The sequence below is a fragment of the Sulfuricaulis sp. genome, assembly GCF_024653915.1.
GTDB lineage: Bacteria > Pseudomonadota > Gammaproteobacteria > Acidiferrobacterales > Sulfurifustaceae > Sulfuricaulis.
The window spans coordinates 1-57,671 of sequence record NZ_JANLGY010000028.1 but is presented as its reverse complement, the minus strand read 5'-3'; the positions used below and the strand labels follow the sequence as shown (position 1 = coordinate 57,671).

General features: G+C 57.7%; 54 protein-coding genes (1 of these 54 running past the window's edge). 32 read left to right on the top strand and 22 right to left on the bottom strand.

All coding sequences use genetic code 11. From position 1 onward, the window contains the following. A protein-coding gene (locus NUV55_RS13410) for a selenium metabolism-associated LysR family transcriptional regulator (protein WP_296673784.1) crosses the window boundary here: on the top strand, nt 1–319 show its end. It extends 587 nt beyond the left edge of the window; 319 of the gene's 906 nt are visible here — the last part of the coding sequence; its start codon lies off the left edge, out of view; its stop codon occupies nt 317–319. Between the two features lie 15 nt (nt 320–334). Beyond that, on the top strand, nt 335–715 hold the full coding sequence (locus tag NUV55_RS13405; protein ID WP_296673783.1) for a hypothetical protein: 381 nt from the start codon (nt 335–337) through the stop codon (nt 713–715). A gap of 19 nt (nt 716–734) precedes the next feature. Here the strand turns inward: NUV55_RS13405 and NUV55_RS13400 are convergent, their stop codons facing one another. The 4 genes from NUV55_RS13400 to amrS form a co-directional block, all read right to left on the bottom strand. Beyond that, nucleotides 735–2,135 (bottom strand): PhoH family protein, encoded by a 1,401-nt coding sequence (locus NUV55_RS13400; protein WP_296673781.1) that lies wholly within the window; start codon nt 2,133–2,135, stop codon nt 735–737. Continuing rightward, a complete protein-coding gene (locus NUV55_RS13395; protein WP_296673780.1) occupies nt 2,132–2,623 on the bottom strand; it encodes a peroxiredoxin in 492 nt (163 codons plus the stop codon). The genes NUV55_RS13400 and NUV55_RS13395 overlap by 4 nt, the downstream gene beginning before the upstream one ends. Nucleotides 2,624–2,723: 100 nt before the next feature. Further along, a complete protein-coding gene (locus NUV55_RS13390) occupies nt 2,724–4,154 on the bottom strand; it encodes an RtcB family protein (RefSeq protein ID WP_296673778.1) in 1,431 nt (476 codons plus the stop codon). Between the two features lie 166 nt (nt 4,155–4,320). Beyond that, a complete protein-coding gene (gene amrS, locus NUV55_RS13385; RefSeq protein WP_296673776.1) occupies nt 4,321–5,424 on the bottom strand; it encodes an AmmeMemoRadiSam system radical SAM enzyme in 1,104 nt (367 codons plus the stop codon). A gap of 260 nt (nt 5,425–5,684) precedes the next feature. Here amrS and amrB point away from each other — a divergent pair, with 260 nt between their 5' ends. The 3 genes from amrB to NUV55_RS13370 all read left to right on the top strand — a co-directional run bounded on the left by amrB (nt 5,685) and on the right by NUV55_RS13370 (nt 7,887). Further along, complete coding sequence (amrB, locus tag NUV55_RS13380) at nt 5,685–6,470, top strand: AmmeMemoRadiSam system protein B (RefSeq protein ID WP_296673774.1); 786 nt, start codon at nt 5,685–5,687, stop codon at nt 6,468–6,470. Further along, nucleotides 6,448–7,032: an AmmeMemoRadiSam system protein A gene (gene amrA, locus NUV55_RS13375; RefSeq protein WP_296673772.1), complete on the top strand. Its 585-nt coding sequence runs from the start codon at nt 6,448–6,450 to the stop codon at nt 7,030–7,032. The genes amrB and amrA overlap by 23 nt, the downstream gene beginning before the upstream one ends. A 246-nt stretch (nt 7,033–7,278) precedes the next feature. Then, nucleotides 7,279–7,887, top strand: a complete 609-nt coding sequence (locus tag NUV55_RS13370; RefSeq protein WP_296673770.1) for a DUF2934 domain-containing protein — start codon at nt 7,279–7,281, stop codon at nt 7,885–7,887. A gap of 140 nt (nt 7,888–8,027) precedes the next feature. Here the strand turns inward: NUV55_RS13370 and NUV55_RS13365 are convergent, their stop codons facing one another. Then, complete coding sequence (locus tag NUV55_RS13365) at nt 8,028–8,534, bottom strand: BCAM0308 family protein (RefSeq protein WP_296673769.1); 507 nt, start codon at nt 8,532–8,534, stop codon at nt 8,028–8,030. A 90-nt stretch (nt 8,535–8,624) separates the two neighbouring features. Here NUV55_RS13365 and NUV55_RS13360 point away from each other — a divergent pair, with 90 nt between their 5' ends. Continuing rightward, nucleotides 8,625–8,846 (top strand): hypothetical protein, encoded by a 222-nt coding sequence (locus NUV55_RS13360; protein WP_296673767.1) that lies wholly within the window; start codon nt 8,625–8,627, stop codon nt 8,844–8,846. 100 nt (nt 8,847–8,946) lie between these two features. On the opposite strand, the gene NUV55_RS13355 is transcribed toward NUV55_RS13360, so the two are convergent. Then, nucleotides 8,947–10,032, bottom strand: a complete 1,086-nt coding sequence (locus NUV55_RS13355; RefSeq protein ID WP_296673766.1) for a DUF4931 domain-containing protein — start codon at nt 10,030–10,032, stop codon at nt 8,947–8,949. Between the two features lie 156 nt (nt 10,033–10,188). Here NUV55_RS13355 and dapA point away from each other — a divergent pair, with 156 nt between their 5' ends. The 18 genes from dapA (at nt 10,189) to NUV55_RS13265 (ending at nt 26,152) form a co-directional block, all read left to right on the top strand. Next, nucleotides 10,189–11,067: a 4-hydroxy-tetrahydrodipicolinate synthase gene (gene dapA, locus NUV55_RS13350; RefSeq protein ID WP_296673764.1), complete on the top strand. Its 879-nt coding sequence runs from the start codon at nt 10,189–10,191 to the stop codon at nt 11,065–11,067. A gap of 31 nt (nt 11,068–11,098) precedes the next feature. After that, nucleotides 11,099–12,214 carry an outer membrane protein assembly factor BamC gene (gene bamC / locus NUV55_RS13345; RefSeq protein WP_296673763.1) on the top strand — a complete coding sequence of 372 codons (1,116 nt, stop codon included), beginning with the start codon at nt 11,099–11,101 and terminating at the stop codon, nt 12,212–12,214. A gap of 53 nt (nt 12,215–12,267) precedes the next feature. Then, nucleotides 12,268–13,047 (top strand): MBL fold metallo-hydrolase, encoded by a 780-nt coding sequence (locus NUV55_RS13340; protein ID WP_296673761.1) that lies wholly within the window; start codon nt 12,268–12,270, stop codon nt 13,045–13,047. A 137-nt stretch (nt 13,048–13,184) separates the two neighbouring features. Further along, the gene (gene purL / locus NUV55_RS13335) at nt 13,185–17,153 is read left to right on the top strand and encodes a phosphoribosylformylglycinamidine synthase (protein WP_296673760.1); all 3,969 of its coding nucleotides are present in this window, start codon (nt 13,185–13,187) and stop codon (nt 17,151–17,153) included. Between the two features lie 133 nt (nt 17,154–17,286). Then, nucleotides 17,287–17,460, top strand: a complete 174-nt coding sequence (locus NUV55_RS13330) for a DUF4160 domain-containing protein (RefSeq protein WP_296673758.1) — start codon at nt 17,287–17,289, stop codon at nt 17,458–17,460. Next, nucleotides 17,420–17,689, top strand: a complete 270-nt coding sequence (locus tag NUV55_RS13325) for a DUF2442 domain-containing protein (protein WP_296673756.1) — start codon at nt 17,420–17,422, stop codon at nt 17,687–17,689. Before NUV55_RS13330 ends, NUV55_RS13325 begins: the two co-directional genes overlap by 41 nt. Before the next feature lie 13 nt (nt 17,690–17,702). After that, on the top strand, nt 17,703–17,945 hold the full coding sequence (locus NUV55_RS13320; protein ID WP_296673754.1) for a type II toxin-antitoxin system HicB family antitoxin: 243 nt from the start codon (nt 17,703–17,705) through the stop codon (nt 17,943–17,945). 505 nt (nt 17,946–18,450) lie between these two features. Next, nucleotides 18,451–18,660, top strand: coding sequence for a hypothetical protein (locus NUV55_RS13315; protein WP_296673753.1), 210 nt, complete (start codon nt 18,451–18,453; stop codon nt 18,658–18,660). A gap of 143 nt (nt 18,661–18,803) precedes the next feature. After that, nucleotides 18,804–19,829 carry a hypothetical protein gene (locus NUV55_RS13310; RefSeq protein ID WP_296673751.1) on the top strand — a complete coding sequence of 342 codons (1,026 nt, stop codon included), beginning with the start codon at nt 18,804–18,806 and terminating at the stop codon, nt 19,827–19,829. 154 nt (nt 19,830–19,983) lie between these two features. Continuing rightward, a complete protein-coding gene (locus NUV55_RS13305) occupies nt 19,984–20,460 on the top strand; it encodes a DUF2569 domain-containing protein (RefSeq protein ID WP_296673749.1) in 477 nt (158 codons plus the stop codon). A gap of 103 nt (nt 20,461–20,563) precedes the next feature. Continuing rightward, nucleotides 20,564–20,815, top strand: coding sequence for a GlsB/YeaQ/YmgE family stress response membrane protein (locus NUV55_RS13300; protein WP_296673748.1), 252 nt, complete (start codon nt 20,564–20,566; stop codon nt 20,813–20,815). Between the two features lie 12 nt (nt 20,816–20,827). Further along, complete coding sequence (locus NUV55_RS13295; RefSeq protein ID WP_296673746.1) at nt 20,828–21,226, top strand: VOC family protein; 399 nt, start codon at nt 20,828–20,830, stop codon at nt 21,224–21,226. A 76-nt stretch (nt 21,227–21,302) separates the two neighbouring features. Then, nucleotides 21,303–22,226, top strand: coding sequence for a phosphogluconate dehydrogenase (NAD(+)-dependent, decarboxylating) (gene gnd / locus NUV55_RS13290; RefSeq protein WP_296673745.1), 924 nt, complete (start codon nt 21,303–21,305; stop codon nt 22,224–22,226). Nucleotides 22,227–22,336: 110 nt separating this feature from the next. Continuing rightward, the gene (gene zwf / locus NUV55_RS13285; protein WP_296673743.1) at nt 22,337–23,812 is read left to right on the top strand and encodes a glucose-6-phosphate dehydrogenase; all 1,476 of its coding nucleotides are present in this window, start codon (nt 22,337–22,339) and stop codon (nt 23,810–23,812) included. 4 nt (nt 23,813–23,816) lie between these two features. Next, nucleotides 23,817–24,521 carry a 6-phosphogluconolactonase gene (gene pgl / locus NUV55_RS13280; RefSeq protein ID WP_296673742.1) on the top strand — a complete coding sequence of 235 codons (705 nt, stop codon included), beginning with the start codon at nt 23,817–23,819 and terminating at the stop codon, nt 24,519–24,521. Nucleotides 24,522–24,537: 16 nt separating this feature from the next. After that, a complete protein-coding gene (locus tag NUV55_RS13275) occupies nt 24,538–24,900 on the top strand; it encodes a cupin domain-containing protein (protein ID WP_296673741.1) in 363 nt (120 codons plus the stop codon). A 251-nt stretch (nt 24,901–25,151) separates the two neighbouring features. Next, nucleotides 25,152–25,769, top strand: a complete 618-nt coding sequence (locus NUV55_RS13270) for a lytic transglycosylase domain-containing protein (RefSeq protein WP_296673739.1) — start codon at nt 25,152–25,154, stop codon at nt 25,767–25,769. 74 nt (nt 25,770–25,843) lie between these two features. Continuing rightward, nucleotides 25,844–26,152, top strand: a complete 309-nt coding sequence (locus NUV55_RS13265; protein WP_296673737.1) for a hypothetical protein — start codon at nt 25,844–25,846, stop codon at nt 26,150–26,152. A gap of 122 nt (nt 26,153–26,274) precedes the next feature. Here the strand turns inward: NUV55_RS13265 and NUV55_RS13260 are convergent, their stop codons facing one another. Continuing rightward, on the bottom strand, nt 26,275–27,438 hold the full coding sequence (locus NUV55_RS13260) for a hypothetical protein (RefSeq protein WP_296673736.1): 1,164 nt from the start codon (nt 27,436–27,438) through the stop codon (nt 26,275–26,277). Between the two features lie 110 nt (nt 27,439–27,548). Here NUV55_RS13260 and NUV55_RS13255 point away from each other — a divergent pair, with 110 nt between their 5' ends. Continuing rightward, nucleotides 27,549–27,674, top strand: coding sequence for a hypothetical protein (locus tag NUV55_RS13255; protein ID WP_296673734.1), 126 nt, complete (start codon nt 27,549–27,551; stop codon nt 27,672–27,674). 48 nt (nt 27,675–27,722) lie between these two features. On the opposite strand, the gene NUV55_RS13250 is transcribed toward NUV55_RS13255, so the two are convergent. The 3 genes from NUV55_RS13250 to NUV55_RS13240 form a co-directional block, all read right to left on the bottom strand. Further along, the gene (locus NUV55_RS13250; RefSeq protein WP_296673732.1) at nt 27,723–28,961 is read right to left on the bottom strand and encodes a VWA-like domain-containing protein; all 1,239 of its coding nucleotides are present in this window, start codon (nt 28,959–28,961) and stop codon (nt 27,723–27,725) included. Between the two features lie 153 nt (nt 28,962–29,114). Continuing rightward, nucleotides 29,115–30,191, bottom strand: a complete 1,077-nt coding sequence (locus NUV55_RS13245) for an AAA family ATPase (RefSeq protein WP_296673731.1) — start codon at nt 30,189–30,191, stop codon at nt 29,115–29,117. A gap of 153 nt (nt 30,192–30,344) precedes the next feature. Next, entirely contained in the window at nt 30,345–32,231 is a 1,887-nt protein-coding gene (locus tag NUV55_RS13240) for a potassium transporter Kup (protein ID WP_296673729.1), read from the bottom strand. Between the two features lie 242 nt (nt 32,232–32,473). On the opposite strand from NUV55_RS13240, the gene NUV55_RS13235 reads away from it, so the two are divergent. After that, a complete protein-coding gene (locus NUV55_RS13235) occupies nt 32,474–32,839 on the top strand; it encodes a TusE/DsrC/DsvC family sulfur relay protein (RefSeq protein WP_296673728.1) in 366 nt (121 codons plus the stop codon). A 5-nt stretch (nt 32,840–32,844) separates the two neighbouring features. Here NUV55_RS13235 and NUV55_RS13230 read toward each other — a convergent pair whose 3' ends face one another. Further along, nucleotides 32,845–34,656: an ABC transporter ATP-binding protein/permease gene (locus NUV55_RS13230; RefSeq protein WP_367280430.1), complete on the bottom strand. Its 1,812-nt coding sequence runs from the start codon at nt 34,654–34,656 to the stop codon at nt 32,845–32,847. A gap of 130 nt (nt 34,657–34,786) precedes the next feature. Between NUV55_RS13230 and NUV55_RS13225 the strand changes: the two genes are divergently transcribed. After that, nucleotides 34,787–35,824 carry a thioredoxin fold domain-containing protein gene (locus tag NUV55_RS13225; protein ID WP_296673725.1) on the top strand — a complete coding sequence of 346 codons (1,038 nt, stop codon included), beginning with the start codon at nt 34,787–34,789 and terminating at the stop codon, nt 35,822–35,824. A gap of 13 nt (nt 35,825–35,837) precedes the next feature. Here the strand turns inward: NUV55_RS13225 and NUV55_RS13220 are convergent, their stop codons facing one another. The 6 genes from NUV55_RS13220 to NUV55_RS13195 form a co-directional block, all read right to left on the bottom strand. Then, on the bottom strand, nt 35,838–36,329 hold the full coding sequence (locus tag NUV55_RS13220; RefSeq protein ID WP_296673723.1) for a disulfide bond formation protein B: 492 nt from the start codon (nt 36,327–36,329) through the stop codon (nt 35,838–35,840). A gap of 150 nt (nt 36,330–36,479) precedes the next feature. Further along, nucleotides 36,480–37,355, bottom strand: coding sequence for a DUF2063 domain-containing protein (locus NUV55_RS13215; RefSeq protein ID WP_296673721.1), 876 nt, complete (start codon nt 37,353–37,355; stop codon nt 36,480–36,482). Next, nucleotides 37,352–38,227, bottom strand: coding sequence for a DUF692 domain-containing protein (locus NUV55_RS13210; protein WP_296673720.1), 876 nt, complete (start codon nt 38,225–38,227; stop codon nt 37,352–37,354). Before NUV55_RS13210 ends, NUV55_RS13215 begins: the two co-directional genes overlap by 4 nt. 62 nt (nt 38,228–38,289) lie before the next feature. Further along, the gene (locus NUV55_RS13205) at nt 38,290–38,559 is read right to left on the bottom strand and encodes a hypothetical protein (RefSeq protein WP_367280433.1); all 270 of its coding nucleotides are present in this window, start codon (nt 38,557–38,559) and stop codon (nt 38,290–38,292) included. Between the two features lie 310 nt (nt 38,560–38,869). Then, nucleotides 38,870–40,546 (bottom strand): energy-dependent translational throttle protein EttA, encoded by a 1,677-nt coding sequence (ettA, locus tag NUV55_RS13200; RefSeq protein ID WP_296673717.1) that lies wholly within the window; start codon nt 40,544–40,546, stop codon nt 38,870–38,872. A 220-nt stretch (nt 40,547–40,766) separates the two neighbouring features. Further along, on the bottom strand, nt 40,767–43,001 hold the full coding sequence (locus NUV55_RS13195; protein ID WP_296673715.1) for an EAL domain-containing protein: 2,235 nt from the start codon (nt 42,999–43,001) through the stop codon (nt 40,767–40,769). Nucleotides 43,002–43,380: 379 nt separating this feature from the next. Here NUV55_RS13195 and NUV55_RS13190 point away from each other — a divergent pair, with 379 nt between their 5' ends. Next, on the top strand, nt 43,381–45,243 hold the full coding sequence (locus NUV55_RS13190; protein WP_296673713.1) for a bifunctional sulfate adenylyltransferase/adenylylsulfate kinase: 1,863 nt from the start codon (nt 43,381–43,383) through the stop codon (nt 45,241–45,243). An 18-nt stretch (nt 45,244–45,261) separates the two neighbouring features. On the opposite strand, the gene NUV55_RS13185 is transcribed toward NUV55_RS13190, so the two are convergent. From NUV55_RS13185 to NUV55_RS13170, 4 genes are all read right to left on the bottom strand, one after another. Continuing rightward, nucleotides 45,262–46,335, bottom strand: coding sequence for an ABC transporter ATP-binding protein (locus NUV55_RS13185; protein ID WP_367280432.1), 1,074 nt, complete (start codon nt 46,333–46,335; stop codon nt 45,262–45,264). Between the two features lie 85 nt (nt 46,336–46,420). Further along, complete coding sequence (argF, locus tag NUV55_RS13180; protein ID WP_296673709.1) at nt 46,421–47,338, bottom strand: ornithine carbamoyltransferase; 918 nt, start codon at nt 47,336–47,338, stop codon at nt 46,421–46,423. Nucleotides 47,339–47,474: 136 nt separating this feature from the next. Then, nucleotides 47,475–48,662: an aspartate aminotransferase family protein gene (locus tag NUV55_RS13175; RefSeq protein WP_296673707.1), complete on the bottom strand. Its 1,188-nt coding sequence runs from the start codon at nt 48,660–48,662 to the stop codon at nt 47,475–47,477. A gap of 140 nt (nt 48,663–48,802) precedes the next feature. Then, nucleotides 48,803–49,303, bottom strand: a complete 501-nt coding sequence (locus tag NUV55_RS13170; protein ID WP_296673706.1) for a urate hydroxylase PuuD — start codon at nt 49,301–49,303, stop codon at nt 48,803–48,805. A gap of 281 nt (nt 49,304–49,584) precedes the next feature. Here NUV55_RS13170 and NUV55_RS13165 point away from each other — a divergent pair, with 281 nt between their 5' ends. Together NUV55_RS13165 and NUV55_RS13160 are read left to right on the top strand one after the other, a co-directional pair. Beyond that, a complete protein-coding gene (locus NUV55_RS13165) occupies nt 49,585–51,405 on the top strand; it encodes a CHASE2 domain-containing protein (protein WP_296673704.1) in 1,821 nt (606 codons plus the stop codon). A gap of 223 nt (nt 51,406–51,628) precedes the next feature. Continuing rightward, nucleotides 51,629–52,372, top strand: coding sequence for a VPLPA-CTERM sorting domain-containing protein (locus NUV55_RS13160; protein ID WP_296673702.1), 744 nt, complete (start codon nt 51,629–51,631; stop codon nt 52,370–52,372). A 238-nt stretch (nt 52,373–52,610) separates the two neighbouring features. Here the strand turns inward: NUV55_RS13160 and NUV55_RS13155 are convergent, their stop codons facing one another. After that, the gene (locus tag NUV55_RS13155; RefSeq protein ID WP_296673701.1) at nt 52,611–54,098 is read right to left on the bottom strand and encodes a leucyl aminopeptidase family protein; all 1,488 of its coding nucleotides are present in this window, start codon (nt 54,096–54,098) and stop codon (nt 52,611–52,613) included. Between the two features lie 554 nt (nt 54,099–54,652). On the opposite strand from NUV55_RS13155, the gene aceE reads away from it, so the two are divergent. Both aceE and NUV55_RS13895 read left to right on the top strand, forming a co-directional pair. Then, on the top strand, nt 54,653–57,331 hold the full coding sequence (gene aceE / locus NUV55_RS13150) for a pyruvate dehydrogenase (acetyl-transferring), homodimeric type (protein WP_367280429.1): 2,679 nt from the start codon (nt 54,653–54,655) through the stop codon (nt 57,329–57,331). A 228-nt stretch (nt 57,332–57,559) separates the two neighbouring features. After that, the coding region (locus NUV55_RS13895) for a biotin/lipoyl-containing protein (RefSeq protein WP_367280431.1) at nt 57,560–57,671 on the top strand (112 nt) is incomplete at its 3' end.

Sequence of the window (57,671 nt, the reverse complement as noted above, 5' to 3'; positions counted from 1 at the left end):
GGGATCGGGTACGCGCGACTTCATCAACGAATACCTCGCGAAGAACAACATGGAGATGAACGACCTTAACATCAATCTTGAGGTCGGCAACCCCGAGGCGGTCAAGAGCGCGGTCGAAGCGGGCCTGGGTGTTTCCATCGTTTCGCAGGCGACGGTGGTGAAGGAACTGAAGTTGGGCACGCTGGCGGTGCGCCCACTCGAGCCGCAGCTCGAGCGGCCTTTTTCCCTCGTCTTTCAGCGGCAGAAATTCCGTTTGCGCGCGATGGACGAATTCATGGACTTTGCGCATGAACATTGCGAAAAGCGCTCCGCGCAATAACCTCCGTCGATTCGCATGACAGACGGAACTGAAAAGCGCCTGACGGAGATACTGAAAAGTCTTCCCGCCGCGCAGGCCGGAGCACTGCTGGAATTCGCCGAATTTCTGCTTATACGTCATGGCGTCGACGGGCTCGAGCCGGTTAAAAATATCGCTGCCGTGGAAATCCCGAAACCACTCGATATTCCCCGTCCCGCCGGGGAAACCGTGGTCAAGGCCGTCAAACGCCTGCGCGTAACTTACCCGATGCTGGACGCCCGGAAACTGCTCAACCAGACTTCAGAGCTGATGACGCAGCATCTTGTGCAGGGGAGGGAGGCGGTCCAAGTGATCGAGGAGATGGAAATTCTGTTTCGATTGAGCTACGAAAAGCTGACCGTGAAGAATGAAGATTGATTTTCTCTTGCCGCCTTAATCAGAGAATTTCCGATGCGTAATCCGCCAGGCGCGAGCGCTCGCCGCGCTGCAGTGTGATGTGCCCGCTGTGTTCCCACTGCTTGAAGCGATCCACCACGTAAGTCAGACCCGAGGTGGTTTCGGTGAGATAAGGCGTGTCGATCTGGGCGATGTTGCCAAGGCAGACGATTTTGCTGCCGGGGCCGGCGCGGGTAACAAGGGTTTTGATCTGATGCGGGCTCAGGTTTTGCGCCTCGTCGATGATCAGAAATTTCTTCAGGAACGTACGTCCGCGCATGAAGTTGAGCGACTTGATGCGAATGCGGTGGCGCAGCAGGTCGTGCGTGGCGGCACGCGCCCAAGCGCCGTGTTCCTGTGTGGCGGTTTCCTGCAGTACGTCCAGGTTGTCCTCGAGCGCTCCCATCCACGGCCCCATCTTTTCCTCTTCGGTGCCGGGCAGGAAACCGATGTCCTCGCCGACCGGCACCGTCATGCGCGTCATGATGATTTCCGTGTAGCGCTTGGATTCCAGCGTTTGCATTAAGGCGGCGGCTAACGTGAGCAGTGTCTTGCCGGTGCCGGCCTGACCGAGCAGACTGACGAAATCGACCTCCGGGTCCATGAGCAGGTTGAAGGCAAAATTCTGCTCGCGGTTGCGGGCACTGATGCCCCAGACTTTATTGCGATCCGCGGCAAAATCCTTGACGACTTCGATGATGGCGGAATCGTTTTCAATACGCCGCACCACGGCTTCGAAGCTTTTATCGGTGTTTGTACCGTTAATGTACAAAAACTGGTTGGGGAGCCAGGTGCGAGCCTTGGGTCCGCGCAGGCGGTAGAACGTGCGGCCTTCCTCTTTCCAGGACTCCATGTTCTTGCTGTGTTTTTCCCAGAAATCAGCAGCCAGTTTTTCCGCTCCGGAAAACAGCAGATTCGTATCATCCAGCACCTGATCGTTGGTGTAGTCCTCGGCGAGCATGCCGAGCGCGCGCGCCTTGAGACGCAGGTTAATATCCTTCGAGACCAGAATAGTTTGTCGGTCCGGATGGCTTTTGCCCAGGTCGAGCGTGATGGCGAGCAGGGCATTGTCCGCGCTGCGGCCGGAAAGACCGAACGGCAGGGGGCTGCGCGGCTCTTCCATGTGAAAGAAGAGATGCCCGGTCTCGAAGTCCTTGGAAACCGAAGGCAGCTTGATGCCGTGGCTGATATCGCCATTGGCTTTTTCCACCAGCTCGTCCAGCAGGCGACTGACCTGGCGCACGTTGCGGGCGACTTCGGACATGCCAACCTTGATATTGTCGAGCTCTTCCAGCACCACGATGGGAATGACCACATCGTGTTCCTTGAAACGCAGAATTGAGGCCGGATCGTGGACAAGGACGTTGGTGTCGACGACGAAGATTTTTCTTTTGGTGGTCATTGACGCTTTGATAACGGGGGTTGCAGTTTCCTGATTTCCTCAATGACTTCGTCGACGTGCCCTTTTACCTTGACGCTGCGGAATTCCTTTTGCAGTACGCCGTCCTTGTCGAGGATGAAAGTGCTGCGATCCACGCCCATGTATTTTTTCCCGTAAAGACTTTTTTCGCGGATGACGTCGAACAAGCGGCAGAGTTTCTCGCCCTCATCGGAAATGAGTTCGAAGGGGAATTTGAACTTGGCCTTGAATTTTTCGTGCGAGGCGAGACTGTCGCGCGACACGCCGTAAATCTCGGCCTTGAGTTTCTTGAACTGGCTGTGCCGGTCGCGGAAATCCTGGCCTTCCAGGGTGCAGCCGGGGGTGTCGTCCTTGGGGTAGAAATACAGCACCGCGTATTTGCCCTTGAGATCGTGCAGGCGGAGGGCTTTGCCGCCGGTGGTCTGCAATTCCGCGTCGGGAACGGGCTTCCCTGCCACTGCTTTTTTCATGGTGTTTTCCAGGTCCTATCGATGAATTGTATAGGCGGCCGAGTCGGGATGACAGAGAAACAACAGTGCCGGTGCCCATGAGAATTAAATGTTTTTTCGGCTAACCCTTTATGCAGACGAGCGGTTCCAGCCACGCAACCCTGCGCGCCAGACCCGCGGCATCGGCAGCGTCCACGACGGCGGACACATCCTTGTAAGCACCCGGCGCCTCCTCGGCCACGCCACGCCCGGAAGGGCTGCGTATCAGGATGCCGCGCGCGGCGAGATCATCGATGACCTGCCGGCCCTTCCAGGTTTTGTGCGCCTGGTGCCGGCTCATGGCGCGACCCGCACCGTGGCAGGCGGAGCTGAATGACAACGCCTCACTTTTCGCGGTACCGGTGAGAATATAGGAGCCGGTGCCCATCGATCCGCCAATCAGCACTGGCTGGCCGACGGCGCGAAGCCGTCCGGGAATGTCGGTATGACCGGGACCGAAGGCGCGCGTGGCGCCCTTGCGGTGCACATGGAGTTTGCGCCGCTTGCCATCCACGACATGTTCTTCCACCTTGCAGGTGTTGTGCGAGACATCGTAAAGCAGTGACAGACGCGCTTTCGGGATAACCTGCGCGAAGGCGTCGCGTACCAGATGGGTCAGTATCTGGCGGTTGGCGAGCGCGCAATTGATGGCGGCGCGCATGGCCCCAAGGTAATTTTCACCCAGCGGGGAATGGATCGGCGCGCAGGCGAGTTCGCGGTCGGGTAGTTTAATGCCGTAGTGCGAAGCCGCTGTCACCATCTCCTTCAGGAATTCGGTACCGATTTGGTGTCCGAGGCCGCGCGATCCGCAGTGTATGCTGACGACGACGTCGTTTTCATGAATGCCAAAAACATTTGCCGCGTTCGTGTCGAAGACCTTTGCGACTTTCTGCACTTCAAGATAGTGATTGCCGCTGCCGAGCGTCCCCATTTCGTCGCGCTGGCGCTTCTTGGCCTGTTCCGACACGCAGTCCGTACGCGCGCCGCGCATCTGGCCATGTTCCTCGATATGTTCCAGATCATTCGCGTCACCATAGCCCTGTTCCACCGCCCAGGCCGCGCCGCCTGACAGCATCGCATCCATTTCAGATGGATTGAGCCGGATGGCGCCGGTGCTGCCCAGGCCCGCCGGAATATCCCTATATAAGGTATCGGCCAGTGTTTTCTGGACCGCCATGACATCTTCGGTGTTGAGTCCGGTATGCAGGCAGCGCACGCCACAGGAAATATCGAATCCGACGCCGCCTGCGGATACCACGCCGCCATCATCGGGATCGAAGGCAGCCACGCCACCGATGGGAAAGCCATAGCCCCAATGCGCGTCGGGCATGGCGTAGGCGGCCTTGACGATGCCGGGCAGGGTGGCGATGTTGCACAGCTGCTCATAGACCTTGTGGTCCATGGTGCGGATCAGAGCTTCGTCGGCGTAAATCACCGCCGGCACACGCATGGTGCCGTGCGGGGCGATCTCCCATTCGTAATCGGTGTGACGGCTGAAAAGCGTGATATCCATGTCAGTATTTGCTGCTAAAAATGGAAGGTTTCGTGAGGAAAATGTACCCGGCGCTTGTTGCCCACGATGACACCACGAGTTAGATCGGAAGACTTATTTTATAGAAATTCGACGACAGGCACTCCGATTAATGGCGGGGAATGACACAGGGAGCGCTGACGACCGGTTACGCAGCGAAGTTGGCGAGACGTACCGGCAGGCGCCGCGCCCCCCAGTTGCCGGGTTGAGCCTCGAATACGCCGGCGCAGGGCGTACCGCAGGACTGGCATTTGCCTTCGGCGTCGAGATGCCACGCCGTCATGTTGTACCAGTCGCGCCCGATGATCTTGTCACCGCAGTGATGGCAATAAGTCGAATCGCCTTCTTCATTGTGCACGTTGCCGGTGTAGGCATAGCGCACGCCGTTCTTCATGGCGATCTGGCGCGCCTTGATGAGCGTCGCCACCGGTGTTGCCGGGATGTCGCGCATTTTCCAGTCCGGATGAAACGCGGTGAAATGCATCGGCACATCCGGACCAAGATTTTCTACCACCCATCGTGTCATTTCCTCAATTTCTTTTTCGGAATCGTTCATGCCCGGAATCAGCAGCGTCGTAAGCTCGAACCAGACTTTGGTTTCGTGCTTCAGGAACTTGAGCGTGTCGAGGACGGGTTGCAGATGCGAGCCCGTCACCTTCCAGTAGAAATCCTCGGTAAAGGCTTTCAAATCCACGTTGGCGGCGTCCATATATTGATAAAACTCGCGTCGTGGCTCGTCGCACATGTAACCTGCCGTCACCGCCACCGACTTGATGCCGACCGCGCGACAGGCCTTGGCGACGTCAATGGCGTATTCCAGGAATATCACCGGGTCGTTGTAGGTGTAGGCCACGCTGCGGCATTCAAGCTTCTCTGCCGCCTGCGCGATGGCTTCGGGCGAGGCCTGATCCATCAGGGTGTCGAGCTCGCGCGACTTGCTGATGTCCCAGTTCTGGCAGAATTTGCAGGCAAGATTGCAGCCAGCGGTGCCGAATGACAGGATCGGCGTTCCGGGAAGAAAATGGTTAAGCGGCTTTTTTTCAATGGGATCGACGCAATAACCGCTGGAGCGGCCATAGGTCGTCAGGACTATCTGATTATTATGGTTACCGCGCACGAAACACAGCCCGCGCTGACCCTCATGCAGCTTGCAATAACGCGGACAAACATCGCACTGGACGCGCCCGTCGTCGAGCTTGTGCCAGTAACGGGTCGGGACCACCGACGCTGAATCGAGAATTTCCGTTTCCATAAATAGTAAATGCGGCTTGGGGAGGGCCAAATCAACATTCATACTACGCCTGCGCGGTTTTACTTGAAAATACCGCCGGGTGGGCACATTGTAGTAACAGGATTATTGCGGCGGGCGCCGCAATAATCGGAAATTCATAATAATTTTTGCTATTGACCCGGCATAACCATGTCCATATCGTGAGGATGGTCGGTAAGCCCTGTCATGGCCTGCCTTCGTTTGGAAATGATCGTGCCGGGTCAATAGCTGCAGGAAGTGTCATGGTGAACGTGCGAAACCCGGCGGTGGCCGGCCTGTTTTATCCCGCTGACCCGCGCGAATTACACGCGCTGGTGACGGGTTATCTCGCGGCGGGGTCTGCGAGCGGCGCTGTGCCGAAGGCCATTATCGCGCCCCATGCAGGCTATATTTACTCCGGCCCTATCGCGGCCTCGGCCTATGCGCGTCTCCAGCCGGCGCGCGGGCGCATCACGCGCGTCGTATTGCTCGGGCCCGCGCATCGGGTCGGCTTCCAGGGGTTGGCGCTTTCCGCCGCGGATTGCTTCCAGACTCCGCTGGGGCGCGTTACCGTGGACCAGGAGGCGGTCAAAAAAATCTCCCGTCTCCCACAGGTACATATAATAGACGCCGCTCACGCGCAGGAACACAGCCTGGAAGTGCATCTGCCGTTTCTTCAGGAAGTGCTGGGGGAATTCAGTCTGGTGCCACTGGTGGTCGGCGATGCCGGGCCTGTCGAAGTGGCCGAAGTGCTCGATCTCCTGTGGGGCGGGCCGGAGACGCTGATCGTCATCAGTTCGGATCTCAGCCACTACCACGACTATAACACCGCGCAGCAGCTGGATCGCGCGACCTCGCAGGCGATAGAGCAATTACGCCCGGAGGATATCCAGTACGATCATGCCTGCGGGCGAAACCCGGTAAACGGATTGTTGCACGTGGCGCGCCGGCGCGGCCTCAAGGCGACAACAATTGATCTGCGCAATTCCGGCGATACCGCCGGTTCGAAAGATCAAGTGGTGGGTTATGGTGCTTACGTCTTCGAATAACCCGGCCGCGGCACTGACGCCGCCGCTCACGCAGCAGCTGCTGGAATCAGCGCGCGAATCCATTAGAAAAGGCCTATGTGGCGAATCCCTGGCGGTCAAAGCCACTGATTACCCGGAAGCGCTGCGCCAGAAGCGTGCCACGTTCGTTACCCTGCACGTGGAGGGCAAGTTGCACGGCTGCGTAGGCACGCTCGAGGCGCGCAAGCCGCTGGTGGAAGATGTGGTCAGCAATGCCTGGAGTGCGGCGTTTCATGATTCGCGTTTTCCCGCCCTCACCTGGCCCGAGTTTGAGCAGCTGGAAATTCACATTTCGATATTGAGCCCGCCGGAACCGATGACGTTTTCTTCGGAAGCCGATCTGCTCGCGCAACTGCGTCCGCATGTGGATGGTTTGATAATCGAGGACGGCCATCACCGCGGTACCTTCCTGCCCTCGGTGTGGGAGCAGCTGCCTTCGCCGCGCGATTTCCTGCGACAGCTCAAGCTCAAGGCCGGTCTGAATCAGGATTACTGGTCGAAGAATATCCATGTTCATCGTTATACCGCTGAATCGGTTCCCTGAATCGGCCACTTATTCGCCAAATCGATCAGGCATTAATGAAATTGATGGTTCATTCCGGTTTTCGCGCATGGAAGGGAATATGATGGAATCCATCAGAGGATATGGCAGATACGGATTTGGATTAACTGATCCTTGATAAGGAGGTGTGCCATGGCCAACTCAGGACTTTCCAGAAAGAACCCCGGCAAAACGGCCGGCGTAGTTCCTCTTAGAAGTCATCAGATTTCCTCCGAAGAGCGCCAGCAAATGATCGCGGAATCCGCGTACTTCCGCGCCATGCAACGCGGATTCAACGGCGGCAATTCGCTCGATGATTGGCTGGTAGCTGAAAGGGAAGTCAGTCGCCTGCTACCCTCGCCACAGCAGCAGAAGCAAGAGCGCGCGGCTTACGACAAGCTGCGCGAGGGGGTGACGAAAGTTCTCGCCGAAGCGCGTGACACGGTGAACGCCGAGACGCTGAAGCAGGCCTTCGAACGCGCAACCACGGAGCTCAAAAAGACCGGAGAATATACCGCGGAGACGGTCAGCAAAATCACCGCCACGCTGCGCAAGGACATGACCAGCGCGGCGATGAAGATGGGTCCGAAGTGGGAAGCCTTTTCAGAAAAATCATCCGATCTTTTCGAAGTGTGGCGTGACCGCGGCAGCGTATTTCTCGGGCGTGCTGCCGATGCCGTGGCTGACTGGTTGCGCCAGGCGGGAACCAAGCTGGAACAGCAGGTTTATCAGGCAGGCGAAATGGTCCACAGCGGGACATTTGAATGCATCGGTTGTGGCGAGCGTGTCGTGTTGCGTACACCGGCGCACCTTCCTCCCTGCGCAAAATGTCACAAGGTGGAATTCCGGCGCATGTAGCCTGACTTGATGTCGCGGACTGGGTGTGACTAGTAGGTGGTCAGCCCCAGTTGCTCCAGCAGATCGCCTGCCGTTTCCTTCGCTTCGACCAGGTTTTTGGCAGTCAGGTTCATCGCGGTTCCTCGTTAGCGCGTAGCGTGTCAGCGTTCCCACGCGACGTGCAGGATGTTGGCTTCGTCCGTGTACTGGTAGCAGAGCTCGCCCTTGTAGGCGTCGTGCACGGCATCGCCGATGACGCGCGCCATGCCCATCGTGGTCGTCGTGATCAGGATGTCGTCACCCTGCTTATCGATGGACATAATGCGCCGCAGCGGATGTTCCTTCTTCTCCCGCGCCTCGTTATTTTTCGCGAGACGCAGGATTTCGTCCCGGTGCTGTTTCTGGAACGGGCCGCTCAGCGTGAGGTAACCGCCGGGGTATTTGTCATGGGTTCGATGGCATGCTGGACACAGGGTTTCGTGCGCGCCTTTCGGTTTCTTCAGCCACTGCCAGCGTCCCTTGTGGTACACCGCGCCGCATTCGCTGCAAACGGTGGGCTCGCGCAGTTTGCCCCTGGTCTTGTAGGTGTCGTGTTCGAATCCCTTGATGAACCTGTCGCGACGCAGGCGGCGGGGACTGATGCTGACTTTTCGGGCTGCGGTTCCCATGGCGGCATCCCTCATGTCATTGTTGATGTGTTACCGTAACCATGCTCCAGGTCATAGGCGACTGCTTTGATACAGGTCAAAGCTGACGTCATGATGAAACAGAAAACAGGAGACAACGGCATGAAGCAGCGGGAATCACAACGACGTCTGGCCGAGGCGGTGCGCAAGGCCTGCGGCAAAGTGGCGCAGGAGGCCTACGAAAGCGCCGGCATCAGCGGCCTGTGCGAGGAAGGGCGCTGGGAATGCGCCGTGTCGGCGATCCAGTCGCTCGACCTGGAGGCCGTGATCAACGCCGTGCAAGATAATAAATAGACAGGATTTACAGGATTAAAACAGGATTAACAGGATTCAATCTTTAAATTCAATAATTCTTAATCCTGTAAATCCTGAAAAATCCTGTGAAATTTTTTTGTTAATCCAATACCACCGCCCGCAGTTTTTCCGCCGCCGTTTCTGGCGCCACCGTGTTGACGAACAATCCCGAGCCCAGCTCGAAACCGCTGGGGATGCTGGTACGCGGTGTGATTTCCAGATGCCAGTGATAACTCGCGGCGCAATCATCGCTGTTTTTGTCATGGGGCAGTGAGTGCAGGAAGTAGTTGTACTGCGCGCCGCCGAGCACGGCATCAAGACGCGCCATGGTGCGACGCATCACGCGCGCGAGATCGTTGAGATCGTCTTTTGATATGCGCATGAAATCGCTCTGGTGTGCCAGCGGCAGGATATGCACTTCCCACTCGTAGCGGCTGGCGAAGGGTTTGATGGCGATGAATTTCCCCACGCGCTCGATGACATACTGGCCAACGTTGATCTTGCGCCGTATCTCGCCGGATTCGCGGTCGTAGATGGTGGCCTCGAAAGTGAGTGCCTCGTCGATCAGGGAACAAAAAATACAATGGTGATTTTTTTGATAGAATGCGCGGCTGTTCGAAACCTCCGCCTGCACGTTGTCAGGGATGACCGGCGTGGCGATCACCTGGCTGTGGGTATGCGCGATCGAGGCGCCAGCGGCGGGGCCGAAATTCTTGAACACCAGCACATAGCGCAGCCGTGAATTGGATCGGTAAAGCTGCTCCATGCGCTCGCGGTAGACGCCGAACAGCAGTGCCAGATGCGGTTCGCTCATCTCGTGAATGGCGATGCCGTGCTGGTGGTGGTCGATCATAACCTCGTGCCGGCCGTAGCCGTCGATGGTTTGTTGCAATCCGAACGTGAGGTTGGGGTTGCTGCGGTCATCGCCCAGCACCGGATAGAGATTCTCGACGATGCGTATCTCCCAGTTCTTTTCTGCCGGGTAGGCGGCAATCACCGGTGGCGTCATGTGTTCGTTGCCGGTGCAGAACGGGCAGGTTTCGACATGACCACGGGTGTCGCGTGGCGCGGGAGCCTCGGCTTTTTTCGGGCGCATGCCACGCGCGGTCGCCACCAGCACTGATTCGCTTGGCACGATCGGGTTGATGCGGATTTCGCGGACGGGTTTCGGAGCGGAATCTGTCATGGGCCGGCAGCATAAAACAGGCGCGATGAAGGCGCCACGACAATGCGCTGATTGGGCCATAAAACCAGACGCAAACGGAGTTGGTAACGGCTTGTCATCGTCGGAGGGCGCAAGTACCATGCGCCTTTCCCCGATATATTTTCAGGTCTGCGCTTTATGTTTCACGGCAGCATGGTGGCCCTGGTGACGCCCATGAACGAGGACGGGTCGCTGGACCTGCCCGCGTTGCGCCGCCTTGTCGATTTCCACATCGAGAACGGTACCGACGCTATCGTCGCGGTCGGCACCACCGGCGAGTCGCCGACGCTCGACATGGACGAGCACTGCGAAGTGATCCGCGTGACGGTGGAGCACGCCAAAGGGAGGGTGCCGGTGATCGCCGGTACCGGCGCGAATTCCACCACCGAGGCGATCGAACTCACCCGCTGCGCCGAAAAGCACGGCGCGGATGCCTGCCTGCTGGTCACGCCTTATTACAACAAGCCGACCCAGGAAGGTTTGTATCTCCACCACAAGGCCATCGCCGAAGCCGTGCCGGTGCCGCAGATACTATATAATGTGCCCGGTCGAACGGCCGTCGACATGTTGCCGGAAACCGTGGAACGCCTGGCCGCCATACCTAATATAGTGGGCATCAAGGAAGCCACCGGCAATCTCGATCGCGCGCGTGACATCCTGCGCCGCTGCGGCGACAAGATTGACCTTTATTCCGGGGATGACGCCACTGCGTTTGACTGCATCCTGCTCGGCGCCAAGGGCGATATTTCGGTCACGGCCAATGTCGCGCCCAAGCTCATGCACGAGATGTGCAAGCTCGGGCTCGAACGCCAGGAAAAGGACGCGCGCGCCATCAACGAACGCCTTATGGGCCTGCACAAGAACCTTTTCATTGAGGCCAATCCAATACCGGTGAAATGGGCGATGAAGGAAATGGGGCTGATCAAGGGCGGCATCCGCCTGCCATTGACGCCGCTGGCGCAAAAACATCACGAGACCGTGCGCCAGGCCATGCGTGCCGCGGGTGTTATTCACTGACCCAATGATTTTATTTACCTGCCGAGGATCCATGACGAAACAATTCGCCAGACTTCTGCTTTGCCTGCTGGCGGCCGTGTCCGTCGGCGCATGCCAGACCATCGCTGACAAACGCAAGATCGACTATAAATCCACGCGCACCCTGCCACCGCTCGATATTCCCCCCGATTTGGCGACGCCCGAGGGCGTCAAGGGGCCGGAACAAGGCGGTACCGGCCCGGCAACCTTATCGGGATTCGTCAGTGGCGAGGCGCAGAAGAAAGCGCCCGGCAGCAGTGACGTGCTTCCGGCCTACGATGGCATCCGGATTGAGCGCGCCGGTCAGATTCGCTGGCTGGTGGTCAAGTTGCCGGCAGAACAGCTCTGGCCGAGAGTGCGAGAATTCGCTCTCGATCGGGGCCTTATTATTGACAAGGAAAATCCGCAAACCGGCGTCCTTGAAACCGACTGGGCCGAAAACCGCGCGAATGTTGGCTCGGGTCTGCAGAAGTTACTGTCGAAATCACTCGGCACGCTGTACTCCACCGGATTGCGCGACAAATACCGCATCCGCCTTGAACGCGGCACCGTGTCCGGCACCACGGAAATCTACCTGAGCCATCGCGGCATGGAGGAAGTTATTGTTGGCAGCAGCCCGGATGGCGTGGGCGAGACGAGATGGCAGTCGCGGCCCTCGGACCCGGACTTGGAAGCAGAAATGCTGCGGCTGATGATGGCGAGTCTGGGCGTGAAAGAGGAAGTGGCCAAGAGCATGATCGCCGCCACCGCAGAAACACCCGCGCCCGAACGCGCCAAGCTTAATCGCGAAAAAGACGGTATCTCTCTCACCCTGCAGGAGGATTTTGAGCGCGCGTGGCGGCGCGTGGGGTTGGTGCTCGACCGGACCAGCTTCACGGTGGAAGATCGCGATCGTTCCAAGGGTGTTTATTATGTGCGCTATATCGACCCGGACACGGCCCAGAAGAAAAAGGGCTGGTTTCGGAGCCTGTTCAGCAAGAAGGAAGCCGACCCGACGAACGATTACCAAATCGTTCTCAAGGGAAATAATGCTTCCACCCGGGTGGACGTGCTGACCAAGGAAGGTGCGCCGGAGCAGCCCAAGTCCAGTGAGCGCATCCTGACGCTGCTTTTTGACCAACTGAAATAGGCGGGTTACGACTGCAGAAAACAGGCAAACGGGCACGGGCTGACGAAGCCGGATTGCGCTTTGCGATTCTCGGCAGCGGCAGCCGCGGCAACGCCGCGCTGATCGAGTGCGGCCGCACTGCGCTCCTGCTCGACTGTGGATTTTCCGCGCGCGAAACCAGTGCGCGCCTGGCGCGGCATAACCGGCATCAGAGCCGGCTCTCCGCGATTCTGATTACTCATGAACATGGCGATCATTGTCGCGGCGCCGCCAGTTGCGCGCGCCAGTTTGGCGTGCCGATGTGGATGACGGCCGGGACCTGGTCCGCCCTCAAGGACAAGTTCGATGAGGACGCGGATATCCATCTGATTAATCCGCACGAGCGTTTTGCCATCGGCGATATCGAAGTACAGCCGTTTCCGGTGCCGCACGATGCGCGCGAACCCTGCCAGTTCACTTTCTCCAACGGCGACACGCGCATGGGATTTCTCACCGACATCGGTTCCATCACCACCCATGTCGTGGACATGCTGAGCGACTGCGATGCGCTCGTGCTGGAATGCAATCATGACGTGCGCATGCTGCGCGACGGGCCCTATCCACCGTCGCTCAAGGCGCGCGTGGGCGGCGATCATGGCCACCTCGATAATGCCACGGCGGCGAAGCTGTTGTCGCAGGTCATGTCGCCGCGCCTGCGCTACGTGGCGGCGGCACATCTCTCCGAGACCAACAACACGCCCGTGCTGGCGCAGGTGGCGCTGGCGCGCGCCATGGACTGTGAACCGGAATGGATCGACGTCGCCGAACAGGATGAAGGGCTGGCGTTTCACCATATCGCCGAAGCCTGGGTCTAATGATCTTCTAATAAAATGAAATTCCACCGCAAAGGCGCGAAGGACGCAAAGAAGAACTCAGTGGGGCAACAACAATTATCTGTTCCTTTGCGCTCTTTGCGTCTTTGCGGTGAACTGATCTGTTTTAGAGTAACGGTATGACGAACGGAAAACCTGAAGCCTCGAAGGGGCCTTCCCCGAAAGCCCCGACGCTGTTGTCTTTGCCGGGCGCATCGGCCTTGTCGCCGTTCCGGCGCGACCGGTTGCTGAAAGAAATGCAGGCGCGCGTGCCGGGACTTGCCGATGTGACGGCGCACTACTGGCATTTCGCCGCACTCGAGAGTGAGCTGGATGCGCGTGGACGCGGGCTGCTGGAGCGCCTGTTGACCTACGGCCCCGCGGCCAATGCCGATCATGCGAACCCCTTTGCAGCACCTCTATTGGTTATCCCGCGCCTCGGCACGATTTCGCCGTGGTCCACCAAGGCCACCGATATCGCGCATTGCTGCGGATTGAAACAGATCCGGCGCGTTGAGCGCGGCGTGGCGTGGCAATTCATCAAGAGTGACGGCAGTGTGCTGGAAGCCGCTGAACGCGAAACGCTCATGCCGTTGATTCACGACCGCATGGTGGAAAACGTTTTGCCGGGGCTGACGCAGGCCGCGGAACTTTTCCGCCAGGACGCGCCGGTACAGCTGCGCGTAGTGGACCTGGTCGCGGGCGGGCGCGAGGCGTTGGTAACGGCGAATCGCGACTGGGGCCTGGCGCTGTCGGAGGACGAGATAGATTACCTGGTCAAGAATTTCAAACGTATCGGACGCAATCCCACCGACGTCGAGCTCATGATGTTCGCGCAGGCCAACTCCGAGCATTGCCGGCACAAAATCTTCAACGCCGACTGGATCATCGACGGCCAGCCCCAAACCGATTCGCTGTTCGGCATGATCCGCAAGACCCACGCCGCCAATCCCAAGGGCACGCTCAGCGCCTACGAGGACAACGCCGCGGTCATCGAAGGCGGGCGCATCGGGCGTTTCTTTCCCGAGCCGGGCACCGGCGTTTACACCTATCACGAGGATGACACCCACATCCTCATGAAGGTCGAGACCCACAACCATCCGACCGCGATCTCGCCGTTTCCGGGCGCGGCTACTGGTTCCGGCGGCGAGATACGCGATGAAGGCGCGACCGGCAGCGGCGCCAAGCCCAAGGCCGGGATTACCGGATTCTCCGTGTCGAACCTGCGCATTCCGGGTGCTACGCAGCCGTGGGAGCAGGATTACGGCAAGCCCGGCCGCATTGTGAGCGCGCTTTCGATCATGCTCGAAGGGCCGGTCGGCGGCGCTTCCTTTAATAATGAATTCGGCCGCCCCAACATCGGCGGTTATTTCCGCAGCTTCGAGATGGAAGTGGACGGCGAGGTGCGCGGTTACCACAAGCCCATCATGCTTGCCGGCGGCCTCGGCAACATCCGCGCGCAACATGTGCACAAGCGCGGGATTCCGGCCGGTGCCAAGATCATCGTCATCGGCGGGCCGGCCATGCTTATCGGTCTCGGCGGCGGCGCGGCTTCGAGCATGGCCACCGGCACCAGCCACGAAGAACTCGATTTCGCCTCGGTGCAGCGCTCCAACGCCGAGATGCAACGCCGTTGCCAGGAAGTCATCGACCAGTGCTGGGCGCTGGGCGAGGATAACCCGATCCTTTCCATTCACGACGTCGGTGCCGGCGGCCTGTCGAATGCGCTGCCAGAACTGGTGAACGGCGCCGGGCGTGGCGGAAGATTCGATCTGCGCGCGGTGCCGAACGACCAGCCCGGCATGTCGCCCATGGAAATCTGGTGTAACGAGGCGCAGGAGCGCTACGTGCTGGCGGTGGAAGAAAAGGAATTTGAAACCTTCAGTGCCTTGTGCGAGCGCGAGCGTTGTCCCTATGCCGTGGTTGGCCAAGCAACGAAGGAACAGCATCTGGTGCTGGAAGACAGCCAGTTTGCCGCGCAGGGCGAACGACAGGGCAAGCCAATCGATATGGATCTCGCGGTGCTGTTCGGCAAGCCGCCGAAAATGCAGCGCGATGTGAAACATAAAAAGAGCAAACTCGAACGCTTCAAGACCAGGGGCATCGATATCAAGGATGCGGTTAACCGCGTGCTGCACTTGCCGACCGTGGCCAACAAGACCTTCCTCATCAGCATCGGTGACCGCACCGTGTCAGGCCTGGTGTGCCGCGACCAGATGGTGGGGCCGTGGCAGGTGCCGGTGGCGGATGTCGCCGTCACTGCCAGCGGTTACGACGGCTACACCGGCGAGGCCATGGCCATCGGTGAACGCACGCCGCTGGCGCTGATCAATGCCGCTGCCAGCGGGCGCATGGCCATCGGCGAGGCGCTGACGAATCTCGCGGCCGCGCGCATCCAGAAACTCCCGGACGTGAAACTCTCCGCCAACTGGATGGCCGCCGCCGGCCACCCGGGCGAGGACGCCGCGCTGTACGACACGGTGCGCACGGTGGCGCTGGAAATGTGTCCGGCGCTCGGCATTTCCATCCCGGTCGGCAAGGATTCGATGTCGATGAAAACCGTGTGGCAGGACGCCGAAGGCAAAGAGCGTGCGGTGACCGCGCCGCTGTCGCTGATCGTCACGGCCTTCGCGCCGGTGATGGACGTGCGCAAGACGCTGACGCCACAGCTGCGCACTGACAAGGGCGAGACCGATTTGATTCTGGTGGACCTCGGCAAGGGCGCCAACCGCCTCGGTGGTTCGGCACTGGCGCAGGTGTACGGGCAGCTCGGCGATGAAGCCCCGGACGTGGACGACCCGCGCGTGCCGCGCCTGTTCTTCCACGTGGTGCAGGCGCTGAACGAACTCGGCTTTGCCTATGCTTATCACGACCGCTCCGACGGCGGCCTGCTCGCCACCATCTGCGAGATGGCCTTCGCCGGGCGCACCGGCGTGCGCATTGATCTGTCGGACCTCGGCAGCGATCCGGTTGCCGCGCTGTTCAACGAGGAGCTGGGCGCGGTGCTGCAAGTGCCGCGTTCGCGCCGCGAGGGCATCATCGGCGCGCTCAAGAAGGCCGGCCTTGCGCGCCATACCCACATCATCGGCACCCTGACCTCCGACGAAATCATCAGCTTCAACCACGATAACAAAGAGATTTTCTACGACTCGCGCGTGAATCTGCAGCGCGCCTGGTCCGAGACCACGTACCGAATGCAGGCCCTGCGCGACAATCCGCAATGCGCGCAGGAGGAATACGACCGCATTCTGGACATGGCCGATCCGGGCCTGAGCGCCAGGCTCACTTTCGATCCGGAGGAAAAAATCGCCGCGCCTTACATCGGTCGTGGGGTCAAGCCGCGCATCGCCATCCTGCGCGAGCAGGGCGTTAACGGCCAGGTGGAAATGGCGGCGGCCTTCGACCGCGCCGGATTTGCTGCCGTCGATGTAACCATGAGTGACATTATCGAAGGCCGTCTTGCGCTTAAGGACTTCAAGGGTTTCGCCGCCTGTGGCGGGTTCTCCTTCGGCGATGTACTCGGTGCCGGCGAGGGCTGGGCGAAATCGATTCTTTTCAATTCACGCGCGCGCGACGAGTTCGCGGCGTTTTTCACGCGCAAAGATACGTTCGCGCTCGGCATCTGCAACGGCTGCCAGATGATGTCGAACCTGCACGAGATCATCCCCGGCGCCGAGCGCTGGCCGCATTTTGTGCGCAATGCCTCGGAGCAATTCGAGGCGCGCGTGGCCATGGTGCAGATCCCGCAGAATCCCTCGATCCTGCTCCAGGGCATGCAGGGCTCGATGATGCCGATCGCAGTAGCGCACGGCGAGGGCCTTGCCGAGTTCCGTGACCCCGCGCATGTCGAGCAGATCATTCTCGACAAGCAAGTGGCGCTGTGTTTCGTGGACAACCACGGCGATCTCACCCAGACCTATCCGTGCAACCCCAACGGCTCGCCGCACGGCATCTGCGGCCTGACCACGCCGGACGGGCGCTTCACCATCCTGATGCCGCACCCCGAACGCGTGTTCCGCGCCGTCGCCAACTCCTGGCGCCCGGATGAATGGGGTGAGGATGGGGCGTGGATGAGGATGTTCAGAAATGCACGAGTTTGGGTCGGATAGACCGCCATAGCCAATTTCATCTTTTCCCTGCTATCCTTTAAATTGCTTCGGGAGCGGGTAAGACCTTGTGAGCCCAACAATATTTCGAGAAAAAGGGTTCCGTTTCTTTTTCTTTTCACGCGAAGAAACGCGTATGCATGTGCACGTGTACTGTGAACGGGGCGAGGCGAAATTCTGGCTGGAACCGCGCATCGAATTGGCGCAGAATTACGGAATCCCGGCCCGCGATCTGCGCATTATTGAAGGTTTAATCGAGGATCACGCCAATGAAATCCGCAAAGCTTGGAAAAAGCACTTCGACCGCTGAGGTCACCAACGTCTCCAAGCATGGATTCTGGATTCTCCTGGGCAATGAAGAACTGTTTGTCCCATTTACCCAGTTTCCATGGTTTAAGGATGCCCCCGTAAGCCAGCTACTCAACGTCGAGTGGCCGCAACCTCACCATTTGTACTGGCCCGATCTCGATGTTGATCTGGCCGTGGAATCCATTCGACATCCCGAGAAATTTCCGCTGGTGTCGAAACAGATTAAATGATGTAAGGTGCGTCATGCTTCGCAGTTACATTCAAGCCGCCCTGCGATACGCCAAGCACAATATTCTTTCCGATACGAAAAGTTATTACGGCGAGATTCCGGCTTTTCAAGGCGTTTATTCCAATGCGAAAACCCTTGAAACCTGTCGGAAACCACTCCAAGAGGTCTTGGAGGAGTGGATTCTGTTCCGCGTCTCCAAACACCTGCCGCTGCCCATCGTGGACGGTATCGAGCTGAAAATCCGCATGATCGTCTAGTTAATGTAGGGTGCGCCATGCACACCGTTCAACAGCATAATTGCGGGTGGCTCCTGATGCCCTGTGCTGCACATGGACGTGCTAATGTCGCGAGCGCATGGATGCACAGGAGCGACCACCCTGGGTGGCTTTTGTTTCGGCAAAAGTCACCAAAACCACTCCCCCCGGAGCGCGCGAAAGCCTCCTTCGTATCCTCGCCCCACCGGGCGCTCGACCAACTCGCCGGGCGCAAAATACGCGCTCCGGGCTCAAACACGGTCTCGCTTAAAAGCTCCCGGTGGGGCTGCGGTACTCGGCGCGCGCTACGGGGTTTAAAAAAGCAAGTATTCTCCGCGCCCTGCTTGACTGATATAACGGAAAGCACAACCATGCCACTTAAAGATGGTAGGGTAAAAACTAATTCAGACAGAGCAAATCAATGATATAGGACAGCATATGCTGCTCTGAGTTTTTTGCACAAAATTACAACACTTAATTTATAGGAATTCTTTCGTAGGGAGGAGTAATGGATAAAATAACCGACGATAAAATAAAGGAACCTAAGCAGTTATCCATTGATTCTCCCCCACAAGATATCGTGTCTCAGGATTCTCCAAGCAAGGCAAGTGTGGTTGAGCCAGAACATCCTCTTGCAAAAAATATAAGTTTGTATCTACACCGATTGCGCGATATTCAAGTTAGCTTGCAAGCATTTATGCGCTTGCAGTTAAATTAACTAATAAGAATATCGAAAATATTAGAAAAGATATCGATGAGATTATTTCATTTGTTCCACCCATAGGTCCGCAAGAAACCATTCAAATTACTAAAAAAGCCTTAAAAGTTAAGAGGCAAGTCGAGCGTATAGAATCGTCAAATTTGCCAGAAGTTGTAGAAACTAGTTTATTTCTAGGAATGTTTAGTGCATATGACGCATTTACAGGTAATCTTATTGCTGAGATTTACAGACTTAAACCTGAACTATTCAACGTAATTAATCGTAACGTACCAGTATCAGAAATACTTCAGTTCGATTCATTTGAAGCGCTTAAAGAATCGGTATTGCATGACGAAATTGAAAACTTTAGAAGGAAAAGCTATGTAGAGCAGTTCGAGGACATGGAGAAGGTATTTGATCTAAACCTTAAGATCTTTGATAGGTGGCCGCAATTTGTTGAATGCGCTCAAAGACGAAATCTTCTTACACACTGTGACGGGATAGTAAGTGAACAATATCTACAAGTCTGTAAAAGAGAAGGCTATGTATTTTCATCACAGATTCAAATAGGCGACAAACTCAAACTCGGAGGAGAGTATTTTCTTCCATCGTGTGAACTGCTGATGGAAGTGGGCCTAAAGTTAGGCCAAACTCTCTGGAGAAAATTATTCCCTGATCAAATAAATAAGGCTGATAGTCATTTAATTCAGGTGACGTACGATTCCTTGCAAAGAGAAAAATGGAAGCTTGCTCAAGTGTTTGGGGAATTCGCAATTAGTCAAAAAAGATTTTCAAACGATTTAAATTATAAAATCTCAATTATTGATTACGCTATCTCACTCAAATTCGGAGGAGAACTAGAAAGCGCAGATAGCATTCTCAAGACTGTCGATTGGACAGCGGCTATAGATGAATTCAAACTTGCAGAGGCAGTTTTACTTCACAAGTATGATTTTGCTGCTGAAATTATGAATAAAATTGGTAAAAAAGGCACGCTTATTAGTGAACATGCGTATCATGATTGGCCATTGTTTAGTGAATTCAGGGCAACGCACCAATTCTTAGATGCTTATGAGAGGATTTATGAATATCCATTTGTTGATGAGCTTAAACGCGAGGCGATAAAAGCAGAAGAGGTAGCGTCACGAAAAGAATCTAATCAAGAAGTGAGTAACAAAGAGAAATAGGGGGCTGCCTCAGCTACTTTAACGGACACCAACCTAAGGCACATAATGCCAACGGAGGCGTCCGGACTAAGAAATAGGGTCAGAGAATAATTGCCGCTAATTTTAGTAAAGAATTTCTCTCTGATCCTAGTTTTACGAAAATAAAGGGGAAAACATGACAGAAGAAAATAAGCTGGAAGGACTAGGTGGTTTGTTGGTGCTTGTGGGCTTGGGAATCATTCTTTCTCCAATATTAGTAATTGCACAAACTTTCCCGATATATTCTGAAATGTTCTCTAATGGGTCTTGGGAAGTGCTGACCACTCCGGGAACCGAGGCATACAATCCACTCTGGGCACCGATTCTGATATGTGAAATAACAATTAACATTGCTCTGGTTTTTGCGTGGTTATTCATTGCTTTTTTATTTTTCTCAAAGAAAAAAATATTTCCCAGGTGGTATGTCGGTATTCTGTTATTTACTCTGGTATTCCTTCTTGTTGATGCTTTTTCTATAAAATTGGTCCTACCAAACGAACCAGTATTCGACCCCGGCACATCAACAAATATTATTCGTTCAGTTGTCGTGACGCTCATATGGGTACCATATATTTTTATGTCAAAACGGGTGAAAGCCACGTTCGTGAAGTAACGGAACTTGGTTCCAAGGACTAAAGGGGCCAGGCTCAATTTCTTGAATAATTAATCCTGACTCCTTTAATTCTCAATCATTTCATAGACACGGAGGTGAAATCATGGATATAACAGGATTGTTAATATTTCTGGCAATTGGTGCCTTAGCCGGCTGGTTGGCGGGAACATTCATGAAAGGTCGTGGTTTTGGCCTGCTCGGTAATATCGTTGTTGGCATCATAGGTGCCGTGCTTGGTGGTTTTGTATTTGGTCTGCTGGGTATCACGGCGGGTGGATTAATTGGTTCAATCGTTATGGCCACTGTCGGGGCTGCATTGCTGCTGTTCATTATCGGCATCCTCAAGAAGGCATAACGACCTGACAACATGGAACCCCGCCTCAGCTTTGTAACCCTCGGCGTCTCCGATCTCCAGCGCGCGACGAAATTTTACGAGGAAGTATTGGGCCTACCGCGCATATCCACGCCGCCCGAAGTTACCTTCTTCGAACTCGGCAAGACCTGGTTGGCGCTGTATCCGCGCGAGCTGCTGGCGGCGGATGCCGGGGTTCCGGCGGCGGGGTCAGGGTTTCCCGGTTTCACGCTGGCGCACAACGTGCGTTCGGCGGCGGAGGTGGATGCGCTGCTGAAGGAAGTCGCGGCCAAGGGAGGCCGCATCGTGAAGTCGGGCACGCGCGCGGACTGGGGCGGGCATACGGGCTACTTCGCCGACCCCGATGGTTTTCTGTGGGAAGTTGCCTGGAACCCACAATTTCCGCATACGTAAAACAGCGAGATTCACAAACTCCCGGTTCATGTTAAGGTCAACATTCCTGCAAGGATAATTCCGGGAGACATTGACCGTGGAACTGGGACTGATCGGTCTGGGACGCATGGGGGCCAACATGGCCCGGCGGTTGAGGAAGGGCGGTGTTGAAGTCGTCGCTTGGAATCGCACTACCGAGGTCACGCAGGACCTCGCCAGGGAAACCGGCCTCGAGGCCGCGGCCAATCTGGCGGATATCGTTTCCCGGCTCAGGGCTCCCCGCATCGTCTGGCTCATGCTCCCCGCCGGCGAGGTGACGCAACAGCATATCGATCAACTTTCCGCGCTGCTGTACCCGGACGACATCATCGTGGACGGAGGCAATTCCTACTATAAGGATTCGTTGCGCCGTGGGCAGGAGCTGGCGGCGAAAAAGCTGCATTACATCGATGCCGGCGTGTCGGGTGGCGTATGGGGGCTGGAGAACGGCTATGCGCTGATGCTGGGCGGCGAGAAAGCTGCCGTGGACCACCTGAAACCGATTATCAAGGTGCTCGCGCCCGCGCCGGACAGGGGCTGGCTGCACTGCGGGCCGGCGGGCGCTGGGCATTTCGTGAAAATGATCCACAACGGCATCGAGTACGGCATGATGCAGGCCTACGCCGAGGGCTTCGCGCTCATGAAGGCGCGCAAGGATTTCGACCTCGATCTCGGTGCGGTCGCCGAGATGTGGCGCCACGGCAGCGTGGTGCGCAGCTGGCTGCTCGATCTCAGCGCCGATTATCTGACGCAAGATCAGGAGCTGAAGGACATCGCGCCCTTCGTGGGCGATTCGGGTGAGGGCCGCTGGACCGCAATCGAGGGCATCGAGCAGGGCATACCCACACCAGTGATGAGTCTCGCTCTCATGATGCGTTTCGCCAGTCAGGGCAAGGACGAATACGCCGGCAAGCTGCTGGCGATGATGCGCCGGAGCTTCGGCGGGCACGCGACGAAGGAAAAAAGCAATAGACAGGATTAACAGGATTTACAGGATTAAAAAATCTTGTGAACAAAATCTTGTTAATCCTGTGAATCCTGTCCATTTATTTTTATAGGGATGTCAGGGAGGCAAACGACTGAAAGGACAACATGGCGGATCTCGGACCCTGTTATTTCGTCATCTTCGGCGCCACCGGCAACCTCGCCGCGCGCAAGCTGCTGCCGGCGCTCTACCAGTTGGAAGCAGCGGACCGGCTGCACGCCGACCTGCGCTTCCTCGCCTTCGCCCGGCGCGACTGGACCCTGAGCGAATGGCTCGGCTTCCTCAAGCAGAGCGTCCAGGAGCATTTCGACAAGTCATTCGATCCGGAGGTATTCAAGCGCTTCGAGGCGCGCTTCGATTACGTCATGGGCGATCTCAATGATCCGCAGGCCTACAGGCGCATGATGGACGAGCTCAGCAAGCCGCGCATGGGTGTGTGCGAGAACATGGTGTTTTATCTCGCCATCAAGCCGTCCGATTTTCTGGTGGTGATCGAGCAACTGAGCAAGATCGGCATCAGCCGCACCCACGGCCGCCACCGCATCGTGGTGGAAAAGCCCTTCGGCGAGGATATCGAGAGCGCGCAGAAGCTGAACGCGAAACTGCATCACTATTTCGATGAAGACCAGATTTACCGCATCGATCATTACCTCGGCAAGGAAACGGTGCAAAACCTGCTGGTGTTCCGTTTCGCCAACACCCTGATCGAGCCGATCTGGAACCGCAACTACATCGACCACGTGCAGATCACCGTGGCCGAGTCCGAGGGTGTGGGCCGGCGCGCCGGTTACTACGACACCGCCGGCGCGCTACGCGACATGCTGCAAAACCACCTGATGCAGTTGCTGACGCTGGTGGCGATGGAGCCGCCGGCGAAGCTCGACGCCGACTCCCTGAGTGACGAGAAGGTGAAGGTGCTGCGCTCGATACGTCCCATTCCGCCGCAAAGCGTGGGCGATTACGCCTACCGCGCCCAATACGCTACCGGGCGCGTGAACAACCATGACGTGCCGGGTTATCTCGACGAGGAAGGCGTGGCCAAGGCCTCGGCGACCGAGACCTTTGTCGCGGCCAAGTTCTATATCGACAATTGGCGCTGGCGCAGCGTCCCGTTTTTCCTGCGTACCGGCAAGCGCATGGCTGATAATTTTGCACTCATCGCAATCCGCTTCCGCCATCCGCCGCAACTGCTGTTCCATGAGGCCGGCGCGGCACACATCGACCCCAACTGGATATTGCTGTCCATGCAACCGACCGAGTGCATGCACATCGAACTGCACGCGAAGGAGCCCGGACTCGGCATGAATACGCGCATCGTGCGCCTTAACGCCACGTATCGCCCAAGCCAGGCGACTACGATGGAGGCGTACAAGACGCTGCTGCTGGACGTCGTCGAAGGCGACCGCAGTCTGTTTCTTCGTTTCGACGAAGTCGAATGGGCGTGGCGCGTGGTCGATCCGATCCTGCGCGACTGGTCGCAACGCCGCGATTACATTGCTACCTACCCGGGCGGCACCTGGGGCCCGCGCGAGGCCGGCCGCCTGTTCGAGCGTGAGGACCAGGTCTGGCGCAACGAGATTTGACGGCGTGAGCGCGCAGGCACCGATGACGCGCTGGCAGGTGTTTCCGGATGGAGCCGCGCTCGCGGATCAGGCGGCGGCGATGATTCTCGATGCCGCGCGCGCTGCCATAACGGCACGTGGCGTGTTTCATGTCGTGCTGGCCGGGGGCAATACGCCGAAGGATGCCTATGAACGGTTGCGCGAGTGTGGGGCGAATTGGGCCAAGTGGCAGATTTATTTCGGTGACGAACGCTGCCTGCCGCGCGGCGATCCCGAACGCAACGACACCATGGCGCGCCGCGCCTGGCTCGACCACATCAGAATTCCACCCGTGAATGTCCATCCCATCCCGGCCGAGCAGGGCGCGGAAAAGGGCGCGGAACGTTATGTCGAAATCCTTCGCCGCGTGCCGGAGTTCGATCTGGTGCTGCTGGGGCTGGGCGTGGACGGCCACACCGCCAGCCTGTTCCCTGGTCGCCAGGAAAGACTGGGGATGAGCGACGCTGATGTTATTGCGGTAAGCACGGCGCCGAAACCGCCGCCGGAGCGCGTGAGTTTGAGCGCCACGCGGCTGAGCCGTGCGCAGCGAGTTTTGTATATGGTGGGCGGCGAATCCAAGCGCGCGGCGGTGAAGTCGTGGCGTGCGGGGGCGGATATACCACCACAGCACATCACGCCCACTCTGGGAATTGACGTGTATGTCGACCGCGCGGCGTGGCCGGAGGCATAGTACACTCAAGTGAGTTATGCATAAGAGCCGCTACACCAGCGTTAAACCCTTCACCACCAAAGATGGTTCCATCATTCGCGAGCTGATGCACCCGAGCGTGCACGGTAACGCGAACCAGAGCCTCGCCGAGGCCATCGTGCCGGTCGGGCAGGGGACGCAATTGCATCAGCATCATCGCAGCGAAGAAATTTATCACGTCACCGAAGGCGAGGGACGCATGGTGCGGGGCGATGAGATATTTGCCATTATTCCGGGTGATACGATCTGCATACCACCCGGGACGCCGCACCGGGTGGATAACACCGGACCGACGGAATTGAAAATCCTTTGCAGCTGTTCCCCACCGTACTCCCACGACGATACCGAGCTCCTTAAATAGACCGTCTATCCTGGACGCGTTGCGGTCATTTCCTGTCTTTTTCCTATTTTAGGAGAGCGGACCGAGACCGTATTGTGAAAAACCCTTCCCAGGCATGAGCTTAGCTCAGGCATGATCCTAGCTTTTGCCTGAAAAATCATCGGCGGCACGGGAGTTGCAGGTTCCATTGGCAAGAACCTCAGCTATATATCTAAAGGATGCGAGGCAACAAACGGTCACTGACGGGTAAGAGCGCGACAGTCCTTGGACTGTTGGCGATATTTTCTGTCTGCAGCGTGGCACGGGCCGAGGTGTACGTGTACGAAATGCCGGACGGCTCGCGCATGATCACCGACCATCCGATCAATGCCAAACACTCGCGCGTCGTGCGCGTGGCTCCTACCGTAAAGGGCGCAGGGCAGCTCGCGGCGCAGAAGAACAGCCCGGTGTTTCGTGAAGCACCTGCCACCTATGACCGTCTCATCCGACGTTACGCCGATGAGTACGGTGTGGATTTTGCGCTGGTCAAGGCCATCATGCAGGCAGAATCGTCGTTCAATCCTTACGCCGTGTCGGACAAAGGCGCGCGTGGTTTGATGCAGATGATGCCGTCCACGGCAGGTCAATATGGCGTGCAGGACATTTACAACCCGGGCGAGAATATTCGCGCGGCGGTACAGCACCTGAAATATTTATTCGACACCTTCGACCACAGACCTGTGCTCGTTATCGCCGCTTACAACGCTGGCGAAAACGCAGTGAAAAAACATCGCGGCATACCGCCTTACGAAGAGACAGAGAATTACGTCAAAAAGGTTTTGCAATATAAACGTCAGTACACTCCCAACTATCGTATATTCAGCGTTGCCGCCAATCCCTCCGGCGGTTGATTTGCCAATGCGCGGCATTCCGCGTAACCTGCGGACGGACGTGTGGTTCCCCATCACATTGGCCGAGCAAATTCATGAGCGATGACAAAACCACCCCACTGGAGAGCAAGGAATTTCAAATTCTGAAGGCTTTGAAGCTGGTATTAACCGATGTGGTGAAGGACACGGCGACCCAACCGGGCCTGAAGCATCCCTTGTCAGACCGGACGATCGAAGGTATCCGCCAGTGCCTCAAGCTGATTTCCGCGCGTGAGCGCGAGATCGTCGAGGATGCTGGCAAGACCATGGACATGCGTCCGCACTACGTGGATGAGCCGAAGAAGAGCGTCGTGGTACCGATCACCAGTATCAGCCGCAACAAGAAAGACCCCGAGAAGAAATAAGAATCTAGAAAATAAATGGACAGGATTAACAGGATTTACAGGATTAAAAATATTGTGAAACAAAAATCTTGTTAATCCTGTGAATCCTGTCTAATTTTTTTTTGCTTTTTTAGTTTTCCCCGCTATTTTCCAGGCATACGCCGCGCGGCCCTGCTGCCGGACGGCGCGTGCGCTGTTTTGCGCAGCACCGCGTATTGTTGCAGCAGCGGCTCCAGCACCGGTTCCAGCTTGCGGCGCAGCAAGGTCCCGCTCGCGGTGGACGCAGCGATAATGGGCGTGACCAGTGCCTCGCCGGTGTGCGCGAGAGTGAGCATGGCGGCAATTTCTTCTCGCAGTTCCGGAACGGCATCCAATAGCACGGCAGCTTTGTTGCCGGCGGTTGCCATCCGTTTTTCCGCACGGGCCGTGGCCGCGCTGATCTCTCCGGCCGTTCCCTGCGCGCCCAACGCCGGCTTGAAGTAATTCCCGATGATATCCATCAGCTTGGCAACAGTGTATTTGTCTATCGGGTGTTGCAGTTGTGTCTCGGAAACAGCGAGAAAAGTCTGGCCCGGACTGTCGAGCAGCTTGGCCAGCAAGGCTGCCAGCGTATTGCCAGCGGTTGCCAGCGCTGTAAGTGTGTCGCGATAGTTTGCATGGTCATCCCGCACCGGCAAGGGATCGGGCAGCTCGTCCGGCAGCGCTTCCAGGAATCCGATGTGGTAGGCATTGCGATGCGTGCCAAGGCGGAAGATGCGATCGCGCGGTTCGGCGTCGATCAGGCCGGGCTGGAGAATGAGCCGTATCGTGGCGATGACCAGCATCGGGTCGGACTCGAACGGCAGATGTTCCGCCAGATAATCCGCGAGTTCCTTGCCCATCTTTCCCTGCACCACGGCCGGCTTATCGAGCATGCGCCGCGCGATGTCGGAGGTCGGCTGGGCCCACCACGCGCGTCGCGCCAGATCGTCGCTCAGGCCCGACGCGCCGGCCACAGCGGTGACCGCCTCGGGTTCGCCGAGCAACAGCAGTTTATCCAGCCGGGCCTCGCGCGCCTGGCCCATGCGCGTCCAGCGTTGCAGGAACACCGGATAACCGCCGGGCGAACCAAGCACGTGGCTCGACAGCATTTCGCGCACCAGCCGCAAATATTTTTCCGGACGGCAATTGGGGTTGAGCGGCACGCGCGCCTCGTTGCCGCGCGCCAGTCCGTAGAGCGTCATGCTCTGCTCGTCGATGCGGATCGCCTCGATGTCGTTGGCGAGCAGCACGTTCAGCCGCAGCAGGTCTTCGCTGGAAAGTTCCATTATTAAAAAAGAGAATTGACAGGATTTAGCAGGGCGAGCCGGAAACAGACGAAGACACTTAACGTGTCTTCGTCCCGGCGAGCGCCCCGCCATGGATGGCGGGGCCGAGTATGTCGAAGTTTCATTCCCTCGCCATGGAAGGCTTGCCTGCCGTCCCTGGCGCCACCGCTGTGGCTTCGATGAGCCCCGGCCCGCACTTCCTTGTGCGGGCGCTCAGCGGCGCCGATGCACGTTAAGTGCATCGGCGACTACTCCGCTTCGCCCTGTTAATCCTGTCCATTAAATCAGTTTAATTGGATGCGTTGGCCCCAAGGCACTTTCTCCTTGCCCTTGACCAGCCACAGCACCGGATAGAACGGCTCGCGCTTGGGGAATTCACCCTTAGCGTCGGTGAAGTACATCAGCAGATTCGGTGGCCGTTCCTGGCTCTCGGCCCAATCGAAGATGGGCGTGAATCGTGTTCCGCCGCCGCCGTGCCACTGTTTCGGCAGTTCAATTTCCTCCCACGGTTCGAAGGTCCAGGGCCCGTCTTGGGCCAGCTTGTCGTCGCAGGCGTGCAACGTGATGCGTGCGCCGACCTGGCCCTTGATGGCGTTGACCTCGCTCACGAATTCCTTCATTTCCTCGTCCGAGATGGAACCACTGGTGTCGAGTACCACGACGAGGTCAATGTGCTGGCTGCGCATACCGGGCAGGATGGCGGTGCCCTCGCGCCGTGACGGATGCGCGAAGCTGTAATCGTCGCGCGCGGCGCGCGTCATGTAGTGTGCGAGCAGCATGCGCCACGGCAGCTGCGGTTGCAGCAAGTGGTCCACGATGCGCGCCATCGAACCGCCAAGTTTGCCGGCCTGAATGGCCTGTTGCGCGGCCGAGGCGAGGCGTTGTTGCCACTGCTTGTGGAGCGAATCGCGTTCCGGGCCGGAAAGCGGCGGTGGCTGTGGCGCACCATTGGCTTGTGAATCGATTTCGCCTTGGCTCCCGCTGCCGTCATCGTCCGGTGCCTGTCCCTCGCCACTTTCGCCGCCACCCTGTTCGCCCGGTCCCGGCGGCTTATCGTCCTGATCGTACAGATGCTGATCCATGGGTTTTTGCTCGACATTTTCCTGGAGGCAGGGATAAATTTCCTCCGCGGTCATGTCCTGGTAGGCGTCGAGAATAAGCGCATCCGGTGCCGGTTTCAGTCCGTCTCCCACGAGCAGAGGGTTAATCGCAAAATCGCAGGCTAGGTCCCAGCGACGTTTGTCGCGGTGCTCGCGGCGTGCAAAGTGCGACAGTGCGCAATGCAGCGCCTCATGCGCCAGGATAAATTTGGTTTGCTCGAAAGAAAGCGCCTCGATATAGCGGGGGTTGTAATAGAACGAGCGCGCATCGGTCGCGGTGGTTGGGCACCATTTCGGATTCGCCTCCACCAGCGGCAGGCGCAATACCAATGCACCAAGGAAGGGCTTGTCGATGATCAGCCAGGTGCGCGCGGCAACCAGCTTGTCTTCGACGGCGTTGTTGTTGGGAACATTCGAATTCACAGGATTAACATGATTCTTCAGAATTAATTAAGAAGCATTAAATTTATTAATTTCTGACGCAAAGTCGCAAAGACGCAAAGATTTTTTCGGTTATTTTCAGATCTTTTCTTTGCGCCTTTGCGTCTTTGCGTCAAGCAATCATATAAATCTTGTCTATTTAGATTTAGCCACAGCGGGTTTCTGCCACATGTCGAAGATCATCACGTTGGCGATCTTTTTGGCCCATAGCGCAAATTGCGGAAGTGCAAAAAGTTTTTCGCCCACGGCGCGCTGCATGTCCGAGACCAGCATCACGCCCATTTCCCGGCTCGGAAAACGCCCCGCGTAATCGAGGATGTGGCCGAATACCGTGGCTTCATCGGCGCTGCCTTTGGCGCGGATCGCCCGACCCACGAGCGCCGCCGCCACGGCATATTGCAGATCGATTTCCTTCGGGACGGAGGTGGATGTTCCCTGGATAATGGCGTCGATGTCCGGCAGGTTGTCGAGATTGTCGATGAAGGCCTTGAGCTCCACCCCAGCGGCCGGGCCGACACAGGCTTCGAGCGAGCCCAGCAGCAGCTCTGGTCTTTCGCCGAACTTGGCCAGTGCGCGATGCGCGAATTCCCACGAGCGCGGGCTCGGGAAGGCCACGGGGTTGTGTGCCGGGTCGAAGTCGAACAGCAATTCAGGGCGGAAGCGCAGGAACGCGATGACACGTTCGTCGATATTATTTGCGTAGGCCCAGGCGACCCAGTCGTCGAGATGGGTCTCTACTCCGAAGTGGGAAAAGCGGTTCGCCAGCGGCGCGGGCATGCTGTAGGTGACACCACGGTCGCCCTGGCGGTTGCCAGCAGCGAAGATGGCCCAGCCCGCGGGAACGACATAGGCGCCGAGCCGCCGATCGAGGATCAATTGGTAGGCGGCGGCGGAAACCGTTGGCGCTGCCGAAGTGATTTCGTCGAGAAACAGGATGCCCTCGGCGCCGTGGCGTTTGGTATCCGGCAGCATCGCCGGAATGGCCCACTCAACGACGTCACCGACGCGGAACGGAATGCCACGCAGATCGGTTGGCTCCATTTGCGACAGACGGACATCAATGACCGGAACGCCATGCTTGTTCGCCACTTGCGCCACCATCTGCGACTTGCCGACACCGGGCGGGCCCCACAGCATGACCGGCGTGTGGTGGCCCTCGCGGGTGCTCAGGAATTCACGTTCGAGAACGGCAAGGATGAGCGCTGGGCGCATGGAATCTCCGGTCAGTGTGCCAATGAAAAACGGTCCGCCAAGTATAAATTTGCCGCTGCCGAGCGTCCATGCAAATACTGGATGGGCAGGAAAAGAGGCCCGATTGGGCGCATGGATTTTCGCGGGCCGTTGATTCTGGTCCCTGCGCCGGCGTCAGATCTCGATTTGGGTACCAACTTCGATAACGCGGTTGGCCGGGAGATTGAAGTACTCCACGGGGCTCCCGCCGTTGCGCGCCATGGTGGCGAACAGGCGCTCGCGCCACAGCGCCATGCCTTCAACGCGGATGCTCGGGATCACGGTCTCGCGGCTCAGGAAGAACGAGGTCTGGAGCGGTTGGAATTCCAGCTCGTATTCGCGGCACAGTTCAAGCGCTTGCATGACATCGGGACGGTCCTTGAAGCCGAAGTGAATGGTGACCTGGAAGCAGTTGTTCCCCAGGTCCTGGATGTGCACGCGTTCTTTCGATGGTACCCACGGGACGTCCTTGATGATGACGGTGAGAAAGACCACGCGCTCATGCAGCACCTTGTTGTGCGCCAGGTTGTGCAGCAGCGCATGGGGGACGCTGCCCGGCGTCGAGGTCATGAACACCGCTGTGCCGTGTACCCGCGTCGGCGGGTTGCGCATCAGCGATTTCAGGAACGCCTCCAGCGGGACCGAGGATTCCCGTAGTCGCGCCAGCAGCAGATCGCGTCCGCGCCGCCAGGTGACCATGAGCACGAATATCGCCGCTCCGACAACTAACGGGAACCACCCGCCGTCGAAAACTTTCAGCAGGCTGGCGGAAAAGAATGCCATGTCCACGAGAATGAAGAAGCCGGTGCTGATGGCCGCCACGATCATGGGAATGCCCCAGCCATAACGGATGACGAAGAAAGTCAGGATGGTGTCGATCAGCATGGTGCCCGCCACCGCCACGCCGTACGCCGAAGCGAGATTGGAAGAGGAGCCGAATCCGATTACCGCGGCAAGCACGGATACGAGCAGGATCCAGTTGATGCTCGGAATATAAATTTGCCCGATCTGTTTTACCGAGGTATGCAGAATATTCATGCGCGGCAGGTAACCGAGCTGGACTGCCTGCCTGGTGACGGAATACGCACCCGAAATGACCGCCTGCGAGGCGATCACGGTGGCAGCGGTGGCGAGAGCAATCATCGGGTACAGCGCCCAGGCCGGGTAGGCGTGGTAGAACGGGTTCGTAATTGCTTGTGGATTGACGATCAGAAGCGCCCCCTGTCCGAAGTAATTGAGCGCCAGCGCCGGCAATACCAGGCCGAACCAGGCGAGACGTACCGCGCGCTTGCCGAAATGTCCCATGTCGGCGTAGAGCGCCTCCGCACCGGTGAACGCGAGCAGCACCGCGCCCAGCACCACGAACGAGGCAAAGCCGTGGCCGGTGACGAAGCCAAACGCATGCACGGGATTAAGCGCCCATAACACCGCCGGGTTCTGCACGATGTTGTACACGCCCACGGTACCGAGGGAGAGAAACCACAAGACGCAGATTGGCCCGAACAAGGCCCCGACCACCGCGGTGCCCTGGCGCTGAAAGGCGAACAACGTTACCAGCACGATGACCGCGATCGGAATGACATATGGCTTGAAGGTCGCGGTACCGACCTCGAGACCCTCGACGGCGGACAGGACCGAGATCGCCGGCGTCAGTACGGCATCGCCGTAGAACAATGCTGCGCCGATTACTCCGAGGAGCAGGATAACCGAATGCGTGCGTGGCGAATTCCTGACGGCCGTGGAAGCGAGCGCCAGCAGCGCCATGATGCCGCCCTCGCCCTTGTTGTCCGCACGCATGATGAGCGTTACGTACTTGAGCGATACCACGATCATCAGCGCCCAGAATATGGTCGAAAGCCCGCCGAGGATGTTCGCCGTGTTGAGGGGAATGCCGTGTTCGGGGCTGAAGGTCTCCTTGACGGCGTAGAGCGGGCTGGTGCCGATGTCGCCGAAGACGACGCCGAGGGCGAGCAGGGCAAGTGCGGCAGTAGAGGATTTCCGCGCAGGGGCGTCGTTATTCAAATTGTTATTCTCGGAAAGCACGAATGCGCGCGAATGTTACTCTCGTGTTACAGGATTGCAAGCCGACAAGATTATTGCTTGCATGGAGAGGTTATCCCGTAAGTGTTATCGTCAAATCAAACAGTTGCACGGCGAGGTTTTTCTTGTTGGCAGTCTTGTCGATGCAGGCTGGTGCTCACTGATATAAAATATGGCATCACTTCAAGTCGGTACAAGCCGTTTGATTGGCACGGAGGCAAATCATGCCCGACATAATGAAATTCATCGTTAATGAAGGCGCGATCGAGAAGGACCCGGCAGGAAACCTGATTGGGCTGGATGACTGGTCAGAGGACATTGCCCGGAAGCTGGCCAGTGAAATGAGAATAGAACTCAAGCCGGATCACTGGGAAGTGATTCATTTCCTGCGCGAGCTTTATCGGAGGCATGGACAAGTGCTGCACGCACGTACATTGCTTCTGGCTCTCGAAGAGCGGTTTTCCAGAATGGGCGGGCGCAAATACCTCTATCAACTCTTTCCAGGCGGTGCGGTGACGCAGGCCTCCAAAATTGCCGGTTTGCCTGCTCCCAAGGACAGCGTAAATCCCTCGTTCGGTTCGTCTATGTAGTGGCTTCAGCTACTGACCGCTTTCATCCGCTGTTCCTCTTCCTTTTGTTCCTGCTGTTGCAGCGCCCACATGTGGGCATAGGCGCCGTTGCGCGTCAGTAGTTCGCTGTGGGCACCGCGTTCGATAATGCGACCATGTTCCATTACCAGGATCTGATCGGCATCCATGATGGTGGAAAGCCGGTGGGCAATGACCAGGGTCGTGTGATTGGTCGCGATCTCCTGCAATTCCGCCTGGATCGCCTTCTCGGTGCGTGAGTCGAGCGCCGAGGTGGCCTCGTCAAACAACAGGATCGGTGGGTTTTTCAGCAGTGTGCGGGCGATGGCGACACGCTGTTTTTCCCCGCCGGACAGCTTCAGGCCGCGCTCGCCCACCAGCGTGTCGTATTTGTCCGGCAACGTTTCCACGAACTCGTGGATATGCGCCGAGCGTGCCGCCTCGATGATTTGCTCGCGCGTGGCATCGGGTTGGCCGTAGGCGATGTTGTAGTAGATGGTGTCGTTGAACAGCACCGTGTCCTGCGGCACGATGCCGATGGCGCGGCGCAGGCTTTTCTGGGTGACGTCGCGGATGTCCTGACCGTCGATCAGGATGCGACCGGTGGTGGCGTCGTAGAACCGGAAAAGCAGACGTGAAAGGGTCGATTTGCCGGCGCCGCTCGACCCGACGACCGCGACCTTATGCCCGGAAGGAACATCGAAGCTCACATCTTCTAACACCATGCGCCGGCTGTCGTAGCCGAAACCGACGTGTTCGAAACGGATGGCCCCGCCGCTGATGTTCAGATTGCCGGCATCCGGCCGGTCGCTGACCTCGGTATTTTGCGCCAGCAACCCGAACATGCGTTCCATGTCCGCCAGCGAATGACGGATCTCGCGATACACGAAACCGAGGAAATGCAGCGGCATATAGAGTTGGATCAGGAAGGCGTTGACCAGCACCAGATCGCCGATGGTCATGGTTCCCTGTACCACGCCCTGACCGGCCATGAGCATGAGGATCGTGACGCCCACGGCAATGACCATGCCCTGACCAATGTTCAGCAGCGACAGCGAAGTCTGGTTGCGGACCGCCGCCTTTTCCCAGGATTGCAGGGTTTCATCGTAGCGCCCGGCCTCAAAGCCCTCGTTGTTGAAATACTTCACGGTTTCGTAATTGAGCAGGCTGTCGATGGCGCGCGTATTGGCCTTGGAATCCATTTCGTTCATGTTGCGACGGAAAATCATGCGCCACTCGGTGACCCAAAGCGTGAAACCGATGTAAACCACCAGCGTGACCAGCGTGACGATGCAAAACCAGGGGTCGTATTTGACCAGCAGGATCGCCGCCACGAATCCGATCTCGAGGATGGTAGGCAGGATATTGAACAGCATGAAGTTGAGCAGAAAACGGATGCCCGCCGTACCACGCTCGATATCGCGCGACATCCCGCCGGTCTGGCGTTCGAGATGGAAACGCAAAGCCAGATTATGCAGGTGCTCGAAGACCTTGAGCGCCACGCGCCGGATCGAGCGCTGCGTGACCTTGGCGAACACGGCATCGCGTAATTCGCCGAAGGTGGAGTTGGCGAGCCGCAGCGCGCCGTAGGCAACAAGCAGAAAAACCGGCAAGGCGAGCGTGGCGTTGGTCGTGCTGAGCGCGTCGACGATTTCTTTCAGGACCAGGGGGACGGAAACGGTCGCTATCTTGGCAAGCGCCAGAAAGGCCATCGCCAGCGCGACGCGTCCACGGAATTCCCACAAATAGGGCAATAGCGATTTAATCGCATTCCAGTCACTCTGGCGGGCAGGGGGTTTTCCGTAATGTCGAGTTCGCATAGCGTTGGGGTAGTTGGACAGGAATGAAATGAATTCTACCCGATCTACGTCATATACTTGTAACGTTCATCCGTGGAAATTGCCGTCTGTTCGCCGAACAAGCGACAAATCCGGAGAATGGAGGCATGTGATGCTACGAAGCTGTTTCAGGCGCATGGCGCTACTCGGCGCAGGGATATTGCTGGCCCTGATGTCATTCATTTTACCAGCAGCGGAGAAGACTGAGTTGCGTGGTGTCGGCCAGTTCGAGATTCCTGCTTGGTTCAAGAATTCTTTCCTCGATCTGCCGGAAGACGTCGCCGAGGCAACTCAGAGTGGCAAGCGGCTGATGCTTTATTTCGGCCAGGAAGGCTGCCCGTATTGCGCCGAGCTTTTCAACAAAAATTTCAGTCAGGCGCATATCGTGGACTACACACGCCAGCATTTTGATGCCATCGATTTTGATTTGTGGGGGAACCGCGAAGTCACCGATCTCTCCGGCAAGTCCATGCCGGAGAAGGAACTCGCTGCCAAACTCAAAGTCTGGTTTACGCCCACCTTGCTGTTTTTCAACGAGCAGGGTGAACAGGTGCTGCGCATCAACGGCTACTACCCGCCGCACCAGTTTCTGGCGGCGCTCAAATATGTCGGCGAAAAGCAGGAAAAGCGCCTGACCTTCAAGGAATATCTCGCCAAACTGTCGCCACCGCCGGCGAAAGGCGCACTTCAGCCGCAACCGTTTTTTGCCAGACCTCCCCACGATCTGACGCGTGTTCCCGGAGGTAAACCTCTCGCGGTATTTTTTGAACAAAAAGATTGCACGGGTTGCGACCGCATGCACGAGGTGGTGCTGAAGGATGCCGTCACGATGGATTTTCTCAAACGTTACCACGTGATCCAGCTGGATCGATGGGGCGACATGCCGGTGGTGACCCCTGCTGGTCACAAGACCAATGCGCGTGCATGGGCGGATTCACTGAACGTTGCTTACGTGCCGACGGCGGTGTTGTACGACGGTGGAAAGGAAGTCATCCGGATCGAGGGAATGTTGAAAGGTTTTCACGTCCAATCGGTGCTGGATTACGTCGTCTCCGGCGCCTACAAGACGCAGCCGAGCCTGCAACGATTCATCCAGGCGCGCGCGGATTATCTGCGCGAACAGGGTGTCGTGGTGGATATCTGGAATTAGGCTGGAAGCGGCTTCAGCGTCTGCCGATCGAAGTGAAAAGCAGCAATAGCCCCAATCCGACAAAGAAGATAAAAAAGATCAGAGTCCAGCTCGGCATGCTGAGGCCCAGGAAAGACCAGTTGATCTGGCCGCATCCGCCGCTACCTTCCAGCACCAGCTTCAGGGTTTTGAGCAGCGGGAATGTTTCCAGCATATCATTGAGGCTATAGGCGCAACCGGGTTGTTGATCGAATGGCAGGTTTTCGATCCAGACATGGCGGCCCGCGACAGCAGCTCCCAAACCGGCGGCAAGTGCCGTAACAACTCCGTAGATACGGCGTCCCAGCTTTCCGGGATTGTGCAGTGCGGCGGCCAGCAATATCAGCCCCGTGACGATCACGAACAGCCGCTGAAAAATACACAGTGGGCAGGGCTCGAGTTGCATGCCGTACTGGAAGTACAACGCCGCTGCCATCAAGCCGGCGCAGATCAGAAAACCCCCGAGAAAAATCATTCGTTGTGACATGTTGTTTAGAGTTCTGACACAATTAAATGGACAGGATTAACAGGATTTTTCAGGATTCACAGGATTAAAAATTCTCTAAATTCAAAAGAAATCCTGCTAATCCTGTCTTTTAATCCTGTAAATCCTGTCTAATTTTCTTTGGCAGGTATATTACTGCCTGCCGAGATCAATTCCACTGACAATGCCGTCGGTGATCCATAGTTTTATCAGACCGGCAGCATGCAGCGCCACGTTCTGGGCGTCGATCCACTCACAGAGCCCCTCGCAAATGGCCGCAAAGCACTCGCCTGAGCGGGCGGCATCGAGCGCCCAGGCCTCGTCCACAGACAGAGAACGGAACCAGGTTTTAAGGTCTTGGCGCCAGACGAGCCAGGCTTGCGGATACTCGCTCGCTTCCGGCGCTGGAATGTTGCGCAGTGCTTCGACATGCTGTGCATTTCCTGCCGCGGGTGTGGCGCTGGTTTCGCCGCGACAGGAGACGGAGTTTTTTTCGACGTCCAGATCTTGATTGATGGCCTTCCAGATTACCGGCACGTTCCAGCGCAAGTTCAGTCGGCGCATGGCCGGGTGGAATTGCACACGCATGTCTGGCCAGGCGTCTGCCGGAATGCGTGCCATGTCCTCGGTGGCCATGATCGTGCCATTTTCGGCATCAAAGGTTTCGGACAGGGCCCATTCCAGAGAGGCTATTTCGGCGAGAAAGGGTGTGCCGCTCCAGGATTCTGTGGCGGCGAGAAATTCCGGCAGGCGGTGTCCGAACCAGCGAATGGAAAAATTCCGGGAAGGATGGGTGGCGAGATAGGCTATTCCCGCCTTCTCGAATTCCTCGTCGCCGATCCAGGCGCGCAGGACGGGATAGTTCGACGTGAGGGCCTCGAGCAGACGCAGCCGGTAGGCGTCGTAATAAATGGCGAGTCGTTGCTCGGTACCGACTTTTGCAGTGCCGGTGACACGACTCAGCATGCGCTCGTTGCCGTCGAGCAGGAACGACTGGAAATCGGATTGCAGGTCGAAGAGCGCGCTCATGCCAAGGCGGCCGAAGCAGCGGTTTGACTGAGCGTCGAAACGGCAATTTGGCGAGCGCGGTCCAATTCCGCCAGCAGTTCCGGCAGCGGGGGGATATTGTCGTCGCGTTCGATCATGGTCGAGACGCGGCCGAAACGGCGTACAGCCTGCGCGTACAAATCCCACACCGGGTCGATGACCGGCTCATCATGGGTGTCGATGATGTAATCGCCGTGATTGCGGTGGCCGGCAAGATGGAACTGCCAGACCCGTTCTACCGGTATGGCTTGAAGGTAATCATGCGGGTCGAATTCATGGTTGACGCTGCTGACGTAGATATTGTTGATGTCGAGCAGGATCAGGCAGTCGGCGCGTGTGGCGATTTCTCGCAGGAATTCCCATTCGCTCATCTCCGATTCCGGGTAGCTGACATAACTGGAAACGTTCTCCAGCAGAATCCGGCGGCCAAGAAAATCCTGCACTTCGCTGACACGTGTCGCTACGTGTTTCAAGGCTTCCTCGGTGTAAGGCAGGGGCAGCAGATCGTGGGCATTGAGCCCATGCGCGCCAGTCCAGCACAGATGGTCGGATATCCACTCGGGCTCGACGCGGTCGGCGAGCGCGCGCAGCTGTTTCAGATATTCCCGGTCGAGCGCATCCTGCGAGCCGATCGAAAGCGATACCCCATGCATGACCATGGGGTATCGTTCGCGAATGCGGTCGAGATAATGCAACGGCTTGCCGCCCGGGATGAGATAGTTTTCGGAAATAATTTCAAACCAGTCGACAGCTGGCGATTCATTCAGGACGGTTTCGTAATGCGTGGGACGAAGTCCCAACCCGAAGCCAAGGAAGGGGCGGTCAGGAAGTAGAGAGGTATTTGTCATCGTCATTTTGAAAAAACACCGGGCGCCTTTCGGCGCCCGGTTTTTGCGGCTCTGAATTGTGGATTGTGTTACTTCTTATCCATCATTTTAGCTTTGGCGGCATCACATTCCGCTTTGCTCATGTACGACCAGCCTTTGCCCTTGCAGCTGTTTTGGCCCTTGCAGGCGCTCGATGCAGTCTGGCAGGCCGACGTACCCTTGCAGGAGTTTACGCCGTCGCAGTGAACCTTGGCTTCCATTTCATGTTTGGCAGCGTAGGCAGCCGGAATTCCTGCGGTCGCAAACAGTCCAGCGGCGGCCGTTGCGAGGGCAAGGCCGGTGATTTTCTTGGCATTCATCATGATCGTCTCCATTGGTTTAAGGTTTATACATTCGATTAATTCCGCTGGAAGGGTCTCAGTAGGGTAAATGATCGATGTCATGACCCCGACGAAATCAACCGAACACTTATGACACACTTTCCCTGCGCAAGTTCCTGATAAGTACAGGACGGCAACAATCTAACAGAAGCCGCTGGCATCTGCCCAGCCGTCGGTCAGCTGAATCTGCCCATTTATAGTGTGTTTTCAGTTGTTCCAGGTGCGGACAATAGAATATTTAGTGGGTTCTTCGCTCGCCACGGGAAGAGAAAGAGGCTTGACAGCCTGGTCAGTGAATGAGCTTTTTGTACTTGATACGGTGAGGCTGCACTGCCTCCGTGCCGAGGCGGCGTTCCTTGTCCGCCATGTAGTCGGCGTGGTTGCCCTCGAACCACACGGCGTTACTGTCACCTTCGAACGCGAGAATATGGGTAGCGATGCGGTCGAGGAACCAGCGGTCGTGCGAGATGATTACGGCACAACCGGCAAAGTCGAGCAGCGCCTCTTCGAGCGCGCGCAGCGTGTCCACGTCCAGATCGTTGGTCGGTTCATCGAGCAGCAGCAGATTGCCGCCGCTCTTCAGGATTTTCGCCAGATGCACGCGGTTGCGCTCGCCGCCGGAGAGATTCTTGACGGGCTTTTGCTGGTCCGCGCCGCGGAAATTGAAGCGTCCGACATAGGCGCGTGATGGCACCTCGCTCTTGCCGACGATCATGATATCGTGACCGCCGGAGATTTCCTCCCACACGGTCTTATTGCCGTCCAGTGTATCGCGGCTCTGGTCCACGTAGGCGAGCTGCACGGTCTCGCCGATGCGAAGCTTGCCGCCGTCGGGCTTCTCCTGACCGGTGATCATGCGAAACAGCGTGGTCTTGCCAGCGCCGTTTGGGCCGATGATACCGACAATGCCGCCGCGCGGCAGGTTGAAGCTCAGGTTTTCAAACAGCAGTTGTTCGCCAAATCCCTTGCTCAGATTTTCTGCCTGCACCACCACCTCGCCCAGACGCGGCCCGGGTGGGATGAAAATTTCCTTGGTCTCGTTGCGCTTCTGGAATTCCTGCGAGGCGAGTTCTTCGTAGGCGGCGAGACGCGCCTTGCTTTTGACGTGGCGCCCCTTGGGATTGGTGCGCACCCATTCAAGTTCCAGTTTCAGGGTGCGCTGACGCGCGGACTCCTGTTTCTCCTCGACTTCTAGACGCTTCTGCTTTTGTTCCAGCCACGAGGAATAATTTCCTTTCCAGGGAATACCCTCGCCGCGGTCGAGTTCGAGAATCCAGCCGGCGACATTGTCGAGAAAATATCGGTCGTGGGTCACGGCCACGACGGTGCCGGGGTAGTCGTGCAGGAAGCGCTCGAGCCAGGCGACGGATTCGGCGTCGAGATGGTTGGTAGGTTCGTCGAGCAGCAGCATGTCGGGCTGCGACAGCAGCAGCCGGCACAGCGCCACGCGCCGGCGCTCGCCGCCCGAGAGCTTGGTCACGTCCGCCTCCCACGGCGGCAGGCGCAGGGCATCGGCCGCGATTTCGAGTTTGCGGTCCAGGTCCCAGGCGCCGGCGGCGTCGATCTTTTCCTGCAGCTTTGCCTGTTTTTCCATGAGCTTGTTCATTTCCTCGTCGCTCATGGGTTCGCCGAATTTCATGCTGATTTCATTGAATTTATCGAGCAGGGCCTTGGTTTCCGTCACGGCCTCCTCGACATTGCCGCGCACGTCCTTTTTGGGATCGAGTTGCGGTTCCTGTTGCAGAAAACCGATGCGGATTCCCGGCTGCGGGCGCGCCTCGCCGTCGTATTCCTTGTATTCGCCGGCCATGATGCGCAGCAGCGTTGATTTTCCCGAGCCGTTCACGCCCAGTACGCCGATCTTGGCGCCGGGAAAGAAGGACAGCGAGATATCCTTCAAAATCGTGCGATTCGGCGGCACGATTTTGCTGACGCGATGCATCGTATAAATGAACTGCCCGGACATGGTGTTACCTGGTGTGGGTCAAACGCGGCTTATTATAGAGTGCGCATGAAAGGAGGCAACGCCGACTGGAGTAAACCTATAAAAAAATCTTAAACCACGGGGAGCACGGGGAATGAAAAATTTCTGAGAAGATAGGAAGTCGTTTTTTTACCTTTTTACACTCTTTTCCCCGTGTTCCCCGTGGTTTGAATCAGTTTTTTTCCGGGTTTTTAGAGTTAAGTCAGCGGCGGGAATTCGCCCATGTGGGCGAGCTGGTGTCAGTGGCGAGCGTGGTTTCGTCCGCGAAGGTGTAATCGGTGTGGGCGTCTGCCTGTTGAAAATAGTTACCCTGCACGTAATCGAAACCGAGGTTCCAGAGCACGCCGAGATCGTCTGCTTTCTCGACGAATTTGGCGATGGTCTGTTTGTTCATGGACTTGGCGAGATCGATGATGGCCTTGAGCGAGGTGCGGGTGAGCACGTCGGTCGACAGGTTGCGGATAAGAGAACCCGATATCTTGAGGAAATCGACCGGCATGTCGCGCAGACGGTTGAGCGTGCTGAGGTTGTTGCCGAAATTGTCAATCGCGAAACGGCATCCGATTCTTCGCACGGCCTGCATGAACATGGCGGCGTCGGAGGGATTCGCCATGACGGCGGGCTCATCGGCCTCGAGCACCAGATATTCCGGTTTGATTTGCGCGACGGCAATCTGTTTCTGGAGCATTGACAGCAGTTCAGGGTCCCCCAGCGACACCGGGGACAAATTGATGAAGAAGCTGGCCTGCCGGCCCTCGCGATGCAGCGCGGCGAGCGATTGAACTGACTGGCGGATGACCCAGCGATCGATCACGGCCAGCAATCCCAGTTGTTCCGCGGCGGGCATGAATTCGCCGGCGTGGATCAGTTCGCCATTGCGGCCGGGCAGTCGCAGCAGCACTTCAAAATACTCCGCCGGGTCACCGTGAAGATTGACGGTGGGCTGGTAGGCAAGCTGGAAGCCGTCTTTCTCCAGCGCGGTTTTGAGCCGTGCCTCCCACTCGTGCGCGGTGGCTGCCGAGATAGCCGGCGCGGGACGGCGGATTTCCGTGAGCACGGGTATCGGCGCCGGTGCCAGTGCCGGTATGTTAGCCGTGGCGTGAACCTCGACCGCGGGCAATGGCTTCGAGGCCGTTGCCATTTCCGTTGCCGGAACAGGAACAGCTACGGGCGTCGGTTTGGACGGCCGGTTGCCCTGACAGGTCTGGTAGGCCTTGTTCAGCACCGCTTGTGCGTTTTCGCTGTTTTTGTCGATCACTACTACGCCAATCGTGCCATCGCAGCGGAAAGTTTTGCCGCCCTCGCTAAAAGTGGTTTCTTTCAGTGACGAAAGCATGGAGGCCACGGCTTCCTTGATCTGACTGTCGTTCATGCCGTGCAACAGCGCGGTGAATTCATCTCCGCTGAAGCGCGCAAGAATTGTCGACTCGCCGAGTTTGTCCCGGAACATGCGGGCAATCTTCAGCAGCAGCCGGTCGCCGGCGGCATGGCCGAGGGAATCGTTGATGTCCTTGAGCTCGTTGAGATCGAGATAAAGCAGGGCGCTCCGGCTGTCATCCTGTTTCACCTTTTCCAGCGCCTTGGACAGTTCCTGGGTGAAATGATGGCGGTTGTACAGTCCGGTGAGCGGATCGTGCTGATTCAGGTATTGCAAGCGGTTCTCGACGGCCTTGCGTTTCGAGACGTCAATGACGACGAATTGCGTGCAACTCTCGCCGTTGAGGACGATGGGCGAGATGGCCAGTTCCGCGTGGAAATGCTGCCCGCCCTTTTTCGCCGCCAGAAATTCCTGGGGCTCGGGAGGATTCGGTGAATTGATCTTGCGCAGATAATCCTTGAAGCGCACGTGTTCGGATTTATCGACCAGATTGAGCACGGGCACGCCCTCGAGTTCGCTCAGGTCCTGATAGCCGAACATCTCGAGGTAGGCCTTGTTGGCGTCGATGTGCATGCCGTCTAGGCAGTAACAAATGGCCTCGCGCGAACCTTCGATGATGGCGCGGTTTTTGTTCTCCACTTCGTTCAGCGCCAGCGACATTTTTTGATGCTTGCGGCGCTCCTCGGCCACGTGCAGCTCGCGCTCCACGGCGGGGGCGAGGCGCGCCGACTGGCTTTTCAACACCACGTCATGAGCGCCGTTGCGCATGATCTTGACGAGGTCCGGGTCGCGGATGTTGCGGGTGACGACGAGAAAGGGAATATCGAGATGCGCACGCTTGACCAGGTCCAGCGCCAACTGCGCGCCAAAATGCGGGAGCGTGTATTCCGAGAGCACCACGTCCCAGGTTCCCTTGTCGAGCGCCGCTTGCATGGAGGCGAGATCCTGCACGCGCTGATTCTTGAGCATGTAACCGGCCTTGCGCAGCGATGCCACGGCCAGTTCGGAGTCATCCGGCGAATCGTCAACAATCAGCAGGCGTAATATCTTTTTATCCACAATTCCCTCTTTCTGAAGACTATTTTAGCAAAACGCCCCTGTAAACCCGTTTTTGGGCCGCAAAATGCGGGAAACAACGTGGATGACCAGTCTTTAGTATGGCAGCAAAAATCGTTCCAGATATCCCTATTCTACCGGCAGGTTACGGTGCCCCTGGTCCAGCAATATGTGCCACTTATCGTCCTGACATGACCGTTCAATTGTCCTTTTGCAAACCCTGTATAGGCTTGCCCTTCTAGTGGGGTTGCGCAAGCAAGTGCCTGATACACACGGCTCTAACCCAAGATTGGGGTTTACCTACCGGGGAATGTCGAACGTTCACCTTTTCGGGGGTGGCGCCGATATCGTGGAAAGGCGGGAAGCGACAAGGAGTATATCTATGAGCGGCATACAGCGGCTGGTCACCTCGAAAGAACTGAATTCACCCTACGGCGGCACACTGGTCAATCTCAAGGTTAATCCTGAACGCGCAGCCGAAATCAAGACAGCTTCGCGCGATCTCGTTTCTCTCGATCTTTCTCCTCGGCAGCTCGCCGATCTGGAAATGCTGGCGACCGGCGTGTTTTCGCCGCTTCAGTCTTTCATGGGACAGTCGGATTACGAGGCCGTGTGCGCGGGCATGCGTCTTGCCGATGGCAAGCTCTGGCCGATTCCGGTGACGCTTGATGTATCGTTGAAATTCTCGGAAAGCATTTCACCGGGTCAGACCATCGCGCTACGCGATGGCGAGGGCACGCTCATGGCCGTGCTCACGGTGGCGGAGAAATGGCAGCCGGACAAGGGCGCGGAAGCGCAGTGCCTCTACGGCACCCGTTCCATCACGCATGCGGCGGCAAATCAGCTGCTCAACGCCAGCGGTGACGCTTGCCTCAGCGGCAAACTCGAAGTCGTGGAACTGCCGACCCATCATGATTTTGCTCCCCTGCGCCAGACGCCGGCGGAAGTGCGCGCGCGATTGGCGCGCCAGGGCGCCACACGCGTGGTCGGTTATCACCCGCGCCATCTCATGCACCGTGCGCACGTGGAATTCACCAAGCGCACGACTTACCTGAAAGATGCCGTGCTGCTGATTCAATCGTCCGTTGGACGTCGGGGTTTGAACGACGCCGATCACTTTTCACGCGCACGGGCATTGAGTGCAGTACTTGATCATTATTCGTCGCAGGCCGCGCAACTTAATCTGCTCGAACTGTCGCCACGCCACAGTGGCGCGCGCAGCGCCATATGGCATGCCATTCTCCACAAGAATTTCGGCTGCACGCACTTCATCGTGGAGCACGATTACGATGACCAGGGCGAGGGCGCCACGGGTGAGTCTTTGTACGGGAAATATCATGGCCTCGATTCCGTGGTGTGGCACGCGCAGGAGATCGGCATCGAAGTCGTGCCATTCCGCAACCTGGTGCTGGAGGAAGACCAGCCGGAGAAACTGCTTTCACCCCGCGGCGCCAGCCGGCGCATGAAGGGAAAGATCCGGGTGGCTTCGCACGAACAGAATGCCGAGGTGGCGCACTGGTTTTCCTATCCGGCGGTGCTGGAAGAATGGCACAAGACGCTGCGCCAGGGTTTCACCCTGTTTTTTACCGGCCTGTCGGGCGCGGGCAAATCCACGCTGGCGCAGGTGCTGACTGCGCGGCTCAAGGAACAGGAGGCACGCCCCGTCACGCTGCTCGACGGTGACATCGTGCGCAAGAACATTTCCTCTGAGCTCGGTTTCTCGCGCGAGCATCGTGACATTAACGTGTTGCGCCAGGGCTATGTCGCGAGCCTGATCACGCGCCACGGCGGGATTGCGATTTGCGCGCCGATTGCACCCTATGCCAACACGCGCGCGCAGGTACGCTCCATGGTCGAGGAGGACGGTGACTTCATCGAGATTCACGTGGCCACACCGCTCGACACCTGTGAATCGCGTGACCGCAAAGGGCTGTATGCACGGGCGCGTGCAGGCCTGATCAAACAATTTACCGGCGTGTCCGATCCTTATGAAACACCGATCAACCCCGAGATCGTTGTAGACACTTCCTTGCAATCGGCCAATGAAGCGGCGGACAAGATACTCGCGTATCTCACGACGGAGGGCTACATGGCGCGCGTGGACAAGGTTGGCGCGGGTCAGGCCAAGCCGAAACGCGATCCGGCCACGCTCTGGACTTCAAACTCCGGGAGTGTGTTGCCCTTGACCCAATCCCATGGCGATGCGGGGCCTGTTCTTGGCAGCGGGAAACCGATTCACAAATAACTCCAGGATCAGGCGCGGCTACTTCGCCGCTTGAGCTGTTTTGACAGGCTGCCCCGTGGAGAGCGGGAAGGCCACGAGGTGATCGGCCTGTACGCGGATGCCGACGCGTTCGCCGATGGCGTGATCGGCGTGACTGGGAAACAGCGCCAGTAACCGACCGCCGCTGGACAGGCGCAAGGTGTAAAGAATCTCCGCGCCACGAAAAGCCTTCTGAACCACTTTCGCCTTGAGCGGACCTTCCGGGTCCGGCACAATGTCATCCGGGCGCAACAGCAGTTCGATCTGCGTCCCCCGTCCCCAGTCATAAGCACGATTGCCCTTGTGTACGCCGATTTCGGTTTCGACCGTGTCGGGTGTTAGCAGCGTGCCGCGCAGGAACACGCCCTGACCGATAAAGTCCGCAACAAAGCGGTTGTTCGGTTCGTGATACAGGTTGTAGGGCGTATCCCATTGCAACAGTTTACCCTCGTGCATTACGCCAACAGCATCGCCGAGTGCAAAGGCCTCGTGTTGATCGTGTGTCACCAGCACGCCGGTGGCGCCGCGTTGTTTGAGAATCTCGCGCACCTCACCAGACAGGCGTTCGCGCAGTTCGATATCGAGATTGGAAAACGGTTCATCGAGCAGGATGAGGTCAGGCTTGGGTGCCAATGCGCGTGCCAGCGCCACGCGCTGCTGCTGGCCGCCGGAGAGTTCATGCGGGTAGCGTGCCCCCATGCCATTCAAGCCGGTGATCTCAAGCAGCTCACTGACGTGCTTTTGCTTCTGCGCGCTTGTGATTCCGCGCAGGCCGAAGCCAATGTTGCCAGCGACATCGAGGTGCGGAAACAGGGCATGATCCTGAAACACCATGCCAAGATGACGCTTCTCCGGAGGCAGGGTGAAACCCGGCTGGGAAACGGCGTTGCCATTGATCCAGATATTGCCCGCGCTCAGCGGATGAAAACCGGCGATAGCGCGCAACACAGTGGTTTTGCCGCAACCGCTCGGCCCCAGCAGGCAAACAATACTGCCCGCATTGACGCGCATCGACAGACCGCACACGGCGAGGCGTCCATCGTACTGACATTCAATGTCATCGAGCGCGAGGATTTCGTTCACAACGCTAGCCTAGCAGATGCGCGCCGGGGCGGCCAAACGCGTTGGGGGCGGAGCGAACGAGCCCGGGTAGTGCGGTTTATTTTTTTGAAGGGCTGGCGAGCAGGAATTCCAGCAGGGCTTTCTGGGCATGCAACCGGTTTTCGGCTTCGTCCCAGACGACGCTCTGCGGTCCATCAATGACATCGGCCGCCACTTCGGCACCGCGATAGGCTGGCAGGCAGTGCATGAAGACAGCATCTTTTTTGGCCAGCTTCATGAGCGTGTTGTCCACCATAAACCCGGAGAAGGCCTTGGTGCGTTCAGCTTTTTCATGTTCTTGCCCCATGCTGGCCCAGGTGTCGGTCACGACGATATCCGCCCCCTTTGCCGCCTGTGCCGGTTCATGATGCAGCGTCACGTGGTCGCGGCAGGCAGAAACCCATTCCGGTTTCGGTTCGTAACCCCTGGGCGTGGCGATATTGAGCTGAAATTTGAACTGGTGCGAGGCGTCGATCCAGGAATGGCAGACATTGTTTCCATCGCCGATCCACGCGGCTTTCTTGCCGGCAATCTTCCCGCGCTTTTCGAGATAGGTCTGGATGTCGGCTAACAATTGGCAGGGATGATTGAGCTCGGTCAGCGCGTTGATCACCGGCACCCGCGAGTGTGCCGCGAAGCGCTCGACCATGGCATGTGAATTGGCGCGGATGACGATGATGTCCACCATGCGCGACAATACGCGCGCGGTGTCCTCCACGGCTTCGCCGCGATCGAGATGGGTGTCGCGTGGCGAAAGAAAAAGGCTCACGCCGCCGAGCTGAGCCATGCCGGCCTCAAAGGATACACGCGTGCGCGTGGAGGACTTCTCGAAAATCATTGCCATGGTCTTGCCGGCCAGCGTTGTGTGGCGTTTGCCGCGCCGCTGCAGGCTCTTCAGTTCCATGGCGCGCGTCATCAAGCGCTTGAGTTCTGCGGCGCTAAGGTCCAGCAATGACAGGAAATGACGCGGTTTCATTTTTTCTCTAAGAATCTCTGGCAAAACGAAAACCTAAATTTTTAAACCACGGGGAGCACGGGGAGTAAAAAGTATCAGAAACGGGGCGCCCATTCACACCTTTCATGCTTTTCCCCGTGTCCCCCGTGGCTCGAATTCATTTTGTTATGGGTTCCAAGTAAGCGCGCACCACCATGTCGAGAGTGTCGGCCAGCAAATCGGCCTCGCTGTCCGTGAAGATGAGCGGCGGGAGCAGGCGAATGACATTTTCCGCCGTGACGTTGATAAGAATCCCGCTTTCCAGGGCACGTTGCAAGAGTTCCTTGCACGGCCGATCGAGTTCGACGGCGAGCATGAGACCCTGCCCGCGAATTTCCCTGACGCCGGGGACCTTGCCCAGTTTTTCCTTGAGCTTGGCCAGCAGCCTTTCACCAAGCTTGGCGGCGCGAACGGCGAATTTTCCCTTGTCCAATTCATCGATGACGGCGAGTGCCACGCGGCAGACCAGCGGGTTGCCGCTGAAGGTGGAGCCATGGCTGCCAGGCTTGAACACCTGCGCTGCCTTGCCATGCGCGAGGCAGGCGCCGATCGGCACCCCGTTGCCCAGTCCCTTGGCCAGCGTCATGACGTCCGGCACCACGCCTTCGTGCTGGCAGGCGAACCATTTGCCGGTGCGGCACATGCCGGTCTGGATTTCATCCACGATCAGCAGCCAGCCGCGTTCATCGCAAATTTTGCGCAGCCCTTTCAGGTAGCCTGCGTCCGGAATGGTTACGCCGCCTTCGCCAGTGATGGGTTCGACCAGCACCGCCACGACATCCTTGTTGCGTTCGCCAACCTGCTGTACCGCGGCGAGATCGTTGTAAGGCACGCGATAGAAACCTTGCACCAGCGGCTCGAAGCCCGACTGGATCTTGCGATTGCCGGAAGCGGACAGCGTGGCGAGCGTGCGGCCGTGAAAACTGCCTTCGGTGACGATGATCCCGGGTGTCAGGATATCGCGCTGATGGCCGTAGAGTCGTGCCAGCTTGATGGCGGCTTCGTTGGCTTCCGCGCCGGAATTGCAGAAGAAAGCATTGTCCATGCCAGCCAGTTTGCACAAGCGTTCGGCCAGCTGCTCCTGCAACGGGATTTCATACCAGTTGGATGTGTGCAGCAGTTTGCCGGCCTGATCGCACAACGCCGCAGTGACCGCCGGGTGTGCATGCCCGAGTCCGCAGACGGCGATGCCGGCGAGGGCATCGAGATATTTTTTGCCTTGGGTGTCCCACAGCCAGGCGCCCTGACCATGCGTGAAAGCCACGGGCAGCGCGGAGAACAGCGGCATTTGGTACGAAGTCGGCATTTTTTCAGCGCTCTAAAAAGACAAAGGCGCCTTGCGGGCGCCACTTAAAGCAAAAATTCTACCGTCTGCGGGCCAGAACGCAAGGGCCGGAAATAAAAAGGCCCGGCACGGCCGGGCCTCGGTGCAGCCGGTAGGCCAATTTACATATGCGGCAGGCCGTGTCCCGGTCCCGCGCTGCCAGCGACCATGAAGAACAGCATCGGGATGGACAGCATGGTGTTGGTGCGCGAGGCCAGAAAGGCGATGCGTGCGGCCTTGGCCTTGGTGGCGTCATCGGCCTGGACCAGGCCCAGCACCTTTTTCTGATTGGGCCAGATCAGCACCCATACGTTAAAGAGCATAATCGTGCCGAGCCAGGCGCCGATGCCGATGGAGGCGGCTGCGCTCTTGAGCATGAAGGCGTTGCCGAGGCCGATGCCGGCGCGTTCGAGGTAGTAGGCGCCGAGAATCCAGGTCGCGAGCGCGGCCCAGCGGAACCACAACAGTGCCTGGGGCGCAATGTGTTTGGTGATGCCGGCGGCGGTGTTATCGGCTTTGGCCTTGGGCAGTGCCACGGCCTGGACGAAATTGAAGTAATAAAGCAGGCCGATCCAGATAATGCCGGCGAAGATGTGCAACCAGCGGACAATAATCAGTTCCATGTTGTTCTCCCGTGAATTGTTCGGTGGTCAGGGTCAGACGTTGGTCTTGACCAGGAAATTGATGACAAAGAAATACAGAATCACGGTCAGGATCAAACCGCTAATAACGGTGCCTGCAATTGAATCCAGCGGAGTTTTCATGGTTATTCCCTCTTTCAGAACGATTGAATTGTTGACTGCTTTCGTGGGGCGCTAGGGTAAAGCAGGTATTGGAGTAATTCAAGCATCCGCATAACGCATGTTTCAGTATGATATCGCCGATTCGACAGGGATAGTCCAGGATGCAAGCCCATAATCCGCTCCAAGGTTTCGCACGTTTCTTTCTGCTGCCGCTGTCCTCGCTATCAGACCGGCTCGGAAACTGGTTTTACGTCGGTCTTGCGGTCGTGGTGAGTGCCGTGGCGGTGTTCGCCATCGCCACCGGCTCGACCGCCGGCATGAAAAACAAGGCCTACGACCTGATCATGAAGTCGCGCTTCCAGCATCCCGCGGCTGATACGGACATTGTGATCGTGGACATCGACGAGCCGGCTTTGGCCGCCATGGCGCCGGAGTACGGCCGCTGGCCGTGGCCGCGCAACATCATGGGCGAGCTGGTGGAAGGCATCGCGGCGCAACAGCCGAAAGCTATCGTGTTCGACATCGCCTTCAGCGATCCGGATGTGTTCAACATCGAGGGCGACAGATATTTCCGCGGCGTGATTGCCGCCGCGCCCAACACGTTTTTCCCGATGATCCGGCTGAACGAGGAAAATGACTCGCTGAGCGAACTGCGTGTCATGCAGCTGCCCGGCGCATCGAAACTCGACCCGGCAGCGCCCGACAGCGCCACCATGGCGGTAATCCTGCCATTCTTTTTCGACGCGCTGACGGATCACCGGTTGGGCACCAATAATATCTACACCGGCGAAGACGGCATGGTCCGGACCTACGATGTTTACGCCGATGAATACGGCTGGCGCGTGGGTTCGCTGCCGGCTAACGTGGCGGCGGCCTTGGGAGTACCGTTGCCGGACCAGACCGACATCCTGCTCAACTGGCGTGGCAAGCCGCCGTCGTACCGACGCGTGTCCTTCCATGAGATTTACTTCGATCTGCTGAAAAGCAAGAAGACGCGCCCCGTGGACGAGTTCGCCGGCAAGATCGTCATTATCGGTTCCACCGCGCCATCGCTGTTCGATCTGAAAACAACTCCAATGGCGAAGGCGCACCCGGGCGTGGAGATCCTGGCGTCCGCCATCGACAACCTGAAAAAGGGCGACTACCTTACCGAACTGCCGCCATGGATTTATATCCTGGTCACACTGATATCGGTCGTGCTGCTCACGATCGCATTCGTGTACAACATCGACCATCGCATAGTGAACCTGACTTTTACCGTCTTGCAATCCGGTTTCCTGGCAGTATCGTATCTCACGCTCAATTTCTCCACGATCTTCGTGGACCTCACGGCGCCGTTTGCCTTCAGCCTGGCGTATTTCACCGTGGCTCGCTTCAACTACATGTTCGCGGGTTTTCGCCGCAGCGGCCAGCCGTTTTTTTCCACGGCGCTTGATGAAGGCAATGCCTGTCGCGTGGTACTGGCACAGTGTCATATTCATCTTAATAACCGCCGCGCCCGTCTCGGGCTCGGTGCTTCGCTCAAGAAACAGGTCGGCCTGTCGCGTTACGGGCTCGTCACCTCGCCGTTTTTCAAGGGCATGCCGCTGTTGCATGCCTTTTTTCACGACACCATGGTGTTCTATTGGCTGGTGTCGGCGGACCAATCAGCCGAGGTGTTGCAGGACGTGATATCGGTGATGGAGCGTTCCATGCCGGCGATCAGGAAATCGGCGCGTCGCGCATCGAAAGACGGCCCCGTCGTGACTTGGTTGCTGCACGGTTTTGCCTTCACGGTGGACGCCGAGGGAACCTGGCGCCTTAAGGGCGAGGAAGGAATGGCGAAGCTGTTCGCCCTGGCGTCCAAGACCGGGAAGGCCGGTGGCGGGGAGGTCATTCGCGTGATCGCGACGAAGGAATTTATCGAATCCTGTCGCGGCACGGAGGGCCTGAAGGTTTCGGAGGAATTGGAGAAAGCTGGGTTAAAGTTGCAACGCGCGTGAAACGCGCACTGAATATTCTTTGCTGGTCAAATAACCAAATCAATTAGTTATCTTTATCTATTAAGGTTGCGTAATGTGATTCGTGGCCTTTTCTGACTGTAAAGAGCAATATAAAGGCGCCAACATAGTCAGATAACGGCTGGTGGCCAATAACAAGCGTACGCCACTCGATTTGTAACAACCATTGAGTGTGGTAATAAGCAGAACCAACTAGGAGGAAGTCATGTTTCTATCCAAGCAGGCACTATTGCGCCTTGCATTCCTGACGTCACTATTGGGAATCGCGCTGACAGATAGCGCTAATGCAGCGACCTTCAGTATTGGCAGCATGAACATCACTAATGGCACCTATATCGTTTGGGACAGCAATAATGCGCTGCTTGTAAATCCGAGTACCGGAAGTAGTATTTCCCCAATCACTTACTTTGGACCAAATACAAATCTCGTCAGCGGTTATATTGGAAACGGTGGTGGAGGTCTGCCAAGTTCCACCTCCGACTCTGCCTCGATATTTGGAGGAATATGGTTTGGTTCTCCCTTTAATACATATACAGCGGCATCAAACCTAGGGGATGATTCGTCGCCTACCGGAAGCATCGTTGGAGGACCGGTTCCTACAGGAACACTTGACGATATCAGTGGCACAATCACAATGAATCTAAGCAGTCTGTTTGGGAATTGGGGCAATGTCGACTTCAACGCAGGTTCTGGTAAAAGCGTCGGAATTACCACGTGGTTTGCTACCGGAAACTGGAACCCATTAACCGGGGACTACTCTATGTCTTGGGTTTCGACAGTAGATTCAACCGTCGGGGGACCCTGCTTGCCTACTTCGTGCGCTGTCGAGTTTACTCTCGGAGGCACAGTTACCCCGGTACCGGTTCCGGCCTCATTCTGGCTGCTCGGTTCCGGATTGATGAGCGTACTCGCGCTGGCAAGGAGAAAACGTACCTTCACATCAACCTGACATTGCTCGGAGTGCAGAAGTGGTAGCTTTTTTCGGGTCCCCGTAGCCGCCGCCAAGCATCGCAGCCGGAATCGGGAGAAACGAGCCTCGTGTTTGAGTTTGTGGCGCGTTTCTAAGTGCCCGGCGAGTTAGGCGAGCGCCGATTCGTGCGAGAACCGCAGGAAGCAGTCGCGCGCGGAGCGCGCGAACCATTTTAAGAACTGGACCCCGGCTTCCGCCGGGGTGACGACAGAAAAAATTAACTCAGGACCTTCTGATCCATCAACAAATTCAAGGTAAACCTGACCCCAAACCCCGTCGTATCCGTTGGAATATGGGCAAGCCCACCCTTGTGATTTCCCGCCGACAAATCCACGTGCACCCAATCCGGATCGTTGACCAGGAACTTTTTCAGAAACGTCGCCGCGAGGATGTGGTCGGCGTCGTTGTCGAGCGTGCATTGCTTGATGTCGGCGATGTCGCTTTTGAGTGCGTCTTCATAGTCCTTTGGCAGTGGGAACGGCCAGACACGTTCGCCGGAGGCGTTGCCGGCTTCGATCAATACCGGAACCAGTTTCTCGCGATTGGTCAGCGTGCCGCTCATGCGCGTGCTGAGCGCGCCGACGCAGGCGCCGGTCAACGTCGCGAAGTCCACGATCAGTTTCGGTTTTTCCCGCGAGGCAAAATAAAGCGTGTCGGCCAAGACCATGCGGCCTTCCGCATCGGTGTGCATGACCTCGATGGTTTTGCCGTTGGCAGCTTTCACCACATCGTTCTGTTTATAAGCCTTGGGGCCGATATGGTTCTGCGCCAGCGCCAGCCAGGCATCTATCGGAAAATCTACTTTCAGTTCCGTCAGCGCGAGCAGTGTACCGAGGGCGACGGCGCTGCCTTCCATGTCTTCGTGCATGCCGTGCATGTGGCGCGCGGGCTTGAGATTGGTGCCGCCAGTGTCGAAGCAGATGCCTTTGCCGACCAGCGCGAGGGCGGATTTGGATGATTTCTTTTTGGGTGCGTAACACAGTCGCAGGATGCCGGCGTCCGGTTCCGGGCTACCCTGGGCCACGGCGAGGAAGGCGCCGGCGCCGCGCGTCTTCAGTTTGCGGATGTCGAGAAATTCGGTTTTCCAGCCGTATTCGCGCGCGAGTTTTTCGACGCGACGGCGATAATTACCGGGCGTCAGTTCATTGGGCGGCAGGGCCGTGAGATAACGCGCCAGATTGTTGCCTTTGGCTTCCGCGATGGTGCGGGCATAGTCGTCCGGCGCCACGTGACCATATATATGTATCTCGCGAAGCTTGGCCGGCTTCTCCGGTTTGCTTTTGTAATCCGGCAGGGAGAAATTCGCGGCCAGTATGGCTGCCAGTACGGCTTCGCAGGCGCGTTCCGCGTCCTTCGGCTTGAGACCGAAGCAGGCCACGGCGATGCTTCCGGGTTTCTGGGCCTTATGCGCGGCAACGAGCTGGCGCGCGAGCGTCAGCAGTTCAAAGGCGCTGGATGCCGGATCAATCCCGGCAATGGCGACACGGGTGGCGTTCGGATTGGGCAGATCGGTGACAAAGGGTTTGCTACTGTCGAGTTTATGGCCGGCACGCTTGAGGCGCTGGGCGATTTCCTTTCCGTAGGGCAGTGCATTCAGATCGGCATTCTTGGCCGGTACCAGGAAAATCGCATTGGCGTGGATATCGAGTGTTTTGGCGGCCAAACGGTTGGCTTCTTGCCTGATCTTCGGAATGTCGGAATACATGGACGCCTCGATTTAAAATTAATATCGGAATGGAATCGAAAGTGGACCGGAAACGCTGTTTGTCTTGACCTGTTTGGGCAAAAAAACGATCATACCGCGCGCAAGTCTTGGATAATACCGGACTGAATCACGCCGTCCGCTCAGGGCACGGCACTGCGACCCGGCCGATTCCCACCCGATATCAGGGAGATTCATGAGACCGGCTGACAACGGATGAAGCTTTGCACGAACGGAAGTCCTGTTTTTGCCCACTGCCGCTAACCCGGCCGTAACAACACCGCCCGGACACTGTCCCTGGCCCGAGAGTTGCCCGTCCGGATTATCCGCGGGAGGCAGAGTTATTAACCCGGCACGATTGTTATTAAACGAAGGGCATGCCTGATCTAACAGTACAGCGTTCCGGTGGATAGGCGTGCCGGGTTAATAACAAAATTCATTAAGATTTCTGATTATTGTGGCGGCATGATTTATATGGATGTGACACCGAGTGTCGAAAATGCCCGAATGGCTCAAATAGTTTCATGCCGTCGCAATAATCTAAGGAGTGCGAGACCATGGCCGCTGTGACCCCGATACCCCCGCAGATCGACTTGGACGCCCAGGAGACCCAGGAATGGCTCGATGCGCTGTCGGCCGTCATACAGCAGGAAGGGCCGGAGCGCGCGCATTACCTGATCGAGAAGCAGATCGAGCTCGCGCGCGCCGCGGGCATCAACGTGCCGTACGCGGCCAACACCGCCTACATCAACACGATTCCGCCCGACAAGGAAGTTCGCTCGCTCGGCAACCACGCGCTGGAGGACCGCATCCGCTCGTTTGTGCGCTGGAACGCCGTCGCGATGGTGCTCAAGGCCAACAAGGACGATTCCAATCTCGGCGGACATATCGCGAGCTACGCCTCGGCCGCAACGCTTTACGATGTCGGCTTCAATCACTTCTGGCGCGCCCCGTCCGACAAGCATGGCGGAGATCTGATCTACATGCAGGGCCACTCGGCACCGGGTTTCTACGCGCGCGCCTTCATGCTCGGTCAACTCACTGCCGCGCAGCTGGACCATTTCCGCCGCGAGGTCGATGGCAAAGGTCTGTCTTCCTACCCGCATCCCTGGCTCATGCCCGAGTTTTGGCAATTTCCAACGGTGTCCATGGGCCTCGGGCCGATCCAGGCGATCTTCCAGGCGCGCTTCATGAAATATCTGCACGCGCGCGGCATCGTCAACACGGAGGAGAGCAAGGTATGGTGTTTCCTCGGTGACGGGGAGATGGACGAGCCCGAGTCGCAAGGCGCCATCGGCTTGGCCGGGCGCGAGAATCTGGATAATCTTATATTTGTGGTGAACTGCAACCTGCAGCGGCTCGACGGTCCGGTGCGGGGCAACAGCAAGATCATCCAGGAACTTGAGGCCGGCTTCCGCGGCCACGGCTGGAACGTAATCAAGCTCATCTGGGGCAGTTACTGGGATCCGCTGCTGGCGCGCGACCGCATGGGCTTGCTGCGCAAGCGCATGGAGGAATGCGTTGACGGCGATTATCAGACCTTCAAGTCGAAGGACGGCGCGTACGTGCGCGAATACTTCTTCGGCAAGTACCCGGCGCTGAAGGAGCTGGTGGCCAGCTGGTCGGACGACGACATCTGGCGGCTCAATCGCGGCGGCCATGACCCGCACAAGGTGTACGCGGCCTACCACGCGGCGGTCAACCACAAGGGTCAGCCGACGGTGATCCTGGCCAAGACCATCAAGGGCTATGGCATGGGCGAGGCCGGCGAGGCGCAGAACATCACGCATCAGCAGAAAAAGATGGGCACGATCTCGCTGCAGGCGTTCCGCAACCGCTTCAAGCTGCCGCTCACGGACAAACAGCTCGAGAACCTGGAATACATCAAGCCGGCGAAAGACTCGCCGGAGTACCAGTACATGCGCGAGCGACGCGATGCGCTCGGCGGCGATATTCCTCAGCGCCGCCGCAAGGCAGTGCCGCTCGAGGTACCGCCGCTGTCGGCATTCGAGAGTCTGCTCAAGGCTTCCGGCGAAGGCAGGGAGTTCTCCACGACCATGGCCTTCGTGCGTCTGCTCGGGGCGTTGCTCAAGGACAAGCACCTCGGCAAGCACATCGTGCCCATCGTCGCCGATGAGGCGCGCACCTTCGGCATGGAAGGGCTGTTTCGCAGTCTCGGCATCTGGTCGCAGAAGGGCCAGCTGTACACGCCGCAGGACAAGGATCAGCTCATGTTCTACAAGGAAGACGCGGGCGGCCAGATCTTGCAGGAAGGCATCAACGAGGCCGGTGCCGTGTGCTCATGGATCGCGGCGGCGACCTCGTATTCGACCCACGGCGTGCAGATGATTCCGTTTTTCATCTTCTACTCGATGTTTGGCATCCAGCGCACCGGGGATCTCTGGTGGGCAGCGGGCGACTCCCGCTCGCGCGGTTTTCTGCTCGGCGGCACCTCGGGCCGCACCACCTTGAACGGCGAGGGCCTGCAGCACGAGGACGGGCATTCACATATCTCGGTTGCCCAGATTCCGAACTGCATGCCCTACGATCCGACGTTCGCTTACGAGCTCGCCGTGATCATGCACGACGGCCTGCGCCGGATGTACCAGGAGCAGGAGGATATCTACTACTACATCACCGTGATGAACGAGAACTACGAACATCCGGCAATGCCCGAGGGAGCCGAGGCGGGCATACTCAAGGGCATGTATCGCTTGCGTCAGGGCGCCGCCGGGAACGGACCGCGCGTGCAGTTGCTGGGGTCGGGATCGATTTTGCGCGAGGTCATCGCCGCCGCCGATCTGCTCAAGAACGACTGGGGTGTGGAGGCCGATATCTGGAGCTGCCCGAGCTTCACCCTGCTCGCGCGCGACGGCAACGAGTACGCACGCTGGAACCTGCTGCATCCGACGAAACCACCGCGTTTCTGCCATGTGGCCGAGTGCCTCAAGGACACCCAGGGCCCGGTGATCGCCTCGACCGACTATGTGCGCGCGTTCGCCGAGCAGATCCGGCCGTTCGTGCCACGTCGTTACACGGTGCTCGGCACCGACGGATTCGGACGCTCGGATACGCGTGAGAAGCTGCGCTATTTCTTCGAAGTCGACCGCCACTGGGTGACACTCGCCAGCCTGGCCGCGCTGGCCGAGGACGGTGCGATCGAGCGCCAGAAGCTGGCCGACGCGATCAAGAAATACGGAATCGATCCCGAGAAACCGAACCCGCTGACGGTTTGACAAAAACTGATTGAACCGCCAAGGCGCCAAGAATGATTATCTCAAGACATGCTTTCCTTGGCGTTGAATTTAATGAATATGATTTTGAACCGCCAAGGCGCCAAGGTCGCCAAAAAAAGATTTTTTTAGATATAAAAACTTGGCGTTCTTGGCGTTCTTGGCGTTCTTGGCGTTCTTGGCGTCTTGGCGGTTAATGTCTTTTTGTTAGGCATTCTTATTCAAGAACAAATGACTAAAACACTGGAAATCAAAATCCCCGACATCGGCGACTTCGAAGAAGTCGCCGTTATCGAGGTCATGGTCAAACCCGGCGATACCATCAAGCCGGAAGACCCGCTCA

Excerpts from the sequence above, each read along its gene's own strand:
- NUV55_RS13305 (WP_296673749.1), top strand. The coding sequence starts at position 19,984 with ATGACAGAAGAAAATAAGCTGGAAGGACTAGGTGGTTTGTTGGTGCTT.
- NUV55_RS13265 (WP_296673737.1), top strand. The coding sequence starts at position 25,844 with ATGAGCGATGACAAAACCACCCCACTGGAGAGCAAGGAATTTCAAATT.
- dapA (WP_296673764.1), top strand. The coding sequence starts at position 10,189 with ATGTTTCACGGCAGCATGGTGGCCCTGGTGACGCCCATGAACGAGGAC.
- NUV55_RS13400 (WP_296673781.1), bottom strand. The coding sequence starts at position 2,135 with ATGACCACCAAAAGAAAAATCTTCGTCGTCGACACCAACGTCCTTGTC.
- NUV55_RS13190 (WP_296673713.1), top strand. The coding sequence starts at position 43,381 with ATGAGCGGCATACAGCGGCTGGTCACCTCGAAAGAACTGAATTCACCC.
- NUV55_RS13230 (WP_367280430.1), bottom strand. The coding sequence starts at position 34,656 with ATGCGAACTCGACATTACGGAAAACCCCCTGCCCGCCAGAGTGACTGG.
- NUV55_RS13215 (WP_296673721.1), bottom strand. The coding sequence starts at position 37,355 with ATGAGCGCGCTCTTCGACCTGCAATCCGATTTCCAGTCGTTCCTGCTC.
- NUV55_RS13295 (WP_296673746.1), top strand. The coding sequence starts at position 20,828 with ATGGAACCCCGCCTCAGCTTTGTAACCCTCGGCGTCTCCGATCTCCAG.
- NUV55_RS13160 (WP_296673702.1), top strand. The coding sequence starts at position 51,629 with ATGTTTCTATCCAAGCAGGCACTATTGCGCCTTGCATTCCTGACGTCA.
- NUV55_RS13330 (WP_296673758.1), top strand. The coding sequence starts at position 17,287 with ATGCATGTGCACGTGTACTGTGAACGGGGCGAGGCGAAATTCTGGCTG.
- amrA (WP_296673772.1), top strand. The coding sequence starts at position 6,448 with ATGGTGCTTACGTCTTCGAATAACCCGGCCGCGGCACTGACGCCGCCG.
- NUV55_RS13315 (WP_296673753.1), top strand. The coding sequence starts at position 18,451 with ATGGATAAAATAACCGACGATAAAATAAAGGAACCTAAGCAGTTATCC.
- amrS (WP_296673776.1), bottom strand. The coding sequence starts at position 5,424 with ATGGAAACGGAAATTCTCGATTCAGCGTCGGTGGTCCCGACCCGTTAC.
- NUV55_RS13395 (WP_296673780.1), bottom strand. The coding sequence starts at position 2,623 with ATGAAAAAAGCAGTGGCAGGGAAGCCCGTTCCCGACGCGGAATTGCAG.
- NUV55_RS13260 (WP_296673736.1), bottom strand. The coding sequence starts at position 27,438 with ATGGAACTTTCCAGCGAAGACCTGCTGCGGCTGAACGTGCTGCTCGCC.
- NUV55_RS13360 (WP_296673767.1), top strand. The coding sequence starts at position 8,625 with ATGATGAAACAGAAAACAGGAGACAACGGCATGAAGCAGCGGGAATCA.
- NUV55_RS13405 (WP_296673783.1), top strand. The coding sequence starts at position 335 with ATGACAGACGGAACTGAAAAGCGCCTGACGGAGATACTGAAAAGTCTT.
- ettA (WP_296673717.1), bottom strand. The coding sequence starts at position 40,546 with ATGTCCGGGCAGTTCATTTATACGATGCATCGCGTCAGCAAAATCGTG.
- NUV55_RS13365 (WP_296673769.1), bottom strand. The coding sequence starts at position 8,534 with ATGGGAACCGCAGCCCGAAAAGTCAGCATCAGTCCCCGCCGCCTGCGT.
- NUV55_RS13370 (WP_296673770.1), top strand. The coding sequence starts at position 7,279 with ATGATCGCGGAATCCGCGTACTTCCGCGCCATGCAACGCGGATTCAAC.
- NUV55_RS13205 (WP_367280433.1), bottom strand. The coding sequence starts at position 38,559 with ATGAATGCCAAGAAAATCACCGGCCTTGCCCTCGCAACGGCCGCCGCT.
- amrB (WP_296673774.1), top strand. The coding sequence starts at position 5,685 with ATGGTGAACGTGCGAAACCCGGCGGTGGCCGGCCTGTTTTATCCCGCT.
- NUV55_RS13175 (WP_296673707.1), bottom strand. The coding sequence starts at position 48,662 with ATGCCGACTTCGTACCAAATGCCGCTGTTCTCCGCGCTGCCCGTGGCT.
- NUV55_RS13325 (WP_296673756.1), top strand. The coding sequence starts at position 17,420 with ATGAAATCCGCAAAGCTTGGAAAAAGCACTTCGACCGCTGAGGTCACC.
- NUV55_RS13320 (WP_296673754.1), top strand. The coding sequence starts at position 17,703 with ATGCTTCGCAGTTACATTCAAGCCGCCCTGCGATACGCCAAGCACAAT.
- NUV55_RS13355 (WP_296673766.1), bottom strand. The coding sequence starts at position 10,032 with ATGACAGATTCCGCTCCGAAACCCGTCCGCGAAATCCGCATCAACCCG.
- NUV55_RS13170 (WP_296673706.1), bottom strand. The coding sequence starts at position 49,303 with ATGGAACTGATTATTGTCCGCTGGTTGCACATCTTCGCCGGCATTATC.
- NUV55_RS13390 (WP_296673778.1), bottom strand. The coding sequence starts at position 4,154 with ATGGATATCACGCTTTTCAGCCGTCACACCGATTACGAATGGGAGATC.
- NUV55_RS13275 (WP_296673741.1), top strand. The coding sequence starts at position 24,538 with ATGCATAAGAGCCGCTACACCAGCGTTAAACCCTTCACCACCAAAGAT.
- NUV55_RS13155 (WP_296673701.1), bottom strand. The coding sequence starts at position 54,098 with ATGTATTCCGACATTCCGAAGATCAGGCAAGAAGCCAACCGTTTGGCC.
- NUV55_RS13165 (WP_296673704.1), top strand. The coding sequence starts at position 49,585 with ATGCAAGCCCATAATCCGCTCCAAGGTTTCGCACGTTTCTTTCTGCTG.
- NUV55_RS13220 (WP_296673723.1), bottom strand. The coding sequence starts at position 36,329 with ATGTCACAACGAATGATTTTTCTCGGGGGTTTTCTGATCTGCGCCGGC.
- NUV55_RS13300 (WP_296673748.1), top strand. The coding sequence starts at position 20,564 with ATGGATATAACAGGATTGTTAATATTTCTGGCAATTGGTGCCTTAGCC.
- NUV55_RS13245 (WP_296673731.1), bottom strand. The coding sequence starts at position 30,191 with ATGCGCCCAGCGCTCATCCTTGCCGTTCTCGAACGTGAATTCCTGAGC.
- zwf (WP_296673743.1), top strand. The coding sequence starts at position 22,337 with ATGGCGGATCTCGGACCCTGTTATTTCGTCATCTTCGGCGCCACCGGC.
- bamC (WP_296673763.1), top strand. The coding sequence starts at position 11,099 with ATGACGAAACAATTCGCCAGACTTCTGCTTTGCCTGCTGGCGGCCGTG.
- NUV55_RS13225 (WP_296673725.1), top strand. The coding sequence starts at position 34,787 with ATGCTACGAAGCTGTTTCAGGCGCATGGCGCTACTCGGCGCAGGGATA.
- NUV55_RS13235 (WP_296673728.1), top strand. The coding sequence starts at position 32,474 with ATGCCCGACATAATGAAATTCATCGTTAATGAAGGCGCGATCGAGAAG.
- purL (WP_296673760.1), top strand. The coding sequence starts at position 13,185 with ATGACGAACGGAAAACCTGAAGCCTCGAAGGGGCCTTCCCCGAAAGCC.
- aceE (WP_367280429.1), top strand. The coding sequence starts at position 54,653 with ATGGCCGCTGTGACCCCGATACCCCCGCAGATCGACTTGGACGCCCAG.
- argF (WP_296673709.1), bottom strand. The coding sequence starts at position 47,338 with ATGAAACCGCGTCATTTCCTGTCATTGCTGGACCTTAGCGCCGCAGAA.
- NUV55_RS13210 (WP_296673720.1), bottom strand. The coding sequence starts at position 38,227 with ATGACGATGACAAATACCTCTCTACTTCCTGACCGCCCCTTCCTTGGC.
- NUV55_RS13255 (WP_296673734.1), top strand. The coding sequence starts at position 27,549 with ATGTCGAAGTTTCATTCCCTCGCCATGGAAGGCTTGCCTGCCGTCCCT.